Source organism: Agrobacterium sp. B1(2019), from assembly GCF_008274755.1.
In the GTDB taxonomy this organism is placed as follows: Bacteria; Pseudomonadota; Alphaproteobacteria; order Rhizobiales; family Rhizobiaceae; genus Agrobacterium; species Agrobacterium salinitolerans.
The window spans coordinates 1,123,998-1,181,668 of record NZ_VTPB01000001.1; the positions used below are offsets into that span (position 1 = coordinate 1,123,998).

General features: G+C 59.6%; 49 protein-coding genes and 2 tRNA genes (2 of these 51 cut by a window edge). 31 read left to right on the forward strand and 20 right to left on the reverse strand.

The features are described from left to right. The 3 genes from AGR1_RS05590 to AGR1_RS05600 form a co-directional block, all read left to right on the forward strand. Positions 1–1,946, forward strand: partial view of a mechanosensitive ion channel family protein gene (locus tag AGR1_RS05590; RefSeq protein WP_187772055.1) — the 3' portion only. Its footprint begins 685 nt before the window's first position; only the last 1,946 of its 2,631 coding nucleotides appear in the window; the start codon falls outside the window, past its left edge; its stop codon occupies positions 1,944–1,946. Between the two features lie 260 nt (positions 1,947–2,206). Next, positions 2,207–4,720 (forward strand): FAD-dependent oxidoreductase, encoded by a 2,514-nt coding sequence (locus AGR1_RS05595; protein ID WP_149146394.1) that lies wholly within the window; start codon positions 2,207–2,209, stop codon positions 4,718–4,720. 160 nt (positions 4,721–4,880) lie between these two features. After that, complete coding sequence (locus AGR1_RS05600) at positions 4,881–5,714, forward strand: response regulator (protein ID WP_121459686.1); 834 nt, start codon at positions 4,881–4,883, stop codon at positions 5,712–5,714. 16 nt (positions 5,715–5,730) lie between these two features. Here AGR1_RS05600 and AGR1_RS05605 read toward each other — a convergent pair whose 3' ends face one another. Continuing rightward, complete coding sequence (locus AGR1_RS05605) at positions 5,731–7,287, reverse strand: phospholipase D family protein (protein WP_149146395.1); 1,557 nt, start codon at positions 7,285–7,287, stop codon at positions 5,731–5,733. Positions 7,288–7,445: 158 nt separating this feature from the next. Here AGR1_RS05605 and AGR1_RS05610 point away from each other — a divergent pair, with 158 nt between their 5' ends. Genes AGR1_RS05610 through AGR1_RS05620 form a run of 3 tightly spaced genes read left to right on the forward strand, consistent with a single transcriptional unit; the run spans position 7,446 to position 8,765 of the window. Beyond that, positions 7,446–7,760 (forward strand): metalloregulator ArsR/SmtB family transcription factor, encoded by a 315-nt coding sequence (locus AGR1_RS05610; protein WP_149146396.1) that lies wholly within the window; start codon positions 7,446–7,448, stop codon positions 7,758–7,760. Beyond that, positions 7,757–8,113 carry an SRPBCC domain-containing protein gene (locus AGR1_RS05615; RefSeq protein ID WP_149146397.1) on the forward strand — a complete coding sequence of 119 codons (357 nt, stop codon included), beginning with the start codon at positions 7,757–7,759 and terminating at the stop codon, positions 8,111–8,113. The genes AGR1_RS05610 and AGR1_RS05615 overlap by 4 nt, the downstream gene beginning before the upstream one ends. Before the next feature lie 43 nt (positions 8,114–8,156). Then, the gene (locus AGR1_RS05620) at positions 8,157–8,765 is read left to right on the forward strand and encodes an ATP-dependent Clp protease proteolytic subunit (RefSeq protein WP_149146398.1); all 609 of its coding nucleotides are present in this window, start codon (positions 8,157–8,159) and stop codon (positions 8,763–8,765) included. A gap of 85 nt (positions 8,766–8,850) precedes the next feature. Here the strand turns inward: AGR1_RS05620 and parE are convergent, their stop codons facing one another. Further along, positions 8,851–10,965, reverse strand: coding sequence for a DNA topoisomerase IV subunit B (gene parE, locus AGR1_RS05625; protein WP_149146399.1), 2,115 nt, complete (start codon positions 10,963–10,965; stop codon positions 8,851–8,853). Positions 10,966–11,187: 222 nt separating this feature from the next. On the opposite strand from parE, the gene AGR1_RS05630 reads away from it, so the two are divergent. From AGR1_RS05630 to AGR1_RS05645, 4 genes are all read left to right on the forward strand, one after another. Beyond that, positions 11,188–12,069: an alpha/beta fold hydrolase gene (locus AGR1_RS05630; protein ID WP_149146400.1), complete on the forward strand. Its 882-nt coding sequence runs from the start codon at positions 11,188–11,190 to the stop codon at positions 12,067–12,069. Positions 12,070–12,279: 210 nt separating this feature from the next. After that, positions 12,280–13,050, forward strand: a complete 771-nt coding sequence (tpiA, locus tag AGR1_RS05635) for a triose-phosphate isomerase (RefSeq protein WP_080790672.1) — start codon at positions 12,280–12,282, stop codon at positions 13,048–13,050. A gap of 115 nt (positions 13,051–13,165) precedes the next feature. Further along, positions 13,166–13,621, forward strand: coding sequence for a preprotein translocase subunit SecG (gene secG / locus AGR1_RS05640; RefSeq protein ID WP_003524802.1), 456 nt, complete (start codon positions 13,166–13,168; stop codon positions 13,619–13,621). A 150-nt stretch (positions 13,622–13,771) separates the two neighbouring features. Next, entirely contained in the window at positions 13,772–15,409 is a 1,638-nt protein-coding gene (locus AGR1_RS05645; RefSeq protein WP_162520379.1) for a CTP synthase, read from the forward strand. A 187-nt stretch (positions 15,410–15,596) separates the two neighbouring features. On the opposite strand, the gene fumC is transcribed toward AGR1_RS05645, so the two are convergent. Then, the gene (gene fumC, locus AGR1_RS05650) at positions 15,597–16,988 is read right to left on the reverse strand and encodes a class II fumarate hydratase (protein WP_149146402.1); all 1,392 of its coding nucleotides are present in this window, start codon (positions 16,986–16,988) and stop codon (positions 15,597–15,599) included. A gap of 501 nt (positions 16,989–17,489) precedes the next feature. On the opposite strand from fumC, the gene AGR1_RS05655 reads away from it, so the two are divergent. Beyond that, the gene (locus AGR1_RS05655) at positions 17,490–19,349 is read left to right on the forward strand and encodes a murein L,D-transpeptidase (RefSeq protein ID WP_187772165.1); all 1,860 of its coding nucleotides are present in this window, start codon (positions 17,490–17,492) and stop codon (positions 19,347–19,349) included. Between the two features lie 77 nt (positions 19,350–19,426). Here the strand turns inward: AGR1_RS05655 and AGR1_RS05660 are convergent, their stop codons facing one another. Continuing rightward, positions 19,427–20,128, reverse strand: a complete 702-nt coding sequence (locus tag AGR1_RS05660) for an HAD family hydrolase (protein WP_149146403.1) — start codon at positions 20,126–20,128, stop codon at positions 19,427–19,429. Positions 20,129–20,304: 176 nt separating this feature from the next. Here AGR1_RS05660 and rpiA point away from each other — a divergent pair, with 176 nt between their 5' ends. From rpiA to AGR1_RS05680, 4 genes are all read left to right on the forward strand, one after another. Beyond that, complete coding sequence (rpiA, locus tag AGR1_RS05665; protein ID WP_149146404.1) at positions 20,305–21,000, forward strand: ribose-5-phosphate isomerase RpiA; 696 nt, start codon at positions 20,305–20,307, stop codon at positions 20,998–21,000. 16 nt (positions 21,001–21,016) lie between these two features. After that, positions 21,017–21,586 carry a DUF2059 domain-containing protein gene (locus AGR1_RS05670; protein WP_003524811.1) on the forward strand — a complete coding sequence of 190 codons (570 nt, stop codon included), beginning with the start codon at positions 21,017–21,019 and terminating at the stop codon, positions 21,584–21,586. A 144-nt stretch (positions 21,587–21,730) separates the two neighbouring features. Continuing rightward, positions 21,731–23,119 carry a glutathione-disulfide reductase gene (gene gor / locus AGR1_RS05675; protein WP_149146405.1) on the forward strand — a complete coding sequence of 463 codons (1,389 nt, stop codon included), beginning with the start codon at positions 21,731–21,733 and terminating at the stop codon, positions 23,117–23,119. A gap of 248 nt (positions 23,120–23,367) precedes the next feature. Next, entirely contained in the window at positions 23,368–24,744 is a 1,377-nt protein-coding gene (locus AGR1_RS05680; protein ID WP_149146406.1) for a 3-deoxy-7-phosphoheptulonate synthase class II, read from the forward strand. 74 nt (positions 24,745–24,818) lie between these two features. On the opposite strand, the gene AGR1_RS05685 is transcribed toward AGR1_RS05680, so the two are convergent. The 6 genes from AGR1_RS05685 to phaC all read right to left on the reverse strand — a co-directional run bounded on the left by AGR1_RS05685 (position 24,819) and on the right by phaC (position 31,452). Further along, positions 24,819–26,558 (reverse strand): TadG family pilus assembly protein, encoded by a 1,740-nt coding sequence (locus AGR1_RS05685; protein WP_149146407.1) that lies wholly within the window; start codon positions 26,556–26,558, stop codon positions 24,819–24,821. Position 26,559: 1 nt separating this feature from the next. Next, complete coding sequence (locus AGR1_RS05690) at positions 26,560–26,982, reverse strand: TadE/TadG family type IV pilus assembly protein (RefSeq protein WP_149146408.1); 423 nt, start codon at positions 26,980–26,982, stop codon at positions 26,560–26,562. A 137-nt stretch (positions 26,983–27,119) separates the two neighbouring features. Beyond that, complete coding sequence (gene radC, locus AGR1_RS05695) at positions 27,120–27,953, reverse strand: DNA repair protein RadC (protein WP_080790678.1); 834 nt, start codon at positions 27,951–27,953, stop codon at positions 27,120–27,122. 14 nt (positions 27,954–27,967) lie between these two features. Continuing rightward, positions 27,968–28,807 (reverse strand): type I methionyl aminopeptidase, encoded by an 840-nt coding sequence (map, locus tag AGR1_RS05700; RefSeq protein WP_187772166.1) that lies wholly within the window; start codon positions 28,805–28,807, stop codon positions 27,968–27,970. Positions 28,808–28,838: 31 nt separating this feature from the next. Then, positions 28,839–29,558 carry a DNA/RNA nuclease SfsA gene (gene sfsA / locus AGR1_RS05705; protein WP_149147285.1) on the reverse strand — a complete coding sequence of 240 codons (720 nt, stop codon included), beginning with the start codon at positions 29,556–29,558 and terminating at the stop codon, positions 28,839–28,841. A gap of 34 nt (positions 29,559–29,592) precedes the next feature. Further along, on the reverse strand, positions 29,593–31,452 hold the full coding sequence (phaC, locus tag AGR1_RS05710) for a class I poly(R)-hydroxyalkanoic acid synthase (protein ID WP_149146410.1): 1,860 nt from the start codon (positions 31,450–31,452) through the stop codon (positions 29,593–29,595). A 140-nt stretch (positions 31,453–31,592) separates the two neighbouring features. On the opposite strand from phaC, the gene AGR1_RS05715 reads away from it, so the two are divergent. Continuing rightward, positions 31,593–32,018 (forward strand): hypothetical protein, encoded by a 426-nt coding sequence (locus AGR1_RS05715; protein ID WP_246669629.1) that lies wholly within the window; start codon positions 31,593–31,595, stop codon positions 32,016–32,018. A 504-nt stretch (positions 32,019–32,522) separates the two neighbouring features. Here the strand turns inward: AGR1_RS05715 and fnrN are convergent. After that, entirely contained in the window at positions 32,523–33,248 is a 726-nt protein-coding gene (gene fnrN / locus AGR1_RS05720) for a transcriptional regulator FnrN (RefSeq protein ID WP_149146411.1), read from the reverse strand. A 213-nt stretch (positions 33,249–33,461) separates the two neighbouring features. Between fnrN and hemN the strand changes: the two genes are divergently transcribed. The 8 genes from hemN (at position 33,462) to AGR1_RS05765 (ending at position 41,467) form a co-directional block, all read left to right on the forward strand. Further along, positions 33,462–34,811 carry an oxygen-independent coproporphyrinogen III oxidase gene (hemN, locus tag AGR1_RS05725; protein ID WP_149146412.1) on the forward strand — a complete coding sequence of 450 codons (1,350 nt, stop codon included), beginning with the start codon at positions 33,462–33,464 and terminating at the stop codon, positions 34,809–34,811. A gap of 114 nt (positions 34,812–34,925) precedes the next feature. After that, a complete protein-coding gene (locus AGR1_RS05730; protein ID WP_003495848.1) occupies positions 34,926–35,210 on the forward strand; it encodes an acyl carrier protein in 285 nt (94 codons plus the stop codon). Positions 35,211–35,295: 85 nt separating this feature from the next. Next, positions 35,296–35,775: a 3-hydroxyacyl-ACP dehydratase FabZ family protein gene (locus AGR1_RS05735; protein WP_149146413.1), complete on the forward strand. Its 480-nt coding sequence runs from the start codon at positions 35,296–35,298 to the stop codon at positions 35,773–35,775. 207 nt (positions 35,776–35,982) lie between these two features. Beyond that, entirely contained in the window at positions 35,983–37,179 is a 1,197-nt protein-coding gene (locus AGR1_RS05745) for a beta-ketoacyl-ACP synthase (protein ID WP_149146414.1), read from the forward strand. Positions 37,180–37,191: 12 nt separating this feature from the next. Then, positions 37,192–38,475, forward strand: coding sequence for a beta-ketoacyl-ACP synthase (locus AGR1_RS05750; protein ID WP_080790687.1), 1,284 nt, complete (start codon positions 37,192–37,194; stop codon positions 38,473–38,475). Between the two features lie 52 nt (positions 38,476–38,527). Further along, on the forward strand, positions 38,528–39,556 hold the full coding sequence (locus AGR1_RS05755; RefSeq protein WP_080790688.1) for a zinc-binding dehydrogenase: 1,029 nt from the start codon (positions 38,528–38,530) through the stop codon (positions 39,554–39,556). Then, positions 39,553–40,491 carry a lipid A biosynthesis lauroyl acyltransferase gene (locus AGR1_RS05760; RefSeq protein ID WP_080790689.1) on the forward strand — a complete coding sequence of 313 codons (939 nt, stop codon included), beginning with the start codon at positions 39,553–39,555 and terminating at the stop codon, positions 40,489–40,491. The genes AGR1_RS05755 and AGR1_RS05760 overlap by 4 nt, the downstream gene beginning before the upstream one ends. 280 nt (positions 40,492–40,771) lie before the next feature. Further along, positions 40,772–41,467: a hypothetical protein gene (locus AGR1_RS05765; protein ID WP_080790690.1), complete on the forward strand. Its 696-nt coding sequence runs from the start codon at positions 40,772–40,774 to the stop codon at positions 41,465–41,467. A 62-nt stretch (positions 41,468–41,529) separates the two neighbouring features. Here the strand turns inward: AGR1_RS05765 and AGR1_RS05770 are convergent, their stop codons facing one another. Then, on the reverse strand, positions 41,530–42,333 hold the full coding sequence (locus AGR1_RS05770) for a TSUP family transporter (RefSeq protein WP_149146415.1): 804 nt from the start codon (positions 42,331–42,333) through the stop codon (positions 41,530–41,532). 183 nt (positions 42,334–42,516) lie between these two features. On the opposite strand from AGR1_RS05770, the gene AGR1_RS05775 reads away from it, so the two are divergent. The 5 genes from AGR1_RS05775 to recJ all read left to right on the forward strand — a co-directional run bounded on the left by AGR1_RS05775 (position 42,517) and on the right by recJ (position 48,675). Beyond that, positions 42,517–43,476 (forward strand): nucleoside hydrolase, encoded by a 960-nt coding sequence (locus AGR1_RS05775; protein ID WP_080792962.1) that lies wholly within the window; start codon positions 42,517–42,519, stop codon positions 43,474–43,476. Between the two features lie 292 nt (positions 43,477–43,768). Next, entirely contained in the window at positions 43,769–44,989 is a 1,221-nt protein-coding gene (locus AGR1_RS05780) for an LL-diaminopimelate aminotransferase (RefSeq protein WP_020012585.1), read from the forward strand. Between the two features lie 60 nt (positions 44,990–45,049). Beyond that, positions 45,050–46,360 (forward strand): homoserine dehydrogenase, encoded by a 1,311-nt coding sequence (locus tag AGR1_RS05785; RefSeq protein WP_080790692.1) that lies wholly within the window; start codon positions 45,050–45,052, stop codon positions 46,358–46,360. 186 nt (positions 46,361–46,546) lie between these two features. Then, positions 46,547–46,771 (forward strand): hypothetical protein, encoded by a 225-nt coding sequence (locus AGR1_RS29505; RefSeq protein ID WP_187772056.1) that lies wholly within the window; start codon positions 46,547–46,549, stop codon positions 46,769–46,771. Between the two features lie 101 nt (positions 46,772–46,872). Beyond that, positions 46,873–48,675 carry a single-stranded-DNA-specific exonuclease RecJ gene (gene recJ / locus AGR1_RS05795; protein WP_187772167.1) on the forward strand — a complete coding sequence of 601 codons (1,803 nt, stop codon included), beginning with the start codon at positions 46,873–46,875 and terminating at the stop codon, positions 48,673–48,675. A gap of 128 nt (positions 48,676–48,803) precedes the next feature. Here recJ and AGR1_RS05800 read toward each other — a convergent pair. The 6 genes from AGR1_RS05800 to AGR1_RS05830 all read right to left on the reverse strand — a co-directional run bounded on the left by AGR1_RS05800 (position 48,804) and on the right by AGR1_RS05830 (position 53,979). Beyond that, positions 48,804–48,878 (reverse strand) — tRNA-Glu (locus AGR1_RS05800). 450 nt (positions 48,879–49,328) lie between these two features. Continuing rightward, positions 49,329–49,403: transfer RNA gene (locus AGR1_RS05810), tRNA-Glu, on the reverse strand. A gap of 303 nt (positions 49,404–49,706) precedes the next feature. Beyond that, a complete protein-coding gene (locus tag AGR1_RS05815) occupies positions 49,707–50,480 on the reverse strand; it encodes an amino acid ABC transporter ATP-binding protein (RefSeq protein WP_080790694.1) in 774 nt (257 codons plus the stop codon). An 11-nt stretch (positions 50,481–50,491) separates the two neighbouring features. Then, a complete protein-coding gene (locus AGR1_RS05820) occupies positions 50,492–51,649 on the reverse strand; it encodes an amino acid ABC transporter permease (RefSeq protein ID WP_080790695.1) in 1,158 nt (385 codons plus the stop codon). A gap of 2 nt (positions 51,650–51,651) precedes the next feature. Then, the gene (locus tag AGR1_RS05825; protein ID WP_080790696.1) at positions 51,652–52,848 is read right to left on the reverse strand and encodes an amino acid ABC transporter permease; all 1,197 of its coding nucleotides are present in this window, start codon (positions 52,846–52,848) and stop codon (positions 51,652–51,654) included. 108 nt (positions 52,849–52,956) lie between these two features. After that, positions 52,957–53,979 carry an amino acid ABC transporter substrate-binding protein gene (locus AGR1_RS05830; protein ID WP_162520376.1) on the reverse strand — a complete coding sequence of 341 codons (1,023 nt, stop codon included), beginning with the start codon at positions 53,977–53,979 and terminating at the stop codon, positions 52,957–52,959. A 376-nt stretch (positions 53,980–54,355) separates the two neighbouring features. On the opposite strand from AGR1_RS05830, the gene AGR1_RS05835 reads away from it, so the two are divergent. After that, a complete protein-coding gene (locus tag AGR1_RS05835) occupies positions 54,356–55,543 on the forward strand; it encodes a cystathionine beta-lyase (protein ID WP_149146417.1) in 1,188 nt (395 codons plus the stop codon). Between the two features lie 2 nt (positions 55,544–55,545). Here the strand turns inward: AGR1_RS05835 and AGR1_RS05840 are convergent, their stop codons facing one another. Next, entirely contained in the window at positions 55,546–56,727 is a 1,182-nt protein-coding gene (locus AGR1_RS05840) for an FAD-dependent monooxygenase (RefSeq protein WP_149146418.1), read from the reverse strand. 30 nt (positions 56,728–56,757) lie between these two features. Continuing rightward, complete coding sequence (locus AGR1_RS05845) at positions 56,758–57,003, reverse strand: zinc-finger domain-containing protein (RefSeq protein ID WP_003502857.1); 246 nt, start codon at positions 57,001–57,003, stop codon at positions 56,758–56,760. A gap of 170 nt (positions 57,004–57,173) precedes the next feature. Here AGR1_RS05845 and AGR1_RS05850 point away from each other — a divergent pair, with 170 nt between their 5' ends. Then, a protein-coding gene (locus AGR1_RS05850) for an alpha/beta hydrolase (RefSeq protein WP_149146419.1) crosses the window boundary here: on the forward strand, positions 57,174–57,671 show its 5' portion. 279 nt of this gene lie beyond the right edge of the window; the window shows 498 of its 777 coding nt (coding positions 1–498); the start codon lies at positions 57,174–57,176; its stop codon lies beyond the right edge, outside the window.

The window sequence follows — 57,671 nt, forward strand, 5'->3', positions numbered from 1 at the left end:
TCAACAACGCTTTCAGCAGCTGGGCAAGTTTCGTCTGGAATTACAAGCGCCTGCCGATGTTCGGGGCGGTGATGCTGTCGATCATGGCGGGGCTGCTGTTTCTCGTGGTCGGTTACCGCTTTTTCGGCAGCCGTATGGACCGGCGGGCCTTTACGGGCGAGCCTTCCTATCTGAGACGGCTTTCGGTGGCCTTCTGGTCAACCATGGTGCAGTCGCTGTCGCTGTTCCTGTTTCTTGTCACCTCGGCCTTCTTCCTCGATAATTTCAACGTGCTGCGGTCGGACATCGCGCCTATCCTGTTCGGGGCGATGGCGATCACCGGTTTTGTTTATTTCGTCTCACGACTGAGCTATGCGATCTTTGCGCCGACACAGCCGGAATGGCGCCTTGTGAAAGTATCCAACAAGGGCGCGCATACGCTGTCCTCGGCGGTGCTGCTGATGGCGCTCGTCAATGGTCTCGATTACCTGTTCGGCACGATCAGCGAGACGCTTTATTCGCCGCTGATCGTGACCGTCGCCAAGAGCTTTGTCGCCTCGATCATCATCGGCCTCATCCTGCTCACCGTGTCGTTCCTGCGGCCGGTGATCGGCGAGGGGCAGGATTATGAGACCGGCAACCAGCGCCTGCCGCGCTGGCTCGTCATCCTGCTGCGAGTGGGCGGCCTCCTTCTCATCGGCGCCTGCCTGACCGGTTATGTCGGGCTTGCGCGCTTCCTTGCCACGCAGATCGTCGCCACCGGCGCTGTGCTGGCGACAATGTATATCGGCATTCTCTCGGGCAAGGCGATTTCGCGACAGGGCGCCTTCGCGGAATCTCTTGCCGGCCGTTATCTCGCGCGGCGTTTCGGTCTGGGCGTGGTCGCGCTCGATCAGGCCGGCCTTGCCGCCGGGCTCGGCATCTATATCGTGGCACTGGCCTTCGGCGTGCCGCTCATCCTGTTTTCGTGGGGCTTCCAGCCGGGCGATATCGAAAGCTGGGCTTATCGTCTGTTGACCGGCATCACCGTCGGCAATGCCTCCATTTCGCTGATCGGCATATTCGGCGGCATCCTCGTTTTCGCCATCGGTTACACCATCACCCGCTGGTTCCAGAGGTGGCTGGACAACAACGTCATGGCGCGCGGCCAGGTGGATGCCGGGGTGCGCAATTCCGTCAAGACCGGTATCGGCTATCTCGGTATCGCTGTGGCGGCGATCTTCGGCGTGTCTTCGGCGGGTCTCAACCTCTCCAGCCTGGCGCTGGTGGCTTCCGCCCTTTCTGTCGGTATCGGTTTCGGCCTGCAGAACATCGTCTCGAACTTCGTGTCCGGCCTTATCCTGCTGGTGGAGCGCCCCTTCAAGGTGGGGGACTGGGTGGTGACGGGAACGACGGAGGGCACCGTCAAGCGGCTTTCCGTACGCGCCACCGAGATAGAAACCTTCCGTGGTCAGTCGATCATCGTACCGAATTCGGAATTCATCAATTCCTCCGTCGGCAACTGGACACACCGCAACCGCATCATGCGTGCCGAAATACCGGTTTCCGTCTCTTATGATTCCGATCCGCAGCAGGTCATGGACATTTTGCTGGAACTGGTGCGCGCCCAGCCGTCGGTGCTGCGCAATCCCGAGCCCCATGTGGAATTCCTCCGCTTCGGCGATTTTTCGCTGGATTTCGAACTGCGTTTCCATCTTGCCGATCTTTCGAACGGGCTCGGCGTGAGAAATGCGATGAGGATCGCCATCCTCAAGCGCTTCCGTGAGGAAGGGATCGATATTCCGTTCCCGCAGCGCAATCTGAATATCCACATGGAGGGCGACGCCAACTCGCAGATGATGGCGGCGCTACTTTCGGAGGAGGGCGAAAAGGCGCAGGCGGCCCATACCGGTGCGGCTTCTGCGCCGGAAAAGGAAACGTCGAAAGACGGCAAGGTGACCGAACCGAAGGAGAAGCCGGGCGCGTAAAAGCCTAGATTGCTGCTTGCCTCAGGCGTCGAAGCTATTGAGCATGGATTTGCGGCCTGTCGCCTTCTTTCCGGCGGGAGAAGAAACGAGCCGCAGAGCTGTGTGATCTTCGTCCGGCATGCTCGGCATTTTCACGCCTGTCGCAGCACCCTATGGCCATGTCGCAATCAGGCGGCTGAACGGCCGTCAAGCGCTTCATATTCCTCCCATCCAATGTCGGCGGAATAAGGCAAGGCCGGCGCTTTTCAGGGGTTCTGTAAATGAAGACACATGCACGGGCGGTGGTGATCGGTGGCGGCGTCGTTGGCGTTTCGACGCTTTATCATCTGGCCAAGAAGGGCTGGAGCGACAGCGTGCTCATCGAGCGCAAGGAGCTGACCTCGGGTTCCACCTGGCATGCGGCCGGGCTTCTGCCGTTGTTCAACATGAGCTACTCGGTCGGTCAGATCCACAAATATTCCGTGAAGTTCTATGAGGAGCTTCAGGAAGAGACCGGCATGAATGTCGGCTTCTCCAAGGTCTCCAACATTCGTCTCGCCCGCACCAAGGATCGCTGGGACGAATATATGTATTATGCCGGCATCGCCGAGACCATCGGCGTGCGCGTCAACATGCTGACGCCGGAACAGGTCAAGGAAATCTGGCCGCTGTGTGAGACGGACGGCCTGCTGGGCGCTATCCAGCACCCTGACGATGGTTACATCCAGCCCGCCGATCTGACACAAGCGTTGGCCAAGGGCGCGCGTGACCGCGGAGCGACCATCTATCGCAACACGACAGTCACCGCCATCGAGCAGATGGAAGACGGTCACTGGAAGGTGACAACGGACAAGGGCGAGATCATCGCCGAACACATCATCTCCTGCACGGGCTCCTTTGCCCGCAAGACCGGCGAGATGGTGGGCATCAACATCCCGGTCATTCCGGTTGAGCATCAATATATCGTCACGGAGCCGCATCCGGCCATTCAGGAGCGCCGTCGCCAGGGCCTGCCTGAAATGGGCGTCCTGCGCGAATCCGACTCGGCCTGGTATATGCGCGAGGAAGCGGGCGGCCTGATCCTCGGTCCTTATGAAGTCGGCGCGCCGGTCTGTTATGTCGACGGTCCTTCCGATGACAGCGAATATGAGCTGTTCCAGGAGGAACTCGACCGCCTGATGCCGCATATCGAAACGGCCATGGTGCGCGTTCCGGCCTTCGGCGAAGTGGGCATCAAGAAGGTCTATAATGGCGCGATCGCCTATACGCCTGATGGTAACCCGATTGTCGGCCCCGCACCGGGCCTGAAGAACTTCTGGCTGAACGAAGGCCATTCCTTCGGCATCACCGCTGCCGGTGGCGCCGGCTGGCAGCTGGCCGAGTGGATCGTCGATGGCGAGCCGACGCTCGACCTGATGGGTGTCGATCCGCGCCGTTTCGGGCCTTACGCAACGGAAGGTTACCTCATCGCCAAGAACGAGGAAGCCTATGCCAACGTCTTCACCATGCATTACCCGGATGAAGAGCGCTCCGCCGCCCGTCCGCTGAAGACGACGCCGGTTTATGACCGCCTGAAGAAGCTCGGCGGCGTGTTCGGCTCGGTTTATGGCTGGGAGCGCGCCAACTGGTATGCGCCGGAAGGTTATGCGCTGCGCGAGGAAGACCTCGGCGTTGGCGCCGATGTCATCACCAGCCACAACCATGCGCCGGCTCTGGATGACGGTCGTATCGTTGAAAAGTGGTCGTTCCGCCGTTCGAACTATTTCGAACATGTCGGTAACGAGGTGAAGAATGTGCATCAGAATGTCGGCGTGCTCGATATGTCCGCCTTCGCCAAGATGGAAGTCTCCGGCCCCGGCGCACGGGTGTGGCTCGACAGCATTCTCGCCAATGCCATTCCGAAGAAGCGCGGCCGTATCGCGCTTACCCATCTCCTGACGCCGAACGGCGGCGTGAAGGCGGAATTCACGGTCTATGAATGGGCGCCGGGTCGCTTCTACATGGTTTCGGCCGGTGGTCTCGAAGCGCATGACCATGACGTTCTGCACCGCCTTGCCCCGACCGACGGTTCTGTGGTGTTGCAGCCGATCACGCAGAAATACGGCGTGCTGGTTCTTGCCGGTCCGAAGTCGCGCGACCTCCTGAAGAAGCTGACACGCACCAGCCTGGAGAACAAGGATTTCCCCTGGCTTACCGGCAAGCAGATTTCCGTTGGCGTGGCGACGGCGCATGCGTTGCGCGTCAACTTCGTGGGCGAACTTGGCTGGGAACTGCACCATCCGATCGAGATGCAGAACTACATCTTCGACCGGCTGATGGAAGCGGGCGCCGAATTCGGGATCAAGCCATTCGGTATCCGCGCCATGGTCTCCATGTCGCTCGAAAAATCCTATCGCAACATGGGCCGCGAGCTATCGGTGGAATACAACGCCTATGAATCCGGTCTTGATCGTTTCGTGCGCCCGGAAAAATCCTTCATCGGCCGCGATGCGCTGGTGGCTTACAAGGAAGCCGGTGCGAAATGGGTGTTCTCGACGCTGACCGTGTCTGGCAATACAGACGTCGATGCGCGCGGTTCTGAAGCGATCTTCGATGAGAACGGTGTGCTTGCCGGGCGTGCGACAAGCGGTGGTTTCGGTTGGCGCATGGGCAAATCCATCGCACTCGCCATGCTCAAGCCGGAATATGCGGCCGTGGGCACCAAGCTCAAGATCCGCATTCTCGGCACGTCCTACGATGCTGAAGTGGTGCAAGAGAGCCCGTTCGACACCGATAACGCGCTTCTGCGCGTATAAGACAGAAATCCCCTCCCAAACTTGGAATACGGCCCCTCGCGGGCCGTATTTCCGTTTAAGTAAGCATGTGCTCAACTGATTCTTCAGAAATAGTGCTATTAATCATTCTGAAAAATGAGCCTGCTATCTTTCTCTGACATTCGATGGGGGTCGGGACAGAATGAATTTCCTGGGCATAACGGGCATGCAGTATTCGGGCGTGCCTTTTACAAATAGCCGGATTTTGCTGGCGGAAGACAGCAACGTGTTCACCCAGATGGTGAGCAGGCGGCTCAATGAGATGCTTGGCGTTTCCGTGGAGGTATGCCGCTCCTTCGAAGACTTGCAGGCCTGTTACGAACATTCGTCCGAACCGGTAACGCTCGCTATTTCCAACATCAACCTGCCGGGGGCGGAAAAGGGCGAGGCGCTGGAATATCTGATCGATCTTTCGATCCCGACCATCGTTTTCACCAGCACGTTTCATGAGGCGACGCGTGAAACGCTGATCGCCAAGGATGTGGTCGATTATATTCTGAAGGACAATATTTTCGCCGTGGACATGCTGACGGAATCCGTCTGCCGCTTTCTCACCAACCACCGCCATCATGTGCTGATCGTCGATGACAGCCCGACGGCGCGGGCGCTGCTTTCGAGCCGTCTCAAGCGTTATAATTTTCGTGTCAGCCTGGCGGACAGCGGTGCGAAGGCGCTCGATATCCTGAAGGCCAATCCCGATATCGGCCTTGTGGTCACCGACTACAACATGCCCGATATTGACGGCTTTGAGCTGACGCGGCGCATCCGCACCGTGCGCGGGTCGCATGAGCTGCGCATCATCGGGGTTTCGTCCTCCACCAACCGGCTGCTTTCCGCACGGTTTTTGAAGGCAGGCGGCAATGATTTCATGCTGCGTCCCTTCATCGACGAGGAGTTTTATTGCCGGGTCAACCAGAACCTCGACACGCTGGTGCAGATACAGCTGGCGAAAGCGGGGGTGAGACCGGCGGCCTGAGCCAAAGCTTTCCCCGTTAAAGCTGCGATTCCAGCGGCAGAAAGCGCATGATGCCGGCAACGATGCGGCGGCTGATGGCGGCGTCTGGTTCGCGCCGGTATGTTCTGGTTCGCCCCTGTTCTTCCGTCATCCAGACGATATGCCTGCCCTTGTCGATTTCCAGCGCGAAGCTCATGCTGGGGCGGATTTCTTTGGCGAATATCTCGTCCATGCGGGCAACCAGCGGGGCTGAGTTGAACACGACGCCCATCTCCGTATTGAGCGAGGCGGAGCGTGGGTCGAAATTGAGTGAGCCGATATAACCGGTCGCGCCATCGCGGGTGAAGGCCTTGGTATGCAGGCTTGCCTGTCCCGAGCCGCGCAGGGTGAAGTTCGCCTGATCCGCCTGCGCGCGCAACTCGTGCAGCCGCACCCCGGCGGCCAGAAGCGGCTTGCGATAGCGGGCATAACCGGCGTGCACGGCGGCCACATCCGTTGCGGCCAGCGAATTGGTGAGGATGGCGACCGAGACGCCGCTTTCGGCAAGCCTTGAAAATATCCCCACACCCTGTTTGCCGGGAATGAAATAGGGAGAGGTGATGTGAAGGCTGTCGCCTGCCTCCTGCATCAGCGGCAGCAGGCTCTCCATCAGGAAGTTATGGCCCTTGCGGCGCTTTCCCGCCGCCTTCTCCGGTGGGTCGGCCAGCACATCTACCGATTCGACCCAGTGCAGGCGATCCGACATCAGGAAATGATCGCGGCCATGTTGGCTTTCGACCCGTTCGAGATAAGGTTTCGCCGCCTCGCTTTTCGGCAACGCGTCCAGTTCGCGCCGTAACCTGGCAAGTTTGTTGGGCCTGCGTGCGAGCAGCGACCGCACCGGAACGGCAACGGCGCTGTTCCAGTAATCGTCAAAGATTGCGGTGGCATCGGCAACGATGTTGCCGAAACCGAGAATATCGAAATCGTGAAAATTCGCCCGCTCGGCGGCGTCGAAATAGGCGTCGCCAATATTGCGTCCGCCGACGATGACCGCGCGCCCATCGGCAATCCATGCCTTGTTGTGCATGCGCCTGTTGACGCTGCGGAAGCGCAGCACCAGCTCGATGCTTCGATGCAGGATGTTTTCCCGCGCCCGGGTGGGGTTGAACAGTCGCAACTCGATGTTCGGATGGCTGTCTATGGCGTGGAAGATGCGGTCGGAAATGGAAACGCCGAGATCGTCGAGCAGCAGGCGCACGCGCACGCCGCGATCAGCGGCGGCGATGACTTCGCGCATCATCAGCCGCCCGGTGAGATCGGCGTTCCACATGTAATACATGAGATCGAGGCTGCGCCCGGCGGCGCGCGCCGCCGCCACGCGCACTGCGAAGGCGTCGAGGTTGGAATGCAACAGGCAGAGCGCATTCTTCTCATTCCAGCCGTTTTTTATCGATTGCCAGTGCCGGTCCAGCGTTGTCGCGTCTTCGGCAAGGGGCAGGGCGGCGGAAGGGCGCTTGGGAATGGCCCTTTCCCGCTGTTTGCCGATGACGACAAACAGGCTCGGCCCTATGACCAAGAGAAGAATGATGATGAAGACCGTAAATGCAGTCACTTGTTTTGATCGCTCCCGGCCCGAAGAGTATCAGGCGGGATGAAAACGCGCGAGGGGATAAAGCGTTCACGGACCTCGTGCCACTGGAGTAAAAAAGGCGCGTTTTCCACGCGCCGAAAGGGCTTGCGAATCACATAAGCGTGTGCTTATGTGTTGTCATGACAGAGAACGATATTTTCCGGGCGCTGGCCGATCCGACGCGCCGCGCCATTTTCGAAAAGCTGGCGGAGGGCGCCATGAACGCTTCCGCCCTGCGTGAGGGGATCGAAATCAGCCAGCCGGCCATGTCGCAGCATCTTTCAGTGTTACGCGGGGCAGGGCTGGTGATCGAGAAGCGGCAGGGCCGTTTCGTCAATTACGAAGTTGATCCGGACGGGCTGACGCGCATTGCGGCCTGGCTCGGCAAATATCGCGCCTACTGGCCGCAGCGCATTGAGGCTCTCAAACTCCTGCTGAAGGATATGGACCAATGAACAGGCAGACACCGGAAGCGCCTAAAAACGGCATCGCGCTTGAATATGATCTGGACGAGCCGCCGCAGAAAGTGTGGCGCGCTATCAGCATTCCGGCGTTCCGCGAACACTGGTTACCGAACGAAGCTCTGGCTGAACCTGACGCGATCGACATCAAGCCCGGCGAGGAGGTTCGCTACCGGCTGCGCGAGGATAATCCGCCATTTCTGGAAAGCACCGTCACCTTCAGGATCGCGGCGAATGCCCATGGCGGCACCAGCCTGCTCATCATTCATGACCTGTCAGTCAATACCGGCCGGATGATAAAGGCCGCTGCAAACCATAACGGTTCGCCGATCAAGCTCGCCGCCTGATCCGGAACGTTCCCCGACATTTTTAAACGACAGGAGTTCGCCGATGCGCGAAGCGATGCAACTCGTCCCTATGGTAGTCGAACAATCGTCGAGGGGAGAAAGGTCCTTTGACATCTATTCCCGGCTGCTGAGGGAAAGGATCATCTTCCTCAACGGCGAGGTGAACGATGCGGTTTCCGCGCTGGTCTGCGCGCAATTGCTGTTTCTCGAGGCGGAGAACCCGAAGAAGCCGATCCATCTCTATATCAATTCGCCGGGCGGTGTGGTGACCAGCGGTCTCGCCATGTATGACACCATGCACTATATCCGCGCACCGGTTCATACGCTCTGCATGGGAACGGCCCGCTCCATGGGATCGTTCTTGCTGATGGCGGGTGAACCGGGCGAGCGGAGCGCCCTTCCCAATGCCAGCATCCATATTCATCAACCGCTGGGCGGTTTCCAGGGACAGGCGTCGGACATGTTGATCCATGCCGAAGAGATGCGGCAGACCAAGCACCGCATGACGCGGCTTTATTCCGAACATTGCAAACGCAGTTATGAGAAATTCGAAGCGGCCATGGACCGGGATTTTTTCATGACGGCGGAGCAAGCTCTGGAATGGGGCCTGATCGATCGCATTATGGGCGTTCGTGAGGATGTCGCGGTGTAGTGCCGGGTACTATCCGCAAGATGTTGCTTCCATATCAACGCAAAAGGCAGCGCCATGCGCTGCCTTTCAAGGTTGGTCCGGATGATCAGATATCCAGATTATCTGCAAAGGCCGCGCGTTCCTGAATGAAGCGGAAACGGGCATCCGCCTTGGTGCCCATCAGATTGTCGACGGCCTCGCGGGTGCCTTCGAAATCCACATCGTCGATCTCGACGCGCAGCAGGGTGCGCTTTTCGGGATCCATGGTGGTTTCCTTCAGTTGCGCCGCCATCATTTCGCCGAGACCTTTGAAGCGGCTGATTTCCACCTTCTTGCCCTTGAACATGGTTTCCATCAGCTCAGTGCGGTGGGCGTCGTCGCGGGCGTAGGCGGATTTCGCACCTTGCGCGATCTTATAGAGCGGCGGCACGGCCAGATAGAGATGGTTGCCGCGAATGAGTTCCGGCATTTCCTGATAGAAGAAGGTGATGAGCAGCGAGGCGATATGGGCGCCGTCGACATCGGCATCGGTCATGATGATGATGCGCTCGTACCGCAAATCCTCTTCGCGGTACTTTGTGCGCGTGCCGCAGCCCAGCGCCTGGATGAGATCGGCAATCTGCTGGTTGGCGGAGAGTTTTTCGCGGCTGGCGCTGCCGACGTTGAGAATTTTACCGCGCAGCGGCAGGATAGCCTGATTGGCGCGGTTGCGCGCCTGCTTGGCCGAGCCGCCGGCCGAGTCGCCCTCGACGATGAAAAGCTCAGCGCCTTCTGCAGTGTTCTGGGAGCAATCCGCCAGCTTGCCGGGCAGGCGCAGCTTGCGCACGGCGGTCTTGCGATTGACTTCCTTTTCCTTGCGGCGGCGCAGGCGCTCTTCGGCGCGCTCGATCACCCAGTCCAGCAGCTTCGCCGCTTCGCCCGGATTGCCGGCAAGATAATGGTCGAAGGGATCGCGCAGCGCATTTTCGACAATACGCTGGGCCTCGACGGTGGCGAGCTTGTCCTTGGTCTGGCCGACGAATTCCGGCTCGCGGATGAAGACCGAGAGCATGCCGGCAGCCGAAATCATTACGTCATCGGTGGTGATGTCCTTGGCGCGCTTGTTCTGCGTCAGGTCCGCATAATTCTTCAGGCCCTTGGTGAGCGCGATGCGGAAACCCGCCTCGTGCGTGCCGCCTTCAGGGGTCGGGATGGTGTTGCAATAGGAATGGATCTGCGTGTCGCCGCCATACCAGGTGACTGCCCATTCCAGCGCACCGTGGCCGCCGGTCTTTTCCGTGCGGCCCGAGAAAATTTCGCGGGTGACGGTGAATTCCTTGCCGAGCGTGGCGGCGAGATAGTCCTTCAGGCCGCCGGGGAAATGGAACACGGCCTTTTCGGGGATTTCACCACCGGCCGGCACCATGCCGGGATCGCAGCTCCAGCGGATTTCAACGCCGCCGAACAGATAGGCCTTGGAGCGGGCCATGCGGAAGATGCGGGCCGCCTCGAATTTCGCGTGATCGCCGAAAATTTGCGGATCGGGATGGAAACGCACGCGGGTGCCGCGACGGTTGTGCACGTCGCCCAGCTCTTCCAAGGGGCCGATCGGCAGGCCGCGCGAGAAACGCTGGCGGTAAAGCTTGCGGTTACGCGCCACTTCCACTTCCAGAAGATCGGAGAGCGCATTGACCACGGAAACACCGACGCCATGCAGGCCGCCCGATGTCTCATAGGCCTTGCCGTCGAACTTGCCGCCAGCATGCAGCTTGGTCATGATGACTTCGAGCGTGGATTTTCCGGGGACCTGCGGGTGGTTCTCCACCGGAATGCCGCGACCGTTATCCGTTACCGTCAGGAAACCTTCCGCATCGAGATGGACCTCGATGAAATTGGCGTGCCCGGCGACTGCCTCGTCCATGGAGTTGTCGATGACTTCGGCGAAGAGATGGTGCAGCGCCTTTTCATCAGTGCCGCCGATATACATGCCCGGGCGCATGCGCACGGGCTCAAGCCCTTCGAGCACGCGGATCGAGGACGCGCCGTAGTCATCACCGGTCGGTGATACAGGGGCGGGCTGCGTCACGGCCGCAACGGCTGCGGGTTTCGGCTGCACATTCGCGTTGGCGGGCACGTTGGCGGCCGCGGTCACCGGCGTCTTTGCGGCGTCCTCGTTCGTTTCCGTATCGCTGTTTCGTGCTGCCGGAAGACCGGAGAAGAGATCGTTGCTGTCGTCCATCATGTCCAAAGTTCAAAAGCGTGTGTCAGAATTTCGCCATGCGAATCATTATGCCAGTAGCGTCAATCATAACGCCAAACGCGGTTCCCGTCCGATTCAAGGGTCCGTCTGGCAAACGCGGCGCATCCTATGCCACGATTGTGTCAGGGTTTCGCAACAGGAGGATTGCGCTGCCGGCCTTGCGATGGCAAGTCTCGCAGCCACGAATGAACGGTTAGCCAAGGCATGTCCACAGCTCATTTCACGTTTTGTACTCTTTTTAGCCTGACTGTGGCGGCAATGCCGGTTGCGGCCTCTGCCGCTGACGGGCCGCTGCGTCCCTTCAAGGATGAGCTGTTTTCCGCCCATACGGTGCTTTCCAGCGGCGATGGCGGCGCGTCCGAGGTCATCGACTATCAGGAAATGCGCGATATCAACGGTCGCGACGAGGTGCCGGAACGCCGGGTGAAACGACAATATGTCGATATGACGCCGAAGAAGACGCAGGCGCTCGAAACCGTTTCCGCCGGGGGCAGGGCGCTTGAGGTCGGTCGCGTCGGGCCGGCGAGCGGCCAGGCCTTCACCGTCATCTTCATCCACGGGCGCGGCGGTGACCGGCGGCTCGGCATGAACGACTACACCTTCGGCGGCAACTTCAACAGGCTGAAAAACCTCGCCGTTGCCAATGGAGGCACCTATTACGTGCCAAGCGTTCGTTCCTTCGATGAGAACGGCGTTGCCGATATCGCGGCGCTGATTGCCGATGCGGCGCAGAAATCGGGCGGCAAGCCGGTCATTCTGACCTGTGCTTCGATGGGTAGTTTCATCTGCTATGGCATCAGCCGTGACAAGGCAGCCGTCGCCAATCTCAAGGGCATGGCGATCCTCGGCGGGGCGGTCGACCCGGATTTTCCGAAAAGCGCCTTTGCAAAGGCGAAGAAGCCGGTCTGGTTTACCCACGGCAGCGCCGACAAGGTTTATTCGGCCGATCAGCAGGCGACGATTTTCCGTACGCTGTTGAAGGCCGGCGAGCCAGCGAGGTTCACGCGTTATGAGACGGGCAGCCACGGAACGCCGGTGCGAATGACCGACTGGCGGGCGGTTTTGAACTGGATTTTGAGCCGATAGGGGGGTGTTGCGGGTCTGGGCACGACAAATTTTGCGAATTTGCCGCTGGTTTTAACCCTTAGACCGCTTTTTTGTACCAATTGCCCTCTGCTGCGGCTAAAGGAATATCCGGGAATTTCAGACAGAGCTTCTGTCGTGATCAAGGGCCGCCTGCGGCCGAGGGTTGGAGCGCCGCCAGCGGCGCTGCTAGACAAAGGGAATGGGATACGCATGACGCCGAATGTTCGACCGCTTGTAGCCGGAAACTGGAAGATGAACGGCACGCGTGCCTCGCTCGATCAGATCAAGGCCATGGCAGAGGGCGTCAAGGGCGCACTTTCCGAGAAGGTGGATGCGCTGATCTGCCCGCCTTCGACCTTGCTTTATGTCGCCACGGCGCTCTGCGATGACAGCCCGCTGATGATCGGCGCTCAGGATTGCCACCAGAACGCCTCCGGCGCGCACACTGGCGATATTTCCGCCGAGATGATCGCCGACTGCTTCGGCACCCACGTTATCGTTGGCCATTCCGAGCGCCGCACCGACCATGCCGAGACCGATCATCTGGTGCGCGCCAAGGCATCCGCCGCCCACCAGGCCGATCTCATTGCCATCGTCTGCATCGGCGAAACGGCGGATGAGCGCAAGGCGGGTCAGACGCTCGATATTCTCAAGCGCCAGCTCGCCGGCTCCCTGCCGGATGAGGCGACGGCGGAAAATACCGTTATCGCCTATGAGCCCGTGTGGGCGATCGGCACGGGTCTGACACCCACCGTGGACGATGTGCGCGAGGCCCATGCCTTCATGCGCGACGAACTCGTCAAGCGCTTCGGCGACGCCGGCAAGACCATGCGTATCCTCTATGGCGGCTCGGTGAAGCCCGCCAATGCGCTGGAGTTGATGGGTGTTGAAAACGTCGACGGCGCGCTGATCGGCGGTGCGAGCTTGAAAGCCTCCGACTTCCTGTCCATCTATGCGGCATACGAGCAACTGACGGCTTGATCGGAGCTTTCCTGCGAGTGGAGCGGGAAAGGGGCTTGGAATAAGCCTTCGCCTCATGTAAAGAGCCGCGAAACCTTCTTTGTAGTGCTCCGCGCGGGGCATGGAATGGATTGTCATGCAGACCGTTTTGATTGTTATTCACCTCATGATCGTGCTGGCGCTTGTCGGCGTGGTCCTGATCCAGCGTTCCGAAGGCGGCGGCCTCGGTATCGGCGGCGGTTCGGGCTTCATGTCCGCGCGCGGAACGGCCAATGCGCTGACGCGCACCACGGCGATCCTTGCCGCGTTGTTCTTCGCGACCTCGCTCGGCCTCGGTCTCCTGACGCGCTACGAATCGCGCCCGACCGACATTCTGAACCGTATTCCGGCCACGCAGGGCCAGGGTAACGGCATTCTCGATACGCTCGGCCCGGCGACGACGCCGTCGACGCCCGCTCCGGCTGAGAATGGCGTTCCGACCAATGGTGCAGCCGCACCGGCTCAGACGACCCCGGCTCCGGCCGCTTCCGGCACGGCCGCGCCGGCCCCGGCGCAGCCAGCCGATCCGAACGCAGTTCCGACCGGTCAATAAGCCCGGTTATGATTTAACGCTCCGGCAGGCCAAAAGCCTGCCGGTTTTCTTTTGTTCGCATTCCGGCTCGCCCCATCGCAGATTCGTCAACAGCGAATTTTCGAAACAATGAAATTTGGGCTGGCGGAATCAGAGGTAAAAAGGTATCCGGTGAATCCCATGGCGCGATATGTATTCATCACAGGCGGCGTGGTCTCCTCTCTCGGTAAGGGCATCGCAGCTGCGGCACTCGGAGCTTTGCTGCAATCCCGTGGTTATCGGGTGCGGCTTCGCAAACTTGACCCCTATTTGAACGTTGATCCCGGCACCATGAGCCCGACACAGCACGGCGAAGTGTTCGTGACGGATGACGGTGCCGAGACGGACCTCGACCTTGGCCACTATGAACGCTTTACCGGGCGTTCGGCCACCAAGACCGACAACATCACCACCGGTCGCATCTACAAGAACATCATCGACAAGGAACGGCGCGGCGATTATCTCGGCGCGACCGTTCAGGTCATTCCGCATGTCACCAACGAGATCAAGGATTTCGTCACCGAAGGTAATGACGATTACGACTTCGTCATCTGCGAAATCGGCGGCACGGTGGGTGATATCGAGGCGATGCCGTTCATGGAGGCGATCCGCCAGCTCGGCAACGATCTGCCGCGCGGCACGGCGATCTATCTTCACCTGACGCTGATGCCCTATATTCCGGCAGCCGGCGAGCTGAAGACCAAGCCGACCCAGCATTCCGTCAAGGAGCTGCAGGCGCTCGGTATTCATCCCGACATCCTCTTGGTGCGCGCCGACCGGGAAATCCCGGAAGCCGAACGCCGCAAGCTTTCGCTGTTCTGCAACGTGCGTCCTTCCGCCGTCATCCAGGCGCTGGATGTGGCGAATATCTACGACGTTCCGATTGCCTACCACAAGGAAGGCCTTGATTCGGAAGTGCTGGCCGCTTTCGGCATCGAGCCGGCGCCGAAGCCGCGTCTGGAACAGTGGGAAGAGGTCTGCAACCGCATCCGCACACCGGAAGGCGAAGTGACGATTGCGATCGTCGGCAAATATACCGGCCTGAAGGACGCGTATAAGTCGCTGATCGAGGCGCTGCATCACGGCGGCTTTGCCAACCGCGTCAAGGTCAAGCTGGAGTGGATCGAGTCGGAAGTCTTCGAAAAGGAAGATCCGACGCCCTATCTCGAAAAGGTCAACGGCATTCTGGTGCCGGGCGGTTTTGGCGAGCGCGGTTCGGAAGGCAAGATCATGGCGGCACAGTTCGCGCGTGAGCGCAACGTGCCCTATTTCGGCATCTGCTTTGGCATGCAGATGGCGGTCGTTGAAGCGGCCCGTCATCTGGCCGGCATCGAACATGCCTCCTCCACCGAATTCGGCCCGACCTCCGAGCCTGTTGTTGGCCTGATGACCGAATGGGTGAAGGGCAACGAGCTGGAGAAGCGCTCCTCCAAGGGCGATCTCGGCGGCACGATGCGCCTCGGCGCCTACAAGGCGGCGCTGAAGAAAGACACCAAGATCGCCGAGATTTACGGCTCCACGGATATTTCCGAGCGTCACCGTCACCGCTATGAGGTGAATGTGGACTACAAGGACCGGCTGGAAGAATGCGGCCTCGTCTTCTCCGGCATGTCGCCGGATGGTGTGCTGCCGGAAACGGTGGAATACCCTGATCATCCTTGGTTCATCGGCGTTCAGTACCATCCGGAACTGAAGAGCCGCCCGCTTGACCCGCATCCGCTGTTTGCCAGCTTCGTTGAGGCGGCGGTGGAGCAGAGCCGGCTGGTTTGACGGTTTGAATGAGATGAAGAGGGCCGCGACAGCGGCCCTTTTTTGTTGGGTGATACCTTCCCTCCGTCATCCTCGGGTCAAGCCCGAGGATGACGTCGAGTATGGGGGGAGGTAGTGTCATGCGCTTCCAGCAAACAAAAAAACGGGCCCGCAGGCCCGTTTCCAATTCCATCAAAATCCAAACCGATTACTTCGGCCCGATCATGTTCTCCGGGCGCACATACTGGTCGAACTCCTCGTTGGTGAGGTATCCGCCGCCAACGGCCTCGTCGCGCAGCGTCGTGCCGTTCTTGTGCGCGGTCTTGGCGATCTTGGCGCAGATGTCGTAGCCGAGCTTGCTGTTGAGCGCCGTCACCAGCATCAGCGAGTTTTCGACGCCCTTCTTGATGTTGTCTTCGCGAGCTTCGATGCCGACGACGCAATTGTCGGTGAAGGAGACGGCGGCGTCGCCCAGAAGCTGGACAGACTGCAGGAAGTTGTAGGCCATCATCGGGTTATAGACGTTCAGCTCGAAGTGGCCTTGCGAACCGGCGAAGGAGAGCGCTGCATTGTTGCCGAAGATGTGGGCGCACACCTGCGTCAGCGCTTCCGACTGGGTGGGGTTGACCTTGCCCGGCATGATCGACGAGCCGGGCTCGTTTTCCGGCAGCGAGAGTTCGCCGAGACCGGCGCGCGGGCCGGAGCCGAGGAAGCGGATGTCGTTGGCGATCTTGAAGAGCGCAGCCGCAGCCGCATTGATCGCGCCATGGGAGAAGACCATGGAATCATGCGAGGCGAGCGCTTCGAACTTGTTCGGCGCGGTGACGAAGGAAAGGCCGGTGATCTTGGAGATCTCCTCGGCAACCTTCTCGGCAAAACCAACCGGAGCATTGAGGCCCGTGCCGACGGCGGTGCCGCCCTGGGCGAGCTTTGAAAGCGCGGGTAGGGTGGTTTCGATGTTGGCGATGGCGGAGGCGACCTGCGCGGCGTAACCGGAGAATTCCTGGCCGAGCGTCAGCGGCGTTGCATCCTGCGTGTGGGTGCGGCCGATCTTGATGATCTTCTCAAACTGTTTGACCTTGGCTTCCAACGCCTTGTGCAGGTGCTTCAGGCTCGGCAGCAGGTGATGAACGATCTGTTCCACGCAGGCGATATGCATCGCGGTGGGATAGGTGTCGTTCGAGGACTGGCTCATATTGACGTGGTCATTGGGGTGAACAGGCTTCTTGCTGCCCATTTCGCCGCCGAGCATCTCGATTGCGCGGTTGGAAATCACCTCATTGGCGTTCATGTTGGACTGGGTGCCGGAGCCGGTCTGCCAGACGACGAGCGGAAAATGCTCGGTCAGCTTGCCGTCGATGACTTCCTGCGCGGCGGCGATGATGGCGTCACCGATCTTCGGGTCGAGGCCGGCAAGCGCCATATTGGCGCGGGCTGCGGCCTGCTTGACGATGCCGAGCGCGCGAACGACAGAGGCGGGCTGCTTTTCCCAGCCGATCTTGAAGTTGCCGAGCGAGCGCTGCGCCTGGGCGCCCCAATAGCGATCGGCCTGAACTTCAATGGGTCCAAATGTATCGGTTTCCGTCCGTGTGGCTGTCATCAATCTTGCCTTTTTACTCGTTTTCCTCCGCCAAAACGGCGCCTTCGCCCGCCTTGCGCGGCCGATATATAGAATCATCGCGCCGGCAATGAAAGCGCTGCAATGCGGCGCAGGCAGATATTTCCCGCCGCGCAAAAGCGATTTCGCCGCATGGCGCGGCGCGGGGCGAAAAAGGCGCCGGCGTGTCATTTTTACTACGACGCGAAACGGCTGGCGAACCGGGCTTTCCGGGGTGCCCTGAGGGTCTGGCGGGATAGGGCAAAGTGAATGAAATAAATAGAAATTTAACCATTCTCGCCAATTCTGGAAATTACGTTTTTATGGCTTTGGCTGTATTATAAGGTTCATTTCGGCACGGTTGTGGGCTTTTTCGCGTTTTCTTTTCAACTGGCCGTCTATCGGCTAGACAGGCATGAAACTGATGCCCGCCTTTTGCTGGCGGTGCTGGGTGCTACGAGGATCAAATTGCAAGTCACATCTGGAAAAACATCGGCAGCACTGGTGCTGGCTCTCGGTCTTTCCGTTTCCACCGCTCTTCCCGGCAGTGCCGGGGCGGTAACGCTGATGGACCTCCTGCGCGGTGGCCCTGGTAAGATCGCGCGGGATCGCGGCGAGTTGCCGCCGGCCGGCATCGTTACCTCACCCTCCGGATCAAGTGCGGGCCAAAGCGCCGATGCTTCCGATCCCGAGCCATTGCCGCGTGTTTCAGGCCCGCGCTATTACAACTACAAGGCGGATTCGGCCCGTGCAGTAAACACGGCGAATTTCGGTGAAGGCCTTGCCAATCTGAAGTTCAGCGCCACCCCCGAGATCGCCAAGGCACTGGAAGCCTATTACGGCGCCGGCGGCAAGACGCTGTGGGTTTCGGAAGGCGAGCTGACCGCGCGCGCCAACGCTGTCATCGCCTTTCTCGAGACGGTCGGTGAAAGCGGCCTCGATCCGGCCGATTACAGCATTTCGCCACCGGCAAAGGATGTGACGGCCAGCATCACCAATGCTTCCGGCGCGGCTGCAACCGCTACGACGGTGGAGAAGGCCTCGGCGCCCGTGTCCGAGGCTTATCAACGGGCGCAGATGCAGTTCGAGCTGGCGCTTTCCGCCAAGGTTCTGGCTTATGTTCAGGATACGACCCGCGGCCGTGTCGATCCGAACCGGCTTTCCGGCTATCACGATTTCAAGCGCAAGACGGTGAACCTCGCACCGGTGCTGAAGCTTGCCGGCCTGAGCCCCGATGTTGCCGCGTATCTGCGCAGCCGCGAACCGTCGAGCGCCGAATATCTGGCGCTGAAGGCTGAACTTGCGCGCCTGCGCGACGAGGGCGATGCGGCGCATGTCGTCCGCGTTCCTGCCGATCTGTTGCTAAAGCCGGGCAATAGCAGCGCGGATATGGCCAATGTCGTCATGGCCATCGAACATCGCGCTTCGCCCGCTTTCAAGGCCGAGCATGCGGCAATCATTTCCGCTTACCAGCAGACGCCGGATTATACGCCCGATCTCGTCGATCTGGTGAAGGCGTTCCAGAGCGAAAACGGCCTGAAGCCGGACGGCGTTATCGGCCGCGCGACCGTGCGCGCCATGGTCGGCGAAAGCAATGACGCGAAGATCGCCAAGGTGCAGGTTGCCATGGAGCAGATCCGCTGGCTGCCGGCCGATCTCGGCCAGCGTTACGTCTTCATCAACCAGCCAGCCTTCATGGCCTATTACCACAATGACGGCCAGGAACAGTTCGGCATGAAAGTGGTTGTCGGCTCCAAGGCCAACCAGACCTATTTCTTTCAGGACCAGATCCAGACTGTCGAGTTCAACCCCTATTGGGGTGTGCCGCAGTCGATCATCGTCAACGAGATGCTGCCGAAGCTGCGCCGCGATCCGTCCTATCTCGACCGGCTGGGTTATGAGGTGCAGGTGGGCGGACGCGCCGTCTCTTCCACCAGCGTCAACTGGTATGGCTCCACCAACGCCGTTTCCGTGCGCCAGCCGCCGAGCAGCGACAATGCGTTGGGCGATCTGAAAATCCTGTTCCCCAATGCACATGCCATCTACATGCATGACACGCCTGCCAAGAGCTTCTTCAACCGCGACATGCGGGCGCTGAGCCACGGCTGTATCCGCCTCGTCGATCCGCGCCGCATGGCCGCCGCCGTTCTTGGCACCAGCGTCGACAAGGTCGGCGAGCAGATCGCGTCGGGCAAGAACCGCGCCGTTCAGGTGCCGGAGAAGATTCCGGTCTACGTGGCCTATTTCACCGCCTGGCCGGACAAGGACGGCAAGGTGCAGTTCTTTGACGATGTCTATGATCGTGACAGCTATGTGCAGAAGGCATTCGCCGTGACGACGAAGGCGCGGGCTGCGTCGATCTGATCGGCATATCATCAAGAGAAAAGCGCCGGAAACGGCGCTTTTTGTTTGATAAGGGCTGGATGAAGCGGCGCGGCCTCTCAGGCAGCCGCTTCGCCCTTCGCAACCAGTTCTTCGAACAGCGCCGGCGTCAATTCAGTGAAATCGTCGATCACCACATCCGGCTCCAGTTCAACCATCGGCACATCCGAATAACCGAAGGTGACGCCGATGGAGGGCACGGCCGCGCGTCTGGCGGCGAGAATGTCGTTGATGCTGTCGCCGACCATGATCGAGCGCTGCGGGTCGCCGCCGGCCTTTTCGATGGTGCCGAGAATATGGCGGGCATCCGGCTTGCGGAATTCAAACGTATCGCCGCAGGTGATGGCGGCGAAATATCGGCTGAGGCCCAGTTTTTCGAGCAGCGGTAACGCGAGGATTTCGGTCTTGTTGGTGCAGACGGCGAGCGCGATGCCCGCTTGCGAGAGCGCGTCCAGCGTCTCGACGATGCCGGGATAGGGGCGGCTTTCACCGGGCATTTCGGCGCGGTAATGGGTGATGAAGCGCTCATAGAGCGGTTCGATATCGGCCTCCGGCAATTCCGTCTCGCGCAGCGCGAAGGCGCGCTTGATCATCACCCGGGCACCCTGGCCGACCAGATGCGTCAGATCGTCATAGGTGACGGGCGCAAGCCCGGCTGCGGCGATGGTGTGGTTGAGGCTCGAGACCAGATCGGCGGCGGTATCGACCAGCGTGCCGTCGAGATCGAAAATGGCGAGCGGGGAGAGCGGGCGGGATGTCACGGGAACTGGCCTCTCGGGAATGCGTGCAACTGATATTGCCGCCAAGCCTAGGCAAACGGGCCTGTCTTTGCAACCGCGTCACAAGGTTCTGTTCGTTGGCTTGAAAAAGGCTTTCGTTTGGCTTTCGACCCGTGTAAACAGCACGGCGACGATAAAGCTACCGGAGTTTCAGGCACATGGATGCCCGCCAGATGAAGATCAAGGCCGCCGAGGCCGCACTGTCCCATGTACAGGATGGGATGCGGCTCGGTATCGGCACGGGCTCGACGGCCGAGGAATTCGTCAGGCTTTTGGCCGAGAAGGTCGCGGCTGGGCTCAAGGTCGAGGGCGTGCCGACATCCGAGCGCACCGCGCGCCTGTGCGTCGAGCTTGGCGTACCGCTGAAATCGCTGGATGAATTGCCGGAACTGGATTTGACCATCGATGGTGCGGATGAGGTCGATCATGCGCTGCGCCTCGTCAAGGGCGGCGGCGGCGCGCTTCTGCGCGAAAAGATCGTTGCGGCGGCATCCGACCGCATGATCGTGATCGCCGACCAGAGCAAGGTGGTGGAGACGCTGGGCGCTTTTCCGCTTCCCATCGAAATCAACCCTTTCGGCCAGGTGGCGACGCGTATCGCCATCGAAAAACTGGCGTCGCGTTCCGGGCTTTCCGGCACGCTTGCGCTGCGTTCTTCCGGCGACGGCGCCTTCATGACCGATGGCGGGCACCTTATCCTCGACGCATCTTTTGGCCGTATTCCTGATGCAGAAGCGCTAGCACGCGAGCTGAACACGATTCCCGGTGTCGTCGAGCACGGACTTTTCATAAATTTGGCATCGCTTGCCATTATCGCGGGTCCTGAAGGTGCCCGCGTGATGCAGGCAGTATAACAGGAGCGAGATTTTCATGGTCAAACTAGCGGGACTGGGCAAAGCTGCCGCTGCTTCGATCCTCATTTCCGGCATCGTGTTCGGTACTGCCGCACGCGCCCAGGAAATTTCGGAAGCGCATATCGCCGCCGCACGGCAGGCGATCACTTCTCTTGGCGTTACCGACCGTTTCGACGATATCCTGCCGGGTTTGGCGGAGCGTCTGAAGGCCGAACTCATTCAGGCTTCGCCGAACGTTCAGGATGCGATCACCGAGACTGTTGACGCGAAGGCTCTCGAGCTTGCGCCGCGCCGTGCCGATCTGGAGCGCGAAGCAGCGCTCACTTATGCGCGCGCCTTCACTGTTGAAGAGCTGAACGCCATTTCCACCTTCTACAGCAGCGAAGCCGGCAAGAAGCTCCTGAAGGACGGCCCGATTGCCACGCGCGAACTGATGAAGGCCGCCGATATCTGGGCCGCCGGCATCAACCGCGACCTCAACGCTTCCAGCATGTCGGAACTGCAGAAGGTTGCCGGCGCCGATCTGAAGCCGCTTCCGGCCGATCAGAACGCCACGGGCGGCGCTCCAGCGGCTCCCAAGCCCTGATTGGGTGAACGGACAATTCAGAAATATTCAAAGCCCGGCCGCAAGACCGGGCTTTTCATTTGTGCGTCGCAGCACCTATATGTGCCGTGAATGCGCCGTCCGTCCTGAGACTGATGGCGGCGGTTTTGACCAGGGGTTTTGACTATGACAGCTTATGACTACGATCTTTTCGTCATCGGTGGCGGCTCCGGCGGCGTGCGCAGCGGCCGCGTGGCGGCATCGCTCGGCAAGCGCGTGGCGATCGCCGAGGAATATCGCTATGGCGGAACCTGCGTCATCCGCGGCTGCGTGCCGAAGAAGCTGTTCGTCTATGCCTCGCAATTCCCTGAGCATTTCGAGGACTCGGAAGGATTTGGCTGGAGCGTCGGCGAGCGCAGCTTCGACTGGAAGAAGCTGATCGCTGCCAAGGACAAGGAAATCACCCGTCTCGAAGGGCTCTACCGCAAGGGTCTGGAAAACGCCAAGGCCGATATTTTCGACAGCCGGGCGGAACTGGTCGATGCCCATACCGTGAAGCTGACAAAAACCGGCGAGACCTTCACCGCCGAGCGTATCGTGATCGCCGTCGGCGGCACGCCGAACGAGCACAAGGCGCTGCCCGGCCATGAGCTGACGATCTCCTCCAACGAGGCCTTCGATCTGGAAGAACTGCCGAAATCGATCCTGATTGCCGGCGGCGGTTATATCGCTGTCGAATTCGCCAATATCTTCCACGGGCTCGGCGTTGAAACGACACTGATCTATCGCGGCAAGGAAATCCTCTCGCGGTTCGATCACGACATGCGCAAGGGCCTGCATGAGGCGATGGAGGCCAAGGGCATCCGCATCATTCTCGAAGACATCATCGAGGAAGTCAGCAAGGATGGTGCAGGCGGTTTCGTGGCGCGCACCAAACAGGGTAGCTCGCTGCATGTCGGTCTGGTGATGCTGGCGCTCGGCCGCGATCCGAACACCAAGGGCCTCGGTCTCGATAATGCCGGTGTGAAGCTGGATGCGCGGGGCGCGATCGTCGTCGACGATTATTCGCGCACCAATGTGCCGAACATCTTCGCGCTGGGCGACGTCACCGACCGGGTACAGCTGACGCCTGTGGCGATCCATGAGGCCATGTGCTTCATCGAAACCGAATACAGGAACAACCCGACCAAGCCGGATCATGAGCTGATCGCAACGGCGGTATTCTCGCAGCCGGAAATCGGCACCGTTGGTCTTTCGGAAGAGGAAGCGGGCAGGAAATATCCGGAACTGGAAGTTTATCGCGCACAGTTCCGGCCGATGAAGGCGACGCTGTCCGGCCGTCAGGAAAAGACGATCATGAAGCTGATCGTCAATGCTAGCGACCGTAAAGTCGTCGGCGCGCATATTCTCGGCCATGAGGCGGGAGAGATGGCGCAACTTCTCGGCATCACTCTGAAAGCCGGCTGCACCAAGGATGATTTCGACCGCACCATGGCGGTTCATCCGACAGCGTCCGAGGAACTGGTGACGATGTATTCGCCGAGCTACCGTGTGGTGAATGGCGAGCGTGTGTAACGCCGTTACAGGCGTGATATAATCGCCGCCCGCATCAGCTTGCCGCCGTTTGAAAACGAAATCTCGAGCGGCGGCGGGGTTGTTAAATCGTTTGAATTGACTTTTGTGCGTCGGGAGCGCTCAAAACTGGCAGAATGAGCCGGATGGCTCAGGGTTCGGCTATGCAAAGCCGATGCTTGGAGCTATAAGCCGCTCAATTTTTCGAGGCGGCCGCGCGACGTCGCGCGGGCGAAAAAAGGGTTAAGAACATGGCACAGAATTGGACCCCCGGCAGCTGGCGGCAGAAACCGATCCAGCAGGTTCCCGAATATCCGGATGCGGCAGCGCTTGCGGCAACGGAAGCCACGCTTGCGACTTACCCGCCGCTGGTTTTTGCCGGTGAGGCCCGTCGTCTGAAGAAACAGCTCGCCAATGTGGCCGAAGGCAACGCCTTCCTGCTGCAGGGCGGCGATTGCGCCGAAAGCTTCCTCGAACATGGCGCGGACAATATCCGCGACTTCTTCCGCGCGTTCCTGCAGATGGCCGTCGTGTTGACCTATGGCGCGCAGCTGCCTGTCGTAAAGGTCGGTCGTATTGCCGGCCAGTTTGCCAAGCCGCGCTCTTCCAACGTGGAAGTGCAGGATGGCGTTTCCCTGCCGTCCTACCGCGGTGACATCATCAACGGTATCGAATTCAACGAAGCCTCGCGCATTCCGAGCCCGGAGCGGCAGCTTGACGCCTACCGCCAGTCGGCGGCGACGCTGAACCTGCTGCGCGCTTTTGCGATGGGTGGTTACGCCAATCTTGAAAACGTTCACCAGTGGATGCTCGGCTTCATCAAGGACAGCCCGCAGGCGGATCGTTACCGCAAACTGGCCGACCGGATTTCCGAAACCATGGATTTCATGAAGGCGATCGGCATCAGCGCGGACAGCAATCCGAGCCTGCGCGAGACCGATTTCTTCACCAGCCATGAGGCGCTGCTGCTCGGTTACGAAGAGGCGCTGACCCGCGTCGATTCAACGTCCGGCGACTGGTACGCGACCTCTGGACACATGCTGTGGATCGGTGACCGCACGCGTCAGCTCGACCATGCGCATGTGGAATATTTCCGCGGCATCAAGAACCCGATCGGTCTGAAATGCGGTCCGTCGCTGACGCCTGACAATCTGATTGGGCTGATCGACGCGCTGAACCCGGCGAACGAGGCCGGCCGCCTGACGCTGATTTGCCGTTTCGGCCATGACAAGGTGGCGGACAGCCTGCCGAAGCTCATCCGCGCCGTGGAGAAGGAAGGTCGCAAGGTCGTCTGGTCCTGCGATCCGATGCATGGCAACACGATCACGCTCAACCACTACAAGACGCGTCCGTTCGAGCGCATTCTGTCGGAAGTCGAAAGCTTCTTCCAGATCCACCGCGCCGAAGGCACGCATCCGGGCGGCATCCATATCGAGATGACCGGCAAGGACGTGACGGAATGCACGGGTGGCGCGCGCGCCGTGACGGCGGATTCGCTGTCCGACCGTTACCACACCCATTGCGATCCGCGCCTCAACGCCGATCAGGCGCTGGAACTGGCATTCCTGCTATCCGAGCGCATGAAGAGCGGCCGCGATGAGAAGCGTCTGGCGATTGCCAACGCCTGATCCAGGCAATGGGCGCATAAAACAAAAAAGCCGCCGGGAGACCCTCCGGCGGCTTTTTCATGCGCGGTGCAACGTTATTGCACCAGCGCCGGTTGCTGGCAGCGGACATCCGTGACGCGCACATCTGCTTCGCCGATCTTGACGCCGAGAACCAGAAGCACGTTGTAAAGCAGCTGATCGACCGGCGCTGTGACCGTCGCCAGCGTGTTGGCCAGCGCCGACTGGATGACCGCGAGGCCCCCCAGATCCAGGTTGAGGAAGAGTAGCCTGATATCCAGGTTGAGGTTCTTCAGCAGCGAGCTGACAAGCGTCGTGACGGTGTCTTTGGTCGAGACGCTCTTGATCTTGGCCTGCGTAATATCCGACTGCGTGAAGGTGAGCTTCGTCTTCGTCATGTTGGTGGCGTTAATGAGGGCGCTGCCGTTGATGGCAAGCAGCGCCGAATCCACGATCGCCGCCTTCGTCACACGCGGGTCCCTGCCGAAATTGGCAAAGGCCGTGGTATCGACATTGCCCAGAGCGATTTCCGCAATGCCGGGAACGACTTCGACATCTACCGTTCCCTGTCCACCGCCGGTGCATCTGATATCGGCGAGCCGCGCTTCCGCATGGGCGACTTCTACATAGAGTGGAATATTGACCTTGAGGCCGGCGATGGCCTGAAGCCCGTCCACTACGACGCTGACCGCCAGCCGGGTCTGTGCGGTGCGCACGATGGTGCCCGGGCCGCCAACGGCGAGCGACGGCGTTTCGACAGGCGGTTCACCGATGGCGAGCGTTGCCTTGACCGAGGCGAGGCCGAGAAGGTTGGCGTTGATATTGAGCCCCAGCTGGTTGCCGCCATTGCCTGCCACGGCGGCGGCATTAATGAGATCGAAGACGCCTGCGGTAACCTTGAGGTTTTCGCCTGTTCCAATCAGCTTGTCGGAGAAGGGGCCGAGATTGAGGATTTCCTCAAGCTTGATCTTGACGTTGCTCTTGTTGACGGTTTTTTGCAACGTATTCAAAATGTTGACGACTGCCGGCTGCAGCCCTGTGGTTTTCGTCAGCACGTCGAGGAATTTGCCGTAGCTGATTTCCGTTTGCAGAACATCCTTGTAGGTGCCGGCGGTGAGGTTGAGATCGATGGCCAGCGCATCGACGATCTTCAGCGCATTGACATCGGCGGCGAGAAGGGCCTGGTAATCCATCAGCTTCAACGACACCGTGGTGCCGAGCAGGCCGCCGAGCAGGCTGTTAAGAATTCCTTCATTGAGGCTGGCGAGCCGCGATCCCACTGAAAATGCCGCGATCTTCTGCGCTGAAGCCGTTCCGACCGCCGAAACCTTCGGGGGCGTGGTAAAGGCGGAAGCGAAGAATATCTGCCCCTGTTCGACAATGTTCACTTTTATCGCATTGGTGGGCAGGGCGTTATCGACGAAACGCTGGCCTACAGGGATTGTCGCATCCGGCTCGTAGTGACCCTTGATGACCTCGGCATAACCCTTGCTGTTGGCGAATTCATTCAATGGGTCGAAGGGTTGCAGACCCTTCTCGGTCAACAGGCCCTGCGCGGTCCTTACTCCGAGATCCATGCCGTTGAGGGCGAAATATTGCTGGACCGCCTTTTCGGCGTCCGTGGCGTTGGCGGCCGCCGATATGGCGGCGAGGTCGGCGGTCTGCTGCAATTGCCGTTTCTGCAATGTCAGGTAACCGTAATCGACACCGAGCGCCAATATGCCGATGAAGAGCGGTGCGGTGAGCCCCGCCGAGATGGCGATGTTGCCCGTTCTATCTTTCAGAAAGCGGGGAAGCAGGGAATGAATATCTCGCATGTCATGCTCCTCCGATCCGGATGGTGGAAAAACGACGGATGACCGGTTCGGGCAGGGTGTAGCTGTAGAGGCTCCAGATCGGCAGATCGCTGGCGTCATATTCAACCTTCACCGTGAACTGGTTGGCATTGGCGGGATCGGTGGCGACATCGACGGTGAAGCGGCTCTTGTCCATGAAGGCGTAACTGAGGTCGCTTTTGGTGACGAAATCCCGGGCAAGCTGCTGGCGCTCCGTCGTATTGAGACCGGCAACCGCCGTCCGCGCCGCGTCGGCGGCGATCTGCTGCACCGAATAGGCCGCCATCAGATAGATGCCGTAGGCGATCATGGTCAGCAGGACGAGAAAAAAGATCGGCGCGACGATGGCGAACTCGACAGCGTTCGAGCCGGACCGATCGCGAAGGAAACGCATTGCATTACGCATAAAGCACCCCCGTTCCTCAAGACACCAAGGTTCGATGCCTTGATTTATTATTTTCGGAAATGCTAATTTATAGGTGTTAATATTGTGTTGATGCCGCTCTTATGGGTTGCAGCTCGCGTTAAACTTTCGCGTTTTCTTCAGATCAACCGAAGGCCTTTGAAGCTGGCGTGGCCGTCCTTACCGATGATGATGTGGTCGTGGACGGTGATGCCGAGCGGCTTGGCCGTATCGATGATGGTCTTGGTCATCTCAATATCCGCGCGCGAAGGGGTCGGGTCTCCGCTTGGATGATTGTGGATTAAAATCAAAGCAGTAGATGAAAGCTCAAGGGCGCGGCGCACCACTTCGCGCGGGTAGACCGGCGTGTGATCCACGGTTCCTTGACCCTGCACCTCATCGGCGATCAGGACATTGCGCTTGTCGAGGAACAGGACGCGGAACTGTTCGCGCGTTTCATGGGCCATCGCGGCGTGGCAATAATCGATGACCGAGGACCAGGAGCTAAGCACCTGCTTGTTGCGGATCTCGCTTTTCAGCATACGCTGGGAAACGGAGGCGACGAGTTTCATATCGAGCGCCACGGTTTCGCCCACGCCCTTCACCTCCTGCAACAGCGGCAAGGGCGCGCCGAGCACGCCGCCGAGCGTTCCGAAACGGGCGATCAGGGCCTTGGCAATGGGTTTGGTATCGCGCCTCGGGATCAGCCGAAAAAGAAGAAGCTCCAGCAGTTCGTAATCGGCAAGGGCTGCGTCGCCGCCATCGCGATAACGCGCGCGCAGCCGCTCGCGATGTCCGTGATAGTGGGCGGCATCGGTTTCCTGTTCGACGATAGCTGCCGGCCTTTTCGCGCCGCTTCGCGGTTCGGCAAAAAAGCCGCGCTCATCCGTCTCGCCGAACAGGTCGCCTTCGCCCGCCTGAAAGCCGGGAGTTCTGGAGAGATCGGCGGAAGGCGGAGCGGGGCGTTTTGCCATGGGCGGGTCTGGCCTTATGCAGGGGGAAGCGGCGGCAGGCCCGGACGATCAAAACCACCCGGTGACAGCGTGAAGATTTCGCAGCCGGTGGCCGTGACGCCGACCGCATGTTCATATTGGGCGGAGAGCGACCGGTCCCGTGTCACCGCCGTCCAGCCATCGGAAAGCACCTTCACATGCGGCTTGCCGAGATTGATCATCGGCTCGATGGTGAAGATCATGCCTTCGCGGATTTCCGGGCCTTCGTCCGTGCGGCCGTAATGCAGGATGTTCGGCGTATCGTGGAACAGGCGTCCGACGCCATGGCCGCAGAAATCGCGCACCACCGAGCAGCGTTCCGCTTCCGCATGGGCCTGAATTGCCGCGCCGATTGCGCCGGTGCGCACGCCAGGCTTCACCGCCGCGATACCGCGCATCAGGCATTCATAGGTCACCTCCATCAGCCGCTCGGCAGCGCGTTTGATCTGGCCGACCGGATACATGCGGCTCGAATCGCCATGCCAGCCGTCAAGCACATAGGTGACGTCGATATTGACGATATCGCCGTCGCGCAGCGGCTTTTCGTCGGGAATGCCGTGGCAGACGACATGGTTGATCGAGGTGCAGACGGATTTCGTATAACCGCGATAATTCAGGGTTGCCGGCAGTGCGCCATGGTCGGCGCCGAATTCGAAGACGAAGCGATCGATGGCGTCGGTCGTCACGCCGGGCTTGACGATGGCCGCCAGTTCATCGAGGCAACGCGCCGTCAGCTGGCACGCCTTGCGCATGCCATCGAAATCCTCAGGTGTATAGAGGCGGATGACGCCGGTATTCTTGAGGGGGGCGGAGGCTGCGTCGATATAGTTGACCATCATAGTGCTTTCTGTCTCTTCACGTCCCTGTTCATAAAACAGCCGGACGCCATTCGTCCATCTTAACCGTTCCGCTGACTGAAATTTGTGCCGGGGAGACCGTGCATTTGACCGCATAGGCCTCGACGCCACGCGCCATTGCCCGTTGAAACGCGAGTGCATAGACGGGGTCGAGATCGTCGCAGATGCGCATTCGCTCGCAATCATCGCGCTGGATAAGATAGAGCATCACTGAACGATAACCAGCTTCCGCAGCGTCACCCAGTTCCTCCAGATGTTTGGCGCCGCGTTTGGTGGCGGTATCGGGAAATTCAGCGAGGCCTTGTTCGCGCATGAAATGCACGTTTTTCACTTCTACATAGGCGTCCGGCCGGCCGGGTTCTGACAGCAGGAAATCGATGCGGGAATTGCGGCCGTATTTCTGTTCGCGGCGGATCGTCGAATAGCCGGCAAGTTCAGGGATGCGACCGTTCAGGATCGCTTCTTCCGCCAGCCGGTTCGGCATGCCGGTATTGATGCCGACCACGGTGCCGTCGGCTTCGACCATTTCCAGCATGTGGCGGTATTTTCGGGTCGGGCTGTCATGTTCCGACAGCCAGATGCGGGAGCCAGGCGTCGTCAGCCCGCGCATGGAGCCGGTGTTGGGGCAGGAGCCGGTGATCGCCGTGCCGTCTTCCAGAACGGCATCGAAGAGGAAGCGCTTGTAGCGGGAGATCAGCGTTGCGGGCGTAAGCGGGGCTGTGAAGAACATGTGGCCTGAAAGATCAAAAAAATAGTGGGCGCGGTCAGGAAAGGACATAGGTTCCCGGCGCGTCGCCGAGCACGGGACGCTTGCCGTCTTCCGGTTTTCGCGCCTTCACCTTTTCGCCATCCTGGCTTTCGATCCAGTTCTGCCAGTGCACCCACCATGAGCCCTTATGGGCGGCGGCTGAGGCCTGCCAGGCATCGAAGTCTCCGGCTGGTGACGGTCCTGTCCAATATTGGTATTTCTCAAGCTGCGGCGGATTGATGACGCCGGCTATGTGGCCGGAAGCGCCGAGCACGAATTCCACCGGCCCGCCGAACAGCGCGGCCCCCGTGAAGACCGATTTCGCCGGGGCGATATGGTCGTCGCGTGTGGCGAGATCGTAAACGGGTATCTTGATATCGCCGAGATTGATCCGCTTGCCGGCGACCCGCATCAGCCCGCGGGCGAGATTGTTTTCAAGGTAACAATTGCGCAGATAGAACGAATGGCTGGCGGCGGTCACCCGGGTCGAATCGGAGTTCCAGTAGAGCAGATCGAAGGGCAGGGGTTCCGTGCCGCGCAGATAGTTATCCACCATGTAAGGCCAGATGAGATCGGAGGCGCGCAGCATGTTGAAGACAGTGGCCATGATCGAGCCGTCAAGATAACCGACCGCCTGCATGTGCTTGTCCAGCGCTGCCAGCTGGCCCTCGTCGATGAAGACCTTGAGGTCGCCGGCGTGAATGAAATCGGTCTGGGCGGCCAGTAGCGTGGCGCTGCGGATGCGCTCATTGCCATCCTGCGCATGCAGCGCCAGCGCCGAAGACAAAAGCGTGCCGCCGACGCAATAACCGATGGCGTTGATTTCTTTTTCGCCGGTCCGCTCCTCGATGGTATCCAGCGCAAAATCGATTCCTTCGCGGATGTAATCGTCCCAGCCCTTGTCGGCCAGACGGGCATCCGGATTGATCCAGGAGACCATGAACACGCTGTGGCCTTGCTCAAGGCACCAGCCGACGAAGGATTTCTGCGGGTTGAGATCGAGAATGTAGAATTTGTTGATCCACGGCGGCACGATCAGCAAAGGCCGTTTGAAGGCCTTCTGCGTCGTCGGCGCATAATGGATGATTTCGCAGAGCGGGCTTCTCGCGACCACCTTGCCCGGCGTGACGGCAATGTTCTGGCCGATGACGAATTTGCTGTAGTCGGTCTGGCGCAGTTTCAGGTGGCCATTGCCGGCGGCGACATCCTCCGCCAGCTGCGCCATGCCCTTGACGAGATTGGCGCCGCTGGAGGCGACCGTTTCGCGAAAGACCTGCGGATTGGTGAAGACAAAATTGGCCGGCGAAAGGGCCTCCGTCACCTGGCGCATGTAAAACAGCGCCTTGGTGCGGGTATGTTCGTCCAGCCCGTCTGCCTCCGTCACCATCCGGTCGGCGAAACCGACGGTGGTCTGGTAGGCTTTCAGGAGAAAATCGAAGAACGGATTGGCCTGCCAGTCGGCATCGGCAAAACGCCTGCTCCTGCGTTCCGCAGGGCCGCTTTCGGCGGGTTTTTCCGGGGCCGAATCGGCATCGCCGGAAAACTGCGCCACCGATTTCGCCCACAGATCGTAATAGCTGGAAAGCAGATGGGTCTGCGCTTCGAGCGAGCGCTTCGGTTCTGCCATCCAGTATTCGGCGACATCGGAGAGCGTCTTGACCAGATCGGTCACGGGATCAGCGCTTGCCTGCGGAATTTCACCGCGTTCGCGCGGCGCCAGCCATTCGGAGGCGGCCTTGCCGAGATTCTCGAGCGCGCGGGCGATATTGATCGCGAAGGTTTCCGGGTCGCGGATCAGGTAGGCTTCGGCGGAAGTAGCGTCGAAACCGGGCGTTTTTCCCCCCTTTTTCTCTGCCCCGCCGTCAACACCTGCCATGCGCCATCCTCCACCAAATTTGTGTTTGCACATTCTGCATGAAAACGAATACAAGTTCCACCAGCAAGGGGAGGCCGCAAAGGGCCGAACCGTGGTCGAATTCGATATCGGCAGATATCCTTTACAGGCGGAACATGACGATGGGCAAGCACAAGGGCACATGGGGAACATATGCGGAAAATGCCGCAAGAATCGCTGTGCTTTCGCTCTCCGGCGTAATGCTCGCCGCCGCACTTGCCGCCTGCAAGGCTCCGGAGCCAATCGTCGCGCCCGCCCATATGCGCCGCCCGACGGCCGAAATCGTCGGCCCGCGCCCGGTCGACGACACGGCGGTCAGCCAGAAGCGCGACACGGGCACCTATCCCACTTTCGCCCAGCCGCTGACGGCCGCCGGCACCCAGATGGGTGAGGACGAGGCTTCCACCATGGAAGCAAACCTCTCGCGTCTCGGCGCTTCACGGAAAAACGGACAGATTTCCGAAGCGGAATATAATCGCCGGGTTGCCGAATTGCGGGCGCTCGCTGAAAACCAGAAACCGGTTGCGACACCTGCTGCTTCGCAGTGAGATCATGTTGCGCAGTTTGCGCGATATAAGGCTTGAGATGGAGCGAGCTCATGCCGCTTGTTTCTTCTCCCCGCCGGGGAGAAGTCCGCAGCAGCGGGATGAGGGGGCAAGCTCTCAGAAGTCCTGCAAAGTGCCCCCCTCATCCGACCCTTCGGGCCACCTTCTCCCCGGCGGGGAGAAGAAACTCGCGGCGACGGCGAGCTCTCCAACAGTGGCATTTGCGGGCTGAGCGTCATGCGGGCATGACATCATAACCCCTTCTTTACCCTGCCTCTGAACCTTCCGCTTACCCAAGATGTTAAGCGGATGGATGCGGTTTGCCGGTTATGATGCGGCCATAACAAACAGGCCGCTGAAAAAGCGGGGCACGGGGTGAAATATCATGAAATGCATCGCCGCTTTGCTGGTTCTTGCCAGTTTTGCGCTCGCACCCGCTCAGGCGCGGGCGCCGCACATCAATTTCGGAACAGCTGTGCTTCAGGGCCGGTGAGAGGACGAATTCCGTCAGTCGTTGCCCGCGGCTTCGCTCAGCGCGTTGAGATGAGGCACGGTGATATGCCGGTTGTTCTCGATACGGATAATGCCTTCCTTGCGCAGTTTTGTCATTTGCCGGCTAACTGTTTCAATGGTGAGGCCAAGGAAATCGGCTATATCGGCGCGTGAAAGCGGCAGATCGAAAGCCGATTTGTCGTCGTTTTCCGGATCGATATGGGTGGCGATCATATAAAGGAAGCTGGCAACCTTTTCCTGCGCCGATTTGCGCCCCAGCGTCAGCATCCAGTCGCGCGCCTCGTCCAGTTCCTTCAGGGACTGGTTGTGGAGCTTACGTTCCATATCGGGCACTTCGGAGACCATGCGGTCGACGACGCGGCGCGGGAAGAGACAAATCTCCACATCTGTTGCTGCTTCCGCCGTCATCTTGCTTTCCGCCATAAACGGGCGACCGAGAAAGTCCGGTGCAAATTGCAGGCCGACGATCTGCTGACGGCCATCCGACATCATTTTCGACAGCTTCACGACGCCGTTCAAAATATTGCCGTAGGAGGTGACGAGTTCGCCCTGACCGAGAAGCTCATTGCCCGCTTCCAGTTTCTTGCGGCTGGAATGGCGGTTCAGCTCGCAGAGCTGCTGCGGTGTCAACGTGCTGCAAAGGCCGCCGTGACGCGCCTCGCAGGAGCGGCATACGACGGGATATTCCGAATTGTGGATGGTCTTTTGCAGCGTGTCCATAAGCCTTTTCCAATGCTGGCTTTTTCAGGACGATTGCGACCGTAGGTGTCAAATCCGGTCTCATGCAAGGCTTTCGCCACGTAGCCGTCGCCCCCACGTCTACTTTAGCAAGAACTTACGGTGCAATTTGATTGAAGTCAAAGTTGCAAACTGTCGCAGCCGTTACTGAAAGAGAGGAAATCGACATTTTCTTGATAAAAGGCAAATCGGGCGATGAATACCGAACTTCTTCACAAATATTCGGGTGCAGTGCCGCGTTACACGAGCTATCCGACCGCGCCGCATTTCCACGAGGGAATCGATAATGGCACCTATCGCCGCTGGCTCGGCGCGCTCGGTCACAGGAATCGCCTATCACTGTATCTGCATATTCCCTATTGCGACCGGCTGTGCTGGTTCTGCGCGTGCCACACCAAGCACACGTTGAAATACGAGCCGATTGCCGTTTATCTTGAAGTACTTAAACAGGAGATCGAAGCCGTCGGCGCGCTGGTTTCGCCGGATGCGGTGGTAAGTGCCGTGCATTTCGGCGGCGGCTCGCCCACCATGCTGAAGCCGGAGGACGTAAAGAGCCTGATGGACTGTCTGCGGCGTCATTTCACCTTCGGGCTCGCACCCGAGATCAGCGTCGAGATGGACCCCAACGATCTGGACGACAGCCGCTATGATGCGCTTGCCGCCATCGGCATGTCGCGGGCGAGCCTGGGGGTTCAGGACTTCGATGACAAAGTGCAAAAAACCATCAACCGCATCCAGTCCTTCGAACAGACGAAATCGGTCGTGGATTCGGTGCGGGCGAGGGGCGTTCGCTCGGTCAATTGCGACATTCTTTATGGACTACCGTTCCAGACCTGCGAGACGCTCGAACGGACGGTCAACCAGATCGTGTCGCTCGATCCCGATCGCATCGCGCTTTTCGGTTATGCGCATGTTCCGTGGATGAAAAAACATCAGTCGCTGATCCCGGAGCACGCCCTGCCGGATATTGCCGAGCGCTACCGCCAGATGACGATGGCGGCGGAGATGCTGAAACAGGCGGGTTACGAGGCCATCGGTATCGATCACTTCGCCAAGCCGACCGATACATTGTGTCAGGCCGCCGAAGCCGGCGCCCTGCGGCGGAATTTTCAGGGCTATACGACCGACACGGCCGATGCGCTGATCGGGCTTGGCGCATCATCCATCGGCAGGTTGCCGCAGGGTTACGTGCAGAACATGGCGGCGACGGGGGAATATCAGCGGATGGTAAGCGAGGGTGGTCTTGCCGCCGTCAAGGGCATAGAGTTGTCGCAGGACGATCATCTGCGCTCGCATGTCATCGAAAGGCTGATGTGCGATTTTGCTATCGATCTTTCGCAGTTGCAGCATCGTTTCGGCAAGGTGAGCCATTCCGTGAGAGCCCAGGCGCAGCATTTTGCCGCTAGCGACAGGGATGGCGTGGTGCGGCTGGACGCCGATATTTTTGCGGTGACGGAGGCTGGAAAGCCGTTCGTGCGTAACATCGCGGCAATCTTCGACACCTATCTCGGTAACGGACGCGGCCGTCATTCGGTTGCTGTTTAGGCAACAGTTTTGGGGCAAATTTCAAAGTTACGTCACGAAACCATTGGCTTTTTTGTGTGACTTGCCTATGTGGTGCGTCAGACAGAATAATTCATACGAACGACAATAAGGATTATGGGCGTGACAGCTACATTCGACAAGGTTGCCGACATTATCGCCGAAACCAGCGAAATCGACCGCGAAACCATTACGCCGGAGAGCCACACGATCGACGATCTGGGCATCGACAGCCTCGACTTTCTGGATATCGTTTTCGCGATCGACAAGGAATTCGGTATCAAGATTCCGCTTGAGCAGTGGACGCAGGAAGTCAACGAAGGCAAGGTTTCCACCGAAGAATACTTCGTGCTGAAGAACCTTTGCGCCAAGATCGACGAATTGCGCGCAGCCAAGGGCTGATGTGACAATGCCCGCGTCAAGCGGGCATTTCTTTTTAAAGCCCGCCGTTATGGCGGGTTAAACCGACCAGAGACGGGCCGGACGGATGCTGCTTGAATATTTTCAGATGATCGACAAGGTCGAAGCCGTGGACATGGCGACGCGCACATTGAAGGCGCGGTCCGTCGTTCCCGACAAGAGCCCTGTTTTCGAAGGCCACTTTCCCGGCATGCCGCTGGTTCCGGGCGTGCTCTTGATCGAGACGATGGCGCAGGCCTCCGGCATGATGGTTCTGGCATTTTCCGATTTTGCGTCCATGCCGTTCCTGATGTCGGTCGATGGCGCCAAGATGCGCACCTTCGTGGAGCCCGGCGCTGTTCTCGACATCGAGGCCGTACTGGAGCATGACGGTTCCGGCTTTGCGGTCACCAAGGCGAAGATTACCAGCGATAGCAAGAAGGTTTGTGACGCGCAGCTGAAACTGCGTACCATGCCGTTCAGCGAAATCCCGCTCGGACCTATCGTCAAAAAGCGGGCCGAGGAAGTCGGCCTGATGGCGGCGATCGCCGCGGATGCGCAGAAATAAGCGTTTCCGCCGGTCTCAAAGAGGAGCGTTTTTTCCTCGACCCGGTTTTGAAGCGCGAAAATCGTGGGCTCGCGACGGCGGATCGGGCCTTCACCATTGCCAATCCGCACCGCGCGCTTTATTCCGCAACGCATGAAGTGGTTGTTCGCAACCGCTGTGGATAGCCGTGACCGTTTCGGCGGGGCCGGCTGCAAAGGATGACAGACGATGAAATCTGACAATGATGTGGTGATAACAGGGGTCGGCATCGTGACCTGTCACGGCGTTGGCAGCCAGGCGCATGTGGCGCTTCTTTCTGGAACCGCCGCGCCGGCGACGATTGTCGAGACCGAAAAATTCAAGCCCTATCCGGTCCATCCCATGCCGGAGATCGACTGGTCGGCCCAGATCGCCAAGCGCGGCGACCAGCGCCAGATGGAAAACTGGCAGCGTCTCGGCGTTTTTGCCGCCGGTCTTGCACTTGATGATGCTGGCTTGAAGGAAAATGCCGAAGCCTGCGCCACTATGGACATGATCGTTGCTGCTGGCGGCGGCGAACGTGACATCAATGTCGATACGCTGATCGTTGATGAGGCGTTGAAGCGCAACGACCGCGAAAAGCTTCTCAATGAGAAGCTGACCACCGAGTTGCGCCCGACGCTGTTTCTTGCCCAGCTTTCCAATCTGATGGCCGGTAATATCTCCATCGTGCATAAGGTTACCGGTTCGTCCCGTACCTTCATGGGCGAAGAGGCGGCTGGCATTTCCGCTGTAGAAACCGCGTTTCATCGTATTCGTTCGGGCGAATCGAGCCACGCCCTCGTGGGCGGCGCCTTCTCCGCCGAACGTCCCGACATGATCCTGCTGTTCGAAGCCATCGGCGCACATGCGCAGGGCGGCTGGCAACCGCTATGGTCGCGTGGCGATCAGGACGGCGGCGGCATGATTTCCGGTTCGCTCGGCGCATTCCTGGTGCTGGAATCACGCAAGCATGCCAGCGATCGCGGCGCGCGCATCTATGCCCGCATCGATGCCATAGAGGGTGACCGCGGCAGCCGGGACGACGGCAAGATGGAAAAGCGCATGGAGCGTCTGCTTGCCCCTGCCAAGGACAGCGCTACGACCGTCGTATTTTCCGGCGCGAGCGGTTATGACAATGTAACCGCCCGCGAGAAGGATATTCTCGAAAAGGCGCTGCCGAATGCCGTCATTCGCGGTTTTGGCGGTATCACCGGCCATGGACTTGAAGCGCAGTTTCCGCTCGGACTGGCTCTGGCCGCGCTGACGCTTGAAAGCGGCGCAAAGGTTCCTACCTTCGACGCGGCTGCCGAAAAGCCGATGGGCGAGGCGGCCACGGAGGCCGTTGTCACCACCGTTGGCCATGTGCGCGGCGAAGGTGTCGCCGTTCTGTCCCGCGACGTTTGAGGAGAAAAGACCATGGCTTCCAACTTCAGGGATCATCTCGGTCGCCCGATCGTCGCCGTTACCGGCATGGGCATCATCACCTCGCTCGGGCAGGGACTTCAAGACAACTGGGCGGCGCTGACATCAGGCAAATCAGGCATCCATAATATCACCCGTTTCCCGACCGAGGGGCTTTCGACGCGGATCAGCGGCACGGTGGATTTCATCGATATCCCAGTTCCGAATTCGGTCGAGCGCTCCTATGCCTTTGCCCGCGAAACTACCATTGAGGCGCTGGCGCAGGCGGGCATCTCCGGCGATTTCGACGGCCCGCTGTTTCTCGCAGCGCCGCCGATCGAGCCGGAATGGAGCGCCCGTTTCGAGCTTGCCGACCGGTCTCCGCCGGCCGCCCAGCCGGGTGACGCCTATGAGCGTTTTCTGACGGCCTTCCGCCAGCGTCCCGACCCGGCATTTCAGGAAGCTGCCCTGTTCGGCGCGATTTCCGAGCGTCTTTCCGACCGCTTTGGCACACGCGGCCTGCCGGTGACGCTTTCCACCGCCTGTGCATCGGGTGCGACCGCGATCCAGCTTGGTGTGGAAGCCATCCGCCAGGGCCGCACGGAGCGGGCGCTGACGGTTGCGACCGACGGTTCGGTCAGCGCCGAAGCGCTGATCCGCTTTTCGCTCCTCTCTGCGCTTTCGACCCAGAACGACCCGCCGGAAAAGGCCTCCAAGCCGTTCAGCAAGGACCGCGATGGTTTCGTGATCGCCGAAGGCGCCGCAACGCTGGTGCTGGAATCGCTCGAAGCCGCCGTCGCTCGCGGCGCGAAGGTTCTCGGCATCATCAAGGGTGCGGGCGAGAAGGCCGACAGCTTCCACCGCACGCGGTCTTCGCCCGATGGCGGCCCGGCGATTGCGACGATCCGTGCAGCACTGGCCGATGCGGGCGTGGCCGAAAGCGATATCGGTTACATCAACGCCCACGGCACCTCGACGCCTGAGAACGACAAGATGGAATATGGCTCGATGCTTGCGGTCTTCGGCGAAGGCCTGAAGAACATTCCGCTGTCGTCCAACAAGTCGATGATCGGTCATACGCTGACCGCCGCAGGTGCTGTGGAAGCCGTGTTCTCGCTGCAGACCATGCTGACCGGCACTCTGCCGCCGACGATCAACTACAACAATCCCGATCCGACCATCACGCTCGACGTGGTGCCGAATGTGAAGCGGGATGCGCAGGTGGGCGCGGTTCTGTCCAACTCCTTCGGGTTTGGTGGGCAGAATGCAAGCCTTGTCATGACGCGGGAACCGGCTTAACCGGTTCCGCCACAGAAACTGAGATTAACGCCTCCGGGCGAAGGACTGAAATATGCGCGCTCTTCAACTCGTGGACGACCGGAAGCTCGAAAAAGTGGACCTGCCCGAACCGGATGCGCCGGCGCCGGGCGAGGTGACGCTGCGCGTCAAGGCCGTGGCGCTCAACCACATCGACGTGTGGGGCTGGCGCGGCATGGCTTTTGCCAAGCGCAAGATGCCGCTCACCATCGGTGCGGAAGCCTCCGGCGTGGTCGAAGCCATCGGCCCGGGCGTTTCGAACGTGCTGCCGGGCCAGCTCGTCTCGGTCTATGGCGCGCGTACCTGTGGGCTGTGCAAGCCCTGCCGCGAAGGCCGTGACAATCTGTGCGAACATGTCCAGGGCGTGCACGGTTTCCATCTCGATGGTTTTGCGCAGGAGAAGATCAATATTCCGGCCCGCCAGCTGGTGCCGGCACCGCACGGCATCGACGCCGTTGCTGCGGCGCTCGCGCCGGTGACCTTCGGAACGGTCGAGCACATGCTGTTCGACAATGCCAAGCTTGAGCCGGGTGAAACCATTCTCATCCATGCCGGCGGTTCGGGCATCGGCACGGCGGCCATCCAGCTTGCCAAGAAGATGGGCTGCACCGTCATCACGACCGTCGGTTCCGACGACAAGATTGAGCGGGCGAAGGCGCTCGGGGCCGATCATGTCATCAACTATCGCACTGACCGTTTCGAAGGCGTCGTGCGCAAGCTGACGAAAAAGAAGGGTGTCGACGTGGTATTCGAACATGTCGGCAAGGATACCTTCGTCGCCTCGATGTTCTCGCTGAAGCGCGGCGGTCGTCTCGTCACCTGCGGGTCCACCTCGGGCGTCTCCACCGAAATCAACCTGATGATGCTGTTCCAGCAGCAGCTGAAACTGCTCGGTTCCTTCGGCTGCCGCATGGAAAACATGGCCAACGCCATGCAGAAAATGGCGCGCGGCATCGTTCATCCCGTCATCGATACCGAAGTGACCTTCGACGATATCGACCGGGCGCTGGAGCGCATGGAGACGCGTCAGGTATTCGGCAAAATCGTGCTGCGGATGGACTGAGCATCTTGAAGCTTTTCCTGACACGGATCGTCCTGAAACTGGACCACTTCCGGCAGTGGCTGATCGCGACACTCGCCTTTGGCCTCCTCAACCTGCTGAAGCTCTTTCCCGCCGATGCCGGCATTCGCGCCGCCGACCGGCTGGCGCGATGGGTGGGGCCGAAAACCGGCCGCCACAAGCTGATGCTTTACAATCTGGCCCGCGCCTTTCCGGAAAAATCCGAAGAGGAACGGCTGGCAATCGCCATGGACAGCTGGGCCAATATGGGCCGGCTTGCGGCGGAATATGTGTTTCTCGACCGGCTGTTCGATTTCGATCCGGAAAAAAATGAGCCGGGCCGTATCGAGGTCGAGGGCATCCCGACGTTCCTCGAGCTGCGCGACAACCCGCGGCCGTTCATCGTCTTTACCGCCCATAGCGGCAATTTCGAACTCTTGCCGGTAGCCGGGTCGGCTTTCGGTCTGGATGTGACGGTCCTTTTCCGTCCGCCGAACAATCCTTTCGTGGCCGACAAGGTATTCAATTTTCGCAAGGAGCGCATGGGCAATCTCGTGCCGTCGCATGCCGGTTCCTCCTTCGCGCTTGCGCGGCAGCTGGAAAAGGGCGGCGGTGTCGGCGTCCTCGTCGACCAGAAGTTCGGTAAGGGTCTGACGACGAAGTTCTTCGGCCTTGAAGTGCGCACCAATCCGCTGCTTGCCAAGCTGGTGCGGCAATTCAACTGCGATGTGTATCCGGCCCGTTGCGTGCGCCTTCCCAACAATCGCTACAGGCTGGAAATAGAGCCCAAGGTTGAAATTCCGCGCGATGAGAAGGGCAATGTCGACATTCAGGCGACGGCGCAGCTTCTGAACGACAAGGTGGAAAGCTGGGTGCGCGAATACCCCGGACAATGGCTGTGGTATCACGACCGGTGGGATGTCAAGCACCAGATTTGAGATGACCGCTGTGCGGCCGGATTTTCTGCAATTTTCAAGAAAATCGGCCGAAAAACGGTGCGTTTCGGTGTTTTTCCATATTAGCGGAACCTCATTTTTCGTTCATGGATTATCGAAATTGAAAAATTAGCGGCTGCTGTGATATTTTGGACAACAATCCTCGCAGTGTTGCTGCGTTTCGTTACGTCATTTTTAAGCGCAAATACGCTATAATCCGGGGGCAAAGGGTTAATCCGTTCGCATAGGTAGCGGGGGTTATGCCCGTTCAGGGAGAGTTGGGTTGAAAGATTTGATTGAGTTGTTCTGGTTGCGTTATACGGAACTGCAATCTGCCGTTGGTAAAAACGAAGCCGACAAGATTGCCGTGCTGGAACGTGAACTGGAACAGCTCCTCGACCGGATTGTCGGACGCAAGACAGAAAATTCCGAAGATATCCGCGAGCAGTTCCGTTTTGCCATCGACCTCCTCAACCACGAGGCGGAAGACCTTGGCTGCGTGCAGCGCAACTCCGAGCTTCTGCGGACGCTCGTAGATCGTTACGTCGGCATGCCGTCAAAGGCCAAGGTCGTCGGTGACGAAGACGAAGACACGCTGGAATGGCACCATCGCCACCTGATCCTCGATGAGGATATGCTTAACGATCTCGACGAGCCGGTTGTGATCGTTTCACCCGGCTACCGCGTTTCCTTCGCCAATGCTCTCGATGCATTTCAGCGCAATGCGCCGGAAGGGCTTGTCGGTTGCCACATCGCCGAGCTTGTCGGCGTCCACCGCTTCCAGAACGACCTTCGGGAAAAACTCGACAATTGTTTCAAGGGAGATACGTCGAAATATACCTATGCGGAAGATCAGAACGGCCGCACGATCGTGAAATCGCTTGAAATGTCGCCCTGCTATTCCTCCGCCTACAAGCTCGTCGGCGCCATGGTGGTGATCCGGGAAATTGCCGATCGCCGACGCCGCGCCACCGGCTGACCTGTCGGAGCGCCTTGTATCGTCTGCCCGTCAGTCACGCGGACACGGCGCTCCAGCATCCCTTATGTCGGGGAGATGGTTTCCCAGATTGCGGCAATTGACCAGGCGGATGATGCATCGACAAGAAGCTTCGTCGCCATGGCCAGGCAGGAAAGCACCAGCAGCGGGCGGATGATCTTCGCACCGTTTTTCATGGCGAAGCGGGAGCCGATCTGTGCGCCGATGAACTGGCCGACGCCCATGGCGAGGCCGAGCTTCCACAAAACCGCACCACCCATTGCAAAGACGAGAAAACCGCCGAAATTCGAACCGAGGTTGAGAAGCTTCGTGTGGGCGGTCGCCTTCAGCATTCCGAAGCCGGCAAGGCCCACAAAGGCCAGCATGTAAAAAGACCCTGCGCCGGGGCCGAAAACACCATCGTAAAAACCGATCAGTGGTGCGACCGTAAGCCCGAACACAAAGGGCGTGATGCGGCGATGGCTGTCGATATCGCTGAGCTGAGGCTTGAAGGCGAAATAAAGCGCGATCGCAATCAACAGGAACGGCATGACGGCGCGCATCAGATCGGCTGGCACGAAGGCGGCTGTCAGCGCGCCGAGCATTCCGCCGGCCATGGCCATCAGCGCCATCGGCATTTGCTCCCGGAGATTGACGTGGCCGCGTCTTGCATAGGCCAGTGTCGCAGAGGCGGAACCGAACTGGGCCTGCAGCTTGTTGGTGCCGAGCGTATCGAGTGGGGCAATGCCCATGATCAGCATCGCCGGAATGACAATGAGACCGCCGCCGCCGGCGATGGAATCGATGAAGCCGGCAAAGATGGCGACGCAGAAAAGGACGAGAAAAACGTTGAGGGCGATGTCTTGCACTGGGGATGTCCGGGCAGGCGGAGGGAGAGGGCTTCTTCTTTCACTGAAAAGACCGCCACGCAATATTTTTCTGCATGACATGCCGCTTGCGGGGGGATTGCGGTGTTGCCGCTTATCGTTATGTTTCCGTGGCGCGTCGCCGGAAGAAGAGGATGGCGCTTGAGACATATGGATGAGGGCATTATGCATAAAGTGATATTCGATACGGATCCCGGTGTGGACGACGCCATGGCGCTTCTGTTCCTGCATCGTCACCCCGATATCGATCTGATCGGCGTCACCACGGTTTTCGGCAACGCCCCCATCGATATCACCACCCGCAATGCACTCTTCCTCAAGCGGGAATGGCAGATGACCGCACCGGTGGCGAAGGGCGCCGGCGTGACCTTCGATCCCGCCCGCAAGGAAGGTCACTGGCCGACCTTTATCCACGGCGAAAACGGCCTCGGCGATATCGATATCCCCGAAACCATCGATCTGCCGCTCGATCCGCGCCCCGCCCATCGCTTCATCATCGAGACGGTGAAGGCCTATCCCGGTGAGGTGACGCTGATCGCAGTCGGCCGCATGACCAATCTGGCGCTGGCGCTTCGCGAGGAGCCGGATTTTGCGGCGCTGGTGAAGGAGGTGATCGTCATGGGCGGCGCCTTCGACATGAACGGCAATGTCTCGCCGGCGGCGGAAGCCAATATTCATGGCGATCCGGAAGCGGCCGATCTCGTCTTTACCGCGCCCTGGCGCGTTACTGTCGTCGGTCTCGACGTGACGACGAAAACCGTGATGACCAGCGCCTTGATGGCGGAGATGGCGGAGGCCGGCGGCAAGCCCGTGCAGCTGCTTTCCGACCTGTCGCAGTTCTACATCGATTTCTACAAGACCCGTACCGGCGACGGCATGGTGGTACATGATAGCTGCGCCTGCGTTTATCTTGTCGCGCCGGAACTGTTTACCACCCGCAGCGGCCCGGTGCGCGTCGTCTGCGGCGGACTTGCCGACGGCCAGACGATCCAGAAACCGGATGGCCGCGCTTTTCCGCCGGGCGACTGGGACGGGCATCCGAGCCAGCTCATCTGCACGGATATCGAGCCGGAACGCGTGCTTTCGGTCATCCGTGCGGCAATTGTGAAGGGTGAGCGCGGCTGAAGGGCCGTTCTTGAGCATGGCTTGCCTTGCATTTTCCAAGAATCTGGCGTTATGCAAGTCCCCTGATCATAGTGCGCGATCCGCCTTGCGGAAAGGGCTGCGAAGGCCGAACCGGAAGGATGGGCGGATCACCGTTATGCGGCGTGGACCGAGAAAAGCCTTGTAGGTTTTCCCGTTCTTTGCGCTACAATGAATAACGCCTGCCGGGTCGGTTCGTGTCGGCGGCGTTTAACAACAAAAACGAGCTTTCGATATGGGCCGGCAAAACCGGTTCATTCCCATGAGGAAAGAGATGGAAGAGTTTCACAAGGTCCGGCGTCTGCCGCAATACGTCTTCGAACAGGTCAACCGTTTGAAAGCGAGCGCGCGAGCGGCCGGGGCCGATATCATCGATCTCGGCATGGGCAATCCCGACCTTCCGACTCCGAAGGCCATTGTCGACAAGCTTTGCGAGGTCGTTCAGGATCCGCGCACCCATCGTTATTCCTCGTCCAAGGGCATTCCCGGCCTTCGCCGCGCGCAGGCCGCCTATTATGCCCGCCGTTTCGGCGTCAAGCTGAACCCCGATACGCAGGTTGTGGCCACGCTCGGCTCCAAGGAAGGCTTCGCCAATATGGCGCAGGCCATCACCGCGCCGGGTGACGTGATCCTCTGCCCGAACCCCACCTATCCGATCCACGCTTTCGGCTTCCTGATGGCGGGCGGCGTTATCCGTTCGATGAATGTCGAGCCGGATGACAGCTTCTTCGGGCCGTTGGAGCGCGCGGTGCGCCACTCCATCCCGAAGCCGCTGGCGCTGATCGTCAACTATCCGTCAAACCCGACGGCGCATGTGGCCTCGCTCGATTTCTACAAGGACGTCATCGCGTTTGCGAAGAAGCACGAGATCATCGTGCTCTCCGACCTTGCCTATTCGGAAATCTATTTCGACGACAACAATCCGCCGCCTTCGGTTCTCGAAGTTCCGGGTGCGATCGACGTTGCGGTGGAGTTCACCTCCATGTCGAAGACCTTCTCCATGCCCGGCTGGCGCATGGGCTTTGCGGTCGGCAACGAGCGGCTGATCGCGGCGCTGACCCGCGTGAAGTCCTACCTCGATTACGGCGCCTTCACGCCGATCCAGGTTGCGGCGACCCATGCGCTGAACGGTGACGGTTCCGACATTGCCGAAGTGCGCAATGTCTATCGCCGCCGCCGTGATGTCATGGTCGACACCTTCGGCAAGGCGGGTTTCGAAGTTCCGCCGCCAGCGGCGACCATGTTCGCCTGGGCGAAGATCCCGGAAAAATTCCGCCATCTCGGTAGCCTGGAATTCTCCAAGCTTCTGGTCGAGAAGGCAGATATTGCCGTTGCTCCCGGCATCGGCTTTGGCGAGATGGGCGACGATTACGTCCGTCTCGCGCTCGTGGAAAACGAGCATCGAATTCGTCAGGCAGCGCGCAATCTGAAGCGTTTCCTGTCGAGCGCAGACGAAACGATGCACAATGTCGTTTCGCTGAACGCCCACAGATAAGGGCAACCGAAGGCGGCCGGGCCTCGGCCGCCACCATCACCAGCAATCAGGAACATACCCATGGCAGATTCATTGAGAATCGGCATAGCGGGGCTCGGCACTGTCGGCGCTTCGCTCGTGCGCATCCTCCAGCAGAGAAGCAACGAACTTGCGATTACCTGCGGACGCGCGATTGAGATTATTGCGGTGAGCGCGCGTGATCGTTCGCGCGATCGCGGCATTGATCTTGCGGGTATTACCTGGTTCGACACGCCGGAGCGGATGGCGAGCGAAGCCGATATCGACGTTTTCGTCGAACTGGTCGGCGGTGCTTCCGGCCAGGCGGAAAATGCGGTGCGCGCCGCACTTGCACGCGGTCTCCATGTGGTGACAGCAAACAAGGCGCTGCTGGCCAAGCACGGCGTGGAACTGGCGACCCTTGCCGAAGACAAGGGCGCGCTTCTCAATTTCGAAGCAGCAGTGGCCGGCGGCATCCCCGTCATAAAGGCGCTGCGTGAGTCTCTCACCGGTAACCATGTGTCGCGCATCTACGGCATCATGAACGGCACCTGCAACTACATCCTGACCAAGATGGAGAAGGAAGGGCTGTCCTTTGAGGCGTGCCTGAAAGAAGCGCAGCGGCTGGGTTATGCCGAAGCCGATCCGGCCTTCGATATCGAGGGCAACGACACCGCCCACAAGCTCGCCATTCTGACAACGCTTGCCTTCGGAAACAAGATTTCGGCTGACGATATCTATCTGGAAGGCATCACCAATATTTCCAGCGAGGACATTCAGGCGGCCGCCGAACTCGGTTACCGCATCAAGCTTCTCGGCGTGGCGCAGGTGACCGAATCCGGCATCGAGCAGCGCGTGCATCCGACCATGGTGCCGCTCGATTCCGTCATTGCCCAGGTGGATGGCGTGACCAATGCGGTGGCGATCGAATCCGATATTCTCGGCGAATTGCTGATGGTTGGCCCGGGTGCGGGCGGCAACGCCACGGCGTCTGCCGTACTGGGCGACATCGCCGATATCGCCAAGAGCCGTCCGGGCGCCCAGCAGGTGCCAGTTCTCGGCCGTCCGGCGAAATCGCTGACGGAATATCGTCGCGCCAAGATGAAGAGCCATGAGGGCGGTTATTTCATTCGCCTGACGGTGAAGGATCAGGCTGGCGTCTTCGCCTCCATCGCCACCCGCATGGCGGATAACAACATCTCGCTGGAATCCATCGTGCAGCGCCAGCGCGTGCATGTGGAGGGCGCGCCGCAGACCATCATCCTCGTTACCCATGCGACGATGGAAGATGCGATCCGCAAGGCGGTGAAGGCGATCAAGAACGAGAAATACCTCGTCAGTGAGCCGCAGGTCATCCGCATCGAGCGGACCTGAGACACTTTATGATTTTGATAACATCAAAAGCCGCGCTTCCAGATGGAGGCGCGGTTTTTCGTTGTATTGCAGCCAGCATCACACCGGTCGTCGGGCGCCCATAAAATTTGAGGGGAAGGCATCGGAAACGCTGGAAAACAAGGCGATTCGGCACTATGGTTAATCCGTTCACCAAGCGAGGGAGGCGTGGCCGTGACATCGATCATCCTGTTCAAGGACAATAAGCGTGCAGCCGCTCTGGCCGCCCATCACCGGGCGCGGCCTCACAATGCCAACGACAATATTCGCAGCATGGAATTCGACATGGGGGAGCATGAGCGTAACTGGTGTTCGCTTGCCATCTTCTCGCTGCTGCTGCTTGTTGGCGCGGCCTCGATCGTCAGCCCGTTTTTCTCGATTTTTTCGGTGTGAAACCTCATATGCGCGTTTTTGCTTGAAAAACGCGCCATCGCCATTTAGCCCGTTCTAAAAGCGCGATCAGGCGCACAACAGGACGAATGGACGGAATGGCAATGATGGAGCCGGCCGATACCGTTGCCCGCGCGTTTCTAAGCGTGGAGCGGTCGGCGACAGAACAGCGCTGGGTATCGCGGCTGGATCAGGCCGGGCAGAACCGCGCGCTGGCCATGTCCCAGATTCACGCCATTCCCGAATTGATCGCACGCGTTCTTGCCGGGCGCGGTGTGGGTGTCGATGACGCCCTGGCGTTCCTCGATCCGACCATTCGTTCCCTGATGCCCGATCCGCATGTGCTGACCGATTGCGAAAAGGCCGCCGAGCGGCTGGTGCGGGCGATTGAGACAGGCGAGAAGGTGGCGATCTTCGGCGATTACGATGTCGACGGCGCTGCTTCCTCCGCTTTGATGTACCGGTTTCTCGCGCATTTCGGTCTGACGCCGGAGATCTATATTCCCGACCGCATTTTCGAGGGTTATGGGCCTAACCCGGCGGCGATGCAACAGCTGGCCGCCAATGGCGCGACGCTGATCGTGACGGTCGATTGCGGCTCCACCAGCCATGAATCACTGAAGGCCGCCAGGGATGCGGGAACGGACGTGGTGGTGATCGACCACCATCAGGTCGGCACGGAATTGCCGCCGGCCGTGGCGCTGGTTAATCCCAACCGAGAGGACGATCTTTCGGGGCAGGGGCATCTCTGTGCGGCAGGCGTGGTCTTCCTCGTGCTGGTCGCCACGCTGCGGCTGCTGAAGGACAGGCGCAACAGGCAGGCCTTCACGCTTGATCTGCTTTCGCTGCTTGATATCGTCGCGCTTGCCACCGTATGCGATGTTGTGCCGCTGAAGGGGCTGAACCGCGCTTATGTAGTGAAGGGGTTGATTGCCGCGCGGCACATGAACAATGCTGGTCTTGCGGCGCTTTTCAAGAAGGCAGGGCTCGGCGGGCCTGTGACGCCCTATCATTTCGGTTTCCTGATCGGGCCGCGCATTAATGCCGGCGGCCGTATCGGCGATGCGGCGCTCGGCAGCCGCTTGTTGACGATTGATGATTCCTCGCAGGCCGAGGTGATTGCCGAGCGGCTGGATGAGCTGAACCGCGAGCGGCAGGCCATGGAAGCGGCCATGCTGGCGGAAGCAGAGGCGGAGGCGCTGTTCGAATATGGTGATGGCTCTGGTGCTGGCGTCATCGTCACCGCGCGCGAAAACTGGCACCCGGGCATTGTCGGCCTGCTCGCCTCGCGCCTGAAAGACCGTTTTCGCCGCCCGGCTTTTGCCATTGCTTTTGACCCCTCCGGCAAGGGCACCGGCTCCGGCCGTTCGATCAACGGTTTCGATATGGGCCGCATGGTGCGCGCCGCCGTGGAGGCTGGGTTGCTGGTCAAGGGCGGCGGGCATGCCATGGCGGCCGGCCTGACCGTGGAGCGCGCCAATCTCGGCAAGCTCAGGACTTTCTTTGAGGAAGCGGCGGCAAAGACCGTAAATGAGCTGGTGGAAAGCAGCGTGCTGAAGATCGACGGCGCTATCGGCGCGTCGGGCGCGACATTGCAGCTTGTCGACCAACTGGAACAGGCCGGTCCTTACGGATCAGGCCACTCGCAGCCGGTTTTTGCCGTGCCGGCGCATCGTTTGCGCGATGTGAGGCTCGTGGGTACAGCCCACGTCAAGATCACGCTGGAGGCCATGGATGGCTCGCGGCTGGACGGTATCGCATTTCGGGCCGCAGAAGCGCCTCTGGGGCAGATGCTGCTGAATGCACGCGGTCGGAACATTCACGTCGCAGGCACCGTGGGCGCCGATCTCTGGCAGGGCCAGAGGCGCGTACAGCTGCGCGTTCTGGACGCTGCTTTCGCACCCTGACGGGGCTGCAGATCAAACTTCCATTTTATGGGAAAAGCTTACGGACCGCCGGAAACGGCATGCGTCTTCATTCTCACGCATCGCGTGAAGATTCTAATGCAGAGCACTCATTTTCAAGGAAAAGCAAGTGGCACGCCCTAGGGGAGTCGAACCCCTCTTTTCAGAATGAAAATCTGACGTCCTAACCGATAGACGAAGGGCGCGTGCGCTTGTGGTGTGGCGCCCTTATAGTCAGGCTCCCGTTGCTCCGCAAGCGGAAAAATTGATTTTTCTCGCTTCGTGACGAGTTTTTTTATGGAGGCCGGAAAGGCTGTGGAAAACTACGCTGGAACCGGCCAAGGCCTTGAAATATCGCCGCTATCGCTGCGCGCCGGCAATGCCTTCATGCCTCGTGGAAGGCCCGGGGAGCGCTTTTCCAACCCTTAGCTGGCATCTGCTGCCCGCCAGAAAGAACCGACGCTGTGATTTGGCTGGAAGGGCAAAGGCAAGCGGGTCGATTTGCCTGTTGGCGTTTCGGCCGGCTTGCCTTCCATCGGGGGGACAGCGTTCTAACGTGCCCGACGGGAATCGGTTCCGCCGCATTGATCGCTCGTAGCGATTTTGCGAACTGATGCGGTGCATTTACATTTTGAAGAGGAAAACACGAAGGCAAGTGGCACGCCCTAGGGGAGTCGAACCCCTCTTTTCAGAATGAAAATCTGACGTCCTAACCGATAGACGAAGGGCGCGTGCGCTTGTGGTGTGGCGCCCTTATAGTCAGGCTCCCGAAGGTCTGCAAGCGGAAAAATGCATGATTTGACAAAAAAATGACATGGGCCACCAGAATCCCTGAAAAACAAGGATTCTTGTTTCGTAACAATTGGTTAAACTGCGATGCCGGGCGCATTTTTGTGCTCTTGGCGCTTCGAGAACGGTGGAATCACAGAATCGAATTCGTCGCGCTCGTGCATGGAGATAAAGATTTCAGCAGGTCTCCAGAAACGAAAACGGGGCCGAAACGGCCCCGCTCGATATACGTGTCGATCGCAGTCTCAGTGCAAAATCTGGCTTAGGAAGAGCTTGGTGCGCTCGTGCTGCGGATTGTCGAAGAATTCGGCGGGCGAGTTCTGCTCGACGATCTGGCCCTGGTCCATGAAGATGACGCGGTTTGCGACCTGACGGGCGAATCCCATTTCGTGGGTTACGCACAGCATGGTCATACCGTCTTCGGCGAGGCTGACCATGGTGTCGAGCACTTCCTTGACCATTTCCGGGTCGAGCGCCGAGGTCGGCTCGTCAAACAGCATAATCTTCGGCTTCATGCAGAGCGAGCGCGCAATCGCCACGCGCTGCTGCTGGCCGCCGGAGAGCTGGCCGGGATACTTATTCGCCTGCTCGGGGATCTTGACGCGCGTCAGATAATGCATCGCCACTTCTTCGGCTTCCTTCTTGGGCATCTTGCGAACCCAGATCGGCGCCAGCGTGCAGTTTTCAAGGATCGTCAGATGCGGGAAGAGGTTGAAGTGCTGGAACACCATGCCGACTTCACGACGCACTTCATCGATCTTCTTGAGATCGTTGGTGAGTTCTATTCCGTCGACATTGATCGTACCTGACTGATGTTCTTCCAGCCGGTTAATGCAGCGGATCATGGTGGACTTGCCGGAGCCCGAAGGGCCGGCGATGACGATGCGCTCGCCTTTCATGACCTTCAGGTTGATATCGCGCAGCACGTGGAAGTCGCCATACCACTTGTTCATGCCGATGAGTTCTATCGCCACGTCCGTAGTCGAGACGGTCAGTTCTTTTGCTTGGGTTTCTGCCATTTGAGCGTCCCTTATCGTTTATGCCCGGTGTCGAGGTGCCGTTCCATGAACAGCGAATAACGCGACATGCCGAAGCAGAATATCCAGAATACGAAGCCTGCGAAAATATAGCCAGTCATGGCGGTGACGGGCGTGGCCCAGTTCGCATCCGATTGGTTGAGTGTGACAATACCGAGCAGGTCGAACATGCCGATGATCGAGACCAGCGACGTATCCTTGAACAGCCCGATGAAGGTGTTGACGATGCCCGGAATGACGAGCTTCAGCGCCTGCGGCAGCACGATCAGTCTCGTCTTCTGCCAGTAGTTCAGGCCGAGTGAATCCGCACCTTCATATTGTCCCTTCGGAATGGCCTGCAGGCCGCCGCGGATCACCTCTGCCATATAGGCCGAGGAGAACAGCGACACGCCGACGAGCGCGCGCAGGAACTTGTCGAAGGTCCAGCCGTCGGGCAGGAACAAAGGCAGCATGATGCTGGCGAAGAACAGGACGGTGATCAACGGAATGCCGCGAATGACCTCAATGAAGAGTACGCAGAGCATCTTGATCACCGGCATGTTGCAGCGCCGGCCGAGCGCCAGAAGAATGCCGAAGGGCAGTGACACCGTGATCCCGAAGAATGACAGGATGAGCGTCACCATCAGGCCGCCCCAGAGCTGCGTTTCGACCACAGGCAGGCCGAAGACGCCGCCGATGAGCAGGAAAAATGCAATGAAGGGCAGGATGATGAAAAGCGCCAGCGCATTCAGTCGCTTGAACGGCGCTTTTGGGATCAGCATCGGTATCAGGAGGATGGCGAAGGTCACCATCACCAGGATGGGACGCCAGCGTTCGTCGATCGGATAGCGGCCGAAGACGAATTGTCCGAGCTTCGCCGAAACGAAAGCCCAGCACGCACCGGACTGGCCGTCCGGCAGCGCGCCGCCCTGCGAAGCGGTCAGGCAGGCGATACGATCGCTGCCGGTCCATACCGCGTCGATGAACAGCCAATCGATAATCGGCGGCACAATATAGGCCAGAAGAGCGATGGCAATGACGGTGAAAACCGTATCCTTGGGCGTGGCGAAGAGTTTGGTGCGCAGCCAATGCGTTACCCCGACCGCGCTGGATGGCGCGGGGCGGGCTTCTTCAATGGTCTGTCGCACGAAGGCTTGGTTGCTGATCGTCATCGTCATCTCTCCACCAGGGCCATTTTCGCGTTGAACCAGTTCATGACCACGGCCGTGAGCAGGGACAGCGAGAGATAGATGACCAGCCAGATTGCAACGATTTCAACCGCCTGACCCGTCTGGTTCAGGATCGTGCCGCCAACCGAGACGATGTCGGCGAAACCGACGGCGACTGCGAGGGACGAGTTCTTGGTCAGATTGAGATACTGGCTCGTCAGCGGCGGGATGATGATGCGCATCGCCTGCGGAACGACGATCAGGCGCGTCGTGGTGCTGGCGCGAAGTCCCAGTGCATCCGCAGCTTCCGTCTGCCCCTTCGCCACGGCCTTGATGCCGCCGCGAACGATTTCGGCGATAAAGGAGGCGGTATAGAAGGAAAGCGCCAGGAACAGCGACATGAATTCAGGTGCGACGACCGCGCCCCCGGTGAGATTGAACCGCCCGGCGATCGGATAGTCGAATGTCAGCGGTGCGCCGAGCGCCAGAAATGTGGCCAGCGGAAGACCGATGATAAGAAGCGTCGCCGTTATTCCGGTGCGGAACTGCTGCCCGGTTCTCTCCTGTCTGGCCTTCGCCCAGCGGTAAACGAAGAAGCTGAGGACAATGGCGACGAGAAAGGCCAGCGGCACGAGCCAGGTGCCTTCTCCCCACAACGGCTTGGGAAAGAAGAAGCCGCGATTGTTGAGGTAGGTGCCAAGCGGAAGTTCCAGCGACTCGCGCGCCTGCGGCAGAACTGAGATGACGCCCTTGTACCAGAAAAAGATGACGAGCAGCGGCGGGATGTTGCGGAAGATTTCCACATAGGCCTGCGCGAGTTTCGAAATCAGCCAGTTGTTGGACAGCCGGGCGATACCGACGATGAAACCGATGATCGAGGCGGCGATGATGCCGAAAAACGCAACCTGGATCGTGTTGAGAATGCCAACGAGCAATGCCCGGCCATAGGTCGCATCGCTGGTATAAGCGATCAGCGACTGGCCGATATCGAAACCGGCTCTTCCATCGAGGAAGCCGAAGCCGGACGAGATGTTTGACCGTTGAAGATTGGTGATCGTATTCGTCACGATGATCCAGACGAAGGCGGCCAGGACGACGACTGTCAGGACCTGATAAAAAATGCCGCGTATGCGTGGATCGTAGATAAATGACGACGCGCTTTGCGCGCGCGATCGTTGCGAACTGACCGCGTTGCCTGCCATAGGCACCTTTCCCTTTTATATGCTCTTTGCGAGCTTATTTATATAATTTGAAGCGGAGGCCGGGCGTTGCCCAGCCTCCTTATATGATCTAGCCGGTAATGGGGCCGATCAACGGACCGGCGGTGCGTATTGCAGGCCGCCCTTGGTCCACAGCGCGTTCTGGCCACGCTCGATCTTCAGCGGAGAGCCTGCGCCGACATTGCGGTCGAAGACTTCGCCGTAGTTGCCCACCAGCTTGATGATGTTGTAGGCCCAGTCGTTGGTCACGCCGAGATCAGTGCCGATCTTGGTGCCTTCTTCCGTGCCGAGCAGGCGCTTCACGTCCGGATTGGCGCTGTTCTTCTGCTCATCGACATTCTTGGAGGTGACGCCAAGCTCTTCGGCGTTGACCATCGCATAGTGAACCCAGGTCACGATGTCGAACCACTGGTCGTCACCCTGGCGAACGGCCGGGCCAAGCGGCTCCTTGGAGATGACTTCCGGCAGAACGATGTTTTCTTCCGGGTTCTTCAGCTTCAAACGGATGGCATAAAGACCCGACTGGTCGGTGGTGTAAACGTCGCAACGACCGGAATCATAGGCAGACGTTGCGTCGGATTCCTTTTCGAAAACGACCGGGTTGTACTGCAGATTGTTGGTCTTGAAGTAGTCGGCCAGGTTGAGCTCGGTGGTCGTGCCGGTCTGAACGCAGACGGCGGCGCCGGAGAGTTCAAGAGCGGACTTCACGTTGAGGCCCTTCTTGGCGATGAAGCCCTGGCCGTCATAATAGTTGACGGTGCGGAAGTTGAAGCCCAGCGACGTATCGCGGCTGATCGTCCAGGTGGTGTTACGGGTCAGAACATCGACTTCACCGGACTGGAGAGCCGGGAAGCGGTCCTTGCTCGAAAGGGCGACAAACTTGGCTTTCGAAGGATCACCGAAAACCGCGGTGGCGATACCACGGCAATAGTCAACGTCGATACCGGACCATTCGCCCTTGTCATCGGGATTGGAAAATCCCGGAATGCCAGCACTAACGCCGCACGTGACGAAACCTTTCGACTTGACATCCTGAAGCGTCGCAGCCGAAGCGACCGAGGCTCCTCCCAAAACTGCTGCGCCGATGGCGGCTGACAGAATTGCCTTTTTCATTTTTCCCAACCTTTGTTTGTTATCGTCACTTGGAAGAGGACCGGCATATTTATTTTCCCCAGCTCCCCCTTCAGCGAGATCTTTTTCGATCCGCTCTTTCCATCACAATCGCAATTGGCAGCGGGGTCAAGACGTGCGGGCAATAATTGTGCCTATAAAACGGAATTTTCCAGATTTTGGTCGGGAAGTGTGCAAAGGGTGAAAATATAAGCATATTTTTGCGGAAATTTGCACTTGCACAGTATTTGCATACTTCTTGTATTCTGGTCGACGACGGGTCGCTCCGACCCGTTCTGGCGTCCCTGCGGGACTTGACCTTGCGTTGCACTCTTAGCATTGTCGCACGCGTCAATGTTCCTTCGAAAGTTGATCTGAAATGACCAAGACAAATGACCTGCTTTCCGCCGAAGGTGTGAATACGCGCCTGGCCCACGGCGGCAACGATCCCGCCGACTGTTTCGGTTTCGTCAATCCGCCCATCGTGCGTGGCTCGACCGTGCTTTTTCCCGACGCGGAGACGCTCTCGACCGAAAACCAGAAATACACTTATGGCACCCACGGCACGCCGACGACGGATGCCTTGTGCAATCTTGTCAACGAACTGGAGGGTTCGTTCGGTACTATCCTCGTGCCTTCGGGCCTTGCGGCCATTACCGTGCCATTCCTTGCCTATCTCGCCGCCGGTGACCATGCGCTGATCGTCGATTCCGTTTATTTCCCGACGCGCCGTTTCTGCAATACGATGCTGAAGAAGCTGGGTGTCGAGGTGGAATATTACGACCCGGCGATCGGGGAGGGCATAGAGGCTCTCATCCGGCCGAATACCAAGCTGGTGCATCTGGAAGCGCCGGGCTCCAACACCTTCGAGATCCAGGATGTCAGGCTGATCGCGGATATAGCTCACCGGCATGACTGCGTGGTGACGATGGACAATACCTGGGCGACCCCGCTTTATTTCAAGCCGCTCGATTTCGGCGTCGATGTCTCCATTCATGCCGCCACCAAATATCCTTCGGGCCATTCGGATGTGCTGATGGGTTTCGTTTCGGCCAATGAAAAGCACTGGAAGGCGCTTGATCAGGCCAATGCCAATCTGGGCATCTGCGTTACCTCTGACGATGCTTACCAGATCCTGCGCGGCCTACGCACAATGGGAATCAGGCTAGCGCACCATCAGAAAAGCGCGCTGGATATCGCCACATGGCTGGAGAGCCGTGACGACGTCGTTCGTGTGCTGCATCCGGCGCTGCCGAGTTTTGCCGGGCACGAACTCTGGAAGCGCGACTTCAAGGGCGCAAGCGGTGTTTTCTCCTTTGTGCTCAAGGCGGAGGAAGGCAAATACAAGCAGGCGGCGGCCGCTTTCCTCAATGCGCTGACCTTCTTCGGGCTGGGCTATTCCTGGGGCGGGTACGAATCGCTTGCCGTTTCGGTCTCGCTTGTCGACAGAACCATTGCCAAGGGGCCCTCGGAAGGGCCGGTCATCCGCCTGCAGATCGGGCTCGAGGATATCGCCGATCTCAAGAAGGACCTCGATGCCGGGTTTGCGGCTGCGGCCGGCATTTAACCTCAGCCTTTGGCGCGGTAGCCGTAGAGCCAGTCGAAATCCTTCAGGAAGGCGTCGGTGGGGCGGGTGGAAAACACGAAGTCCCGCGCAATACGCACCGGGCCTGTGGCGTGATAGGCAAAACGATTGAGGGAGGCCCGCTTGCGGGCCTTTTCTATGCGCGGCAGGCGCAGGGCCTCAAAGCCGGCAAGGGCCTGCGGCAAGGGCCGAGGCTTTTCGGCATTGCGGCCTGCCGTCGCCCCCGCAAGCTCAAACGCATCCTCTATCGCCATCGCGGCGCCCTGCGCGGCGAAGGGCATCATGGCATGCGCCGCATCACCGATCAGCACCGTGTCACGGCCATTATGCCAGCGGCCGCGGCCGGCCTGATAGAGCGGCCAGAAGGTCGGATTTTCAGACGAATCGAGCAATCGGACGATATCCGGGCTGAAGCCGCGAAACTGTTCCAGCAGCATGGCTTTCTGCCGCCCGCCCGATTCCGCCCGCCAGGTTGCGCCCGGGTCGGCGCCGAGCGCGATGGCGACAATGTTGAAGCCGCCGACTTCCTTCAGCGGATAAGCGACTATATGGCCGCCCGAGCCGAGATAGGCGGTCACGGCGCTTTTGTTGATGGCTGACGGCACATCGTTTGCGGCGACCGTGAAGCGCCAGGCAATATTGCCGGAGAAGGTGGCTGCGGGGGCGGAAGGGACCGCGAAACGGGCCGCCGACCAGACGCCGTCCGCGCCGACGATCAGGTCATGGTCACGGAAGGTGTTTGCGGCAATCACGTCCAACGTCGCGTTTTCGATGCGCTTGCCGAGATGAAGGCGGCAGAGCGGATTTCGTGTCACCGCCTGGAAAAGTGCATTCTGCAGCGTCGAGCGGTGTAGTACGCCGTAGGGTGCGCCCCAGCGGCTGCGGGCCACCGCGCCCATCGGCAGGGAGAGCAGCGTGGCCAGCGATTTTCCGGAGGCGAGTTCGACGCTGAGAGGTTCGGTCCAGCGCGCCTCGATATCAGGCAGTACCCCAAGCGTGTCGAGAATGCGGGCGGCATTGGGCGAGAGTTGCAGGCCGGCGCCCACTTCCGTCAGCTCACCGGCCTGCTCGATGATGTCACAGTCGATCCCGTAACGGGCAAAAGACAGGGCAGCGGTGAGCCCGGCGATGCCGGCACCGACAATGGCTACGGATTTGATGGGCATTGGTGCGCCCCGATCAGGAAAAGTGGAAGGTCAGGCGGCCTTCACATGGAAGACGCAGCCCGGAGGATTGGTCTGCTCGGCCTTCAGCGACGGATTGTACCGGTAAAGGGTGGAGCAGTAGGAACAGACCTTCTCATTGTCGTCGCCCATATCGATGAAGATATGCGGGTGATCGAAAGGCACGGAAGCGCCGGTGCACATGAATTCCTTGACGCCGATCTCGATCATGCGGTGTCCGCCGTCGTTCTGGAAGTGGGGAATGGAATGCCCGGCCATGTTCGTCTCCAAATGCAATATCGTTATCGAGCCGCAATTCGTTGTCGCGCATTGGCTCGTCGTTGCGGATATGTAGCCTCAAACGCATTGCATCTCCATAAAAATCGTCAGGAAAACATGTTCAATCTCGCGCTTTCCTGCCATACGGTCCGGCAAAAAGGATGTCCTTGATGAATCTCAACACGCCGCAGTTTTCCGATTTTTCCCATGACGGCCTTCGTCTTGCCTATTTCGACGAGGGTGATCCGGCGGGCGAACCGGTTCTTTTGATCCACGGCTTCGCCTCCAGCGCCAATGTCAACTGGGTGCATCCCGGCTGGCTGAAGACGCTGGGTGAGGCGGGCTACCGCGTGATCGCCATCGATAATCGCGGCCATGGCGCAAGCGACAAGCCGCACGATTCCGAAGCCTATTATCCGCCTGTCATGGCCGGGGACGCGGTGGCGCTGCTCAATCATCTCGGTATCGCCGAGACGCACGTTATGGGCTATTCCATGGGCGCGCGCATTTCCGCATTTCTCGCCATGGCGCATCCGGAGCGCGTGCGTTCACTTGTCTTCGGCGGGCTTGGTATCGGCATGGTCGAAGGCGTCGGCGACTGGGATCCGATTGCCGAGGCGCTTCTCGCACCTTCGCTTGATGTCGTCACCCATGAGCGCGGCCGCATG

Excerpts from the sequence above, each read along its gene's own strand:
- AGR1_RS05595 (WP_149146394.1), top strand. The coding sequence starts at position 2,207 with ATGAAGACACATGCACGGGCGGTGGTGATCGGTGGCGGCGTCGTTGGC.
- AGR1_RS05600 (WP_121459686.1), top strand. The coding sequence starts at position 4,881 with ATGAATTTCCTGGGCATAACGGGCATGCAGTATTCGGGCGTGCCTTTT.
- AGR1_RS05610 (WP_149146396.1), top strand. The coding sequence starts at position 7,446 with ATGACAGAGAACGATATTTTCCGGGCGCTGGCCGATCCGACGCGCCGC.
- AGR1_RS05615 (WP_149146397.1), top strand. The coding sequence starts at position 7,757 with ATGAACAGGCAGACACCGGAAGCGCCTAAAAACGGCATCGCGCTTGAA.
- AGR1_RS05620 (WP_149146398.1), top strand. The coding sequence starts at position 8,157 with ATGCGCGAAGCGATGCAACTCGTCCCTATGGTAGTCGAACAATCGTCG.
- parE (WP_149146399.1), bottom strand. The coding sequence starts at position 10,965 with ATGATGGACGACAGCAACGATCTCTTCTCCGGTCTTCCGGCAGCACGA.
- AGR1_RS05630 (WP_149146400.1), top strand. The coding sequence starts at position 11,188 with ATGTCCACAGCTCATTTCACGTTTTGTACTCTTTTTAGCCTGACTGTG.
- tpiA (WP_080790672.1), top strand. The coding sequence starts at position 12,280 with ATGACGCCGAATGTTCGACCGCTTGTAGCCGGAAACTGGAAGATGAAC.
- secG (WP_003524802.1), top strand. The coding sequence starts at position 13,166 with ATGCAGACCGTTTTGATTGTTATTCACCTCATGATCGTGCTGGCGCTT.
- fumC (WP_149146402.1), bottom strand. The coding sequence starts at position 16,988 with ATGACAGCCACACGGACGGAAACCGATACATTTGGACCCATTGAAGTT.
- rpiA (WP_149146404.1), top strand. The coding sequence starts at position 20,305 with ATGGATGCCCGCCAGATGAAGATCAAGGCCGCCGAGGCCGCACTGTCC.
- AGR1_RS05670 (WP_003524811.1), top strand. The coding sequence starts at position 21,017 with ATGGTCAAACTAGCGGGACTGGGCAAAGCTGCCGCTGCTTCGATCCTC.
- gor (WP_149146405.1), top strand. The coding sequence starts at position 21,731 with ATGACAGCTTATGACTACGATCTTTTCGTCATCGGTGGCGGCTCCGGC.
- AGR1_RS05680 (WP_149146406.1), top strand. The coding sequence starts at position 23,368 with ATGGCACAGAATTGGACCCCCGGCAGCTGGCGGCAGAAACCGATCCAG.
- AGR1_RS05685 (WP_149146407.1), bottom strand. The coding sequence starts at position 26,558 with ATGCGAGATATTCATTCCCTGCTTCCCCGCTTTCTGAAAGATAGAACG.
- AGR1_RS05690 (WP_149146408.1), bottom strand. The coding sequence starts at position 26,982 with ATGCGTAATGCAATGCGTTTCCTTCGCGATCGGTCCGGCTCGAACGCT.
- radC (WP_080790678.1), bottom strand. The coding sequence starts at position 27,953 with ATGGCAAAACGCCCCGCTCCGCCTTCCGCCGATCTCTCCAGAACTCCC.
- map (WP_187772166.1), bottom strand. The coding sequence starts at position 28,807 with ATGGTCAACTATATCGACGCAGCCTCCGCCCCCCTCAAGAATACCGGC.
- sfsA (WP_149147285.1), bottom strand. The coding sequence starts at position 29,558 with ATGTTCTTCACAGCCCCGCTTACGCCCGCAACGCTGATCTCCCGCTAC.
- phaC (WP_149146410.1), bottom strand. The coding sequence starts at position 31,452 with ATGGCAGGTGTTGACGGCGGGGCAGAGAAAAAGGGGGGAAAAACGCCC.
- AGR1_RS05715 (WP_246669629.1), top strand. The coding sequence starts at position 31,593 with ATGGGCAAGCACAAGGGCACATGGGGAACATATGCGGAAAATGCCGCA.
- fnrN (WP_149146411.1), bottom strand. The coding sequence starts at position 33,248 with ATGGACACGCTGCAAAAGACCATCCACAATTCGGAATATCCCGTCGTA.
- hemN (WP_149146412.1), top strand. The coding sequence starts at position 33,462 with ATGAATACCGAACTTCTTCACAAATATTCGGGTGCAGTGCCGCGTTAC.
- AGR1_RS05730 (WP_003495848.1), top strand. The coding sequence starts at position 34,926 with ATGGGCGTGACAGCTACATTCGACAAGGTTGCCGACATTATCGCCGAA.
- AGR1_RS05735 (WP_149146413.1), top strand. The coding sequence starts at position 35,296 with ATGCTGCTTGAATATTTTCAGATGATCGACAAGGTCGAAGCCGTGGAC.
- AGR1_RS05745 (WP_149146414.1), top strand. The coding sequence starts at position 35,983 with ATGAAATCTGACAATGATGTGGTGATAACAGGGGTCGGCATCGTGACC.
- AGR1_RS05750 (WP_080790687.1), top strand. The coding sequence starts at position 37,192 with ATGGCTTCCAACTTCAGGGATCATCTCGGTCGCCCGATCGTCGCCGTT.
- AGR1_RS05755 (WP_080790688.1), top strand. The coding sequence starts at position 38,528 with ATGCGCGCTCTTCAACTCGTGGACGACCGGAAGCTCGAAAAAGTGGAC.
- AGR1_RS05775 (WP_080792962.1), top strand. The coding sequence starts at position 42,517 with ATGCATAAAGTGATATTCGATACGGATCCCGGTGTGGACGACGCCATG.
- AGR1_RS05780 (WP_020012585.1), top strand. The coding sequence starts at position 43,769 with ATGGAAGAGTTTCACAAGGTCCGGCGTCTGCCGCAATACGTCTTCGAA.
- AGR1_RS05785 (WP_080790692.1), top strand. The coding sequence starts at position 45,050 with ATGGCAGATTCATTGAGAATCGGCATAGCGGGGCTCGGCACTGTCGGC.
- recJ (WP_187772167.1), top strand. The coding sequence starts at position 46,873 with ATGATGGAGCCGGCCGATACCGTTGCCCGCGCGTTTCTAAGCGTGGAG.
- AGR1_RS05815 (WP_080790694.1), bottom strand. The coding sequence starts at position 50,480 with ATGGCAGAAACCCAAGCAAAAGAACTGACCGTCTCGACTACGGACGTG.
- AGR1_RS05820 (WP_080790695.1), bottom strand. The coding sequence starts at position 51,649 with ATGACGATCAGCAACCAAGCCTTCGTGCGACAGACCATTGAAGAAGCC.
- AGR1_RS05825 (WP_080790696.1), bottom strand. The coding sequence starts at position 52,848 with ATGGCAGGCAACGCGGTCAGTTCGCAACGATCGCGCGCGCAAAGCGCG.
- AGR1_RS05830 (WP_162520376.1), bottom strand. The coding sequence starts at position 53,979 with ATGAAAAAGGCAATTCTGTCAGCCGCCATCGGCGCAGCAGTTTTGGGA.
- AGR1_RS05835 (WP_149146417.1), top strand. The coding sequence starts at position 54,356 with ATGACCAAGACAAATGACCTGCTTTCCGCCGAAGGTGTGAATACGCGC.
- AGR1_RS05840 (WP_149146418.1), bottom strand. The coding sequence starts at position 56,727 with ATGCCCATCAAATCCGTAGCCATTGTCGGTGCCGGCATCGCCGGGCTC.
- AGR1_RS05845 (WP_003502857.1), bottom strand. The coding sequence starts at position 57,003 with ATGGCCGGGCATTCCATTCCCCACTTCCAGAACGACGGCGGACACCGC.